We start from the raw sequence: 57671 nt of genomic DNA, 5'->3' as shown, positions 1-57671 counted from the left end.
ATGATGCTAATATAGAGTTTGTCGGTTAATACGGAATCTTCAACACCATGATCAATACTAGGATTATCATTAATCTCTATCACTACCACACGATCATCTTCAAGTTGTTTTAAATCTACACCATAAAATCCGTCGCCAATTAAACTTGCCGCTTTTAAAGCAATTTCCATTACCTTAGGCGGAACTTGTTTAATGTCTAGGGTTTCATAATTTCCTACGATGGATCGCTTATTGGCATGCCAGTTATATATTTGCCAATGATTCTTAGCCATATAGTATTTGCAAGCATAGAGCGGCTTCTTATCCAAAATGCCTATTCGCCAATCAAACTCCGTGGGAATAAATTCTTGCGCAATAATTAACTCAGAACGATTGATAAATTTATCTAATTCTTCTTCCAGTGTTTCCTGATCAGATATTTTTACCACACCATTTGAAAATGACCCGTCGGGCTGCTTTAAAACGCAAGGCAATCCCAACTGTTCCCTGACGTTGGTTTTATTATCTTTATGCACAATCATTGTCTGGGGGATCGGTATTTTAAATTTATTCATCAATTCGGCCAAATAGACCTTGTTAGTGCATTTCAGTATGGACTCTGGATCGTCTATCACCACCATATTTTCTGCAGAGGCACGACGCGCAAAACGATAAGTGTGATGATTTACTGACGTAGTTTCCCGAATAAATAAGGCATCAAATTCTGGAATACGACTAAAGTCATCCTTGGTAATCAACTTAGTCCTAAACCCTAGCGATTCAGCAGCATCTGTAAAAAGACTAATGGCTCTTTTATCAGAAGGCGGAACTTTTTCTTCAGGGTTGACTAGAATAGCCAGATCATAAATAGAAACTGTTTTCTTAACAGGATGAATGCGCTTTTTAGAAAAATACGTTTGCGCAAAATCTATAAAATAAGGCTTGTGATGTTCAGGTAGTTCATTTAGAGGAATAGGCGAGATGTTTTGTAAAATCCATTTTTTATTAAAAACAAAATGAGCTTTAAATAATGGCACTTGAAATAAATTATAAAGTTGTTTGCTTATTTTTTCATATTGTTTTGCGACATTTTGACCAAAGTAAACACTAAGATCAAATTCCTCAGACTTTAGCTTGGCAAAACTTTTCTGAATGATTTCGTCCACTTCATCAGAAATGACACGCATTATTGTTTGAGATTTAATATCTTGAATGGTTGTGATACATGGAAAAACACGATGTCCTCTGGCTTCTGCCAAAAGGGAAACATAGTAACCTAAACCTTGATAGCGATGTGATCGACAAAGATTATAAACACGCACATTTCTCAATTCGGAATAGCGAGTATCGGTCAGATAGCAACGTGAGCTGATGACCTCTAAGTCGGGAATATCAAAATTCCAATCACTGAGTTGATTCACAACAACAATACTTAGCATGTTTCTGACTTACCTGGTTGAATAACTAACAAATTTGCGTCGTAGGTTAAAATCCCTAACATAATTGAGTTGATTAATCTCCCCACCTTAACCGAATAGTAGTTATCACCCGACACTAAGTTTTCAGCATAGGGATCAGCGACTACGACATATTTTTTTGCATCATCATAACCGGCCAAAATAACAAAATGGCCGCTGGGATGTCCTTTAACATCATTGTAGAACACTTCATTTAAGGGCGTCACATATTCTCTAGCACATTGATAAAGGTAGGTAGCACTTAATCCTGTTAGAATCGGAATGCCCTTACTAAAATGACGTTTTAATAAATTAGCAGAAAGATCTTCAAAACAAATATGGCCGCCCAAATTTAAAAACTCTAAATAGGCTCCTGTGGCGAGATGCAGTTTTTTCTCGTGCTTATATTGTAATTGTTCGCGTAATTTTTCTGGAATATCCACGTTGGTGTCATAGAACCATGTCGGATCAAACACATGCAGATTATAAGTGAAGATGGTCGCACGATAGCCCCGCTTTAAAGCGTGAATGGCAAGCATCACCGCTAAGGTTCCCCCACTTTCTAAATAAGATACCTCAGATATCACCTCTTCCAGTGTTATCTCGTCGCCATAATAATTATAAACGGCGTGCAAGCTGGTGGGTCCGCAAGTCTCATCATCTGGCTGTGTTAATATTTTTAGTGGCAGCATGCTTCCTACGGTTCCTTATCACCCTGAAATAGAAGGGGTATCACTTATTTTATAGCGTCTTTGCTAAAAAAAGTCCACCCAGTCAGGTTGTGAAGTTTACTGCCTTCTGCCTTAAAAAGGCCCTGCAAGAGGGGATAAATATTAGCAATTTATAAATAGTAGTGTTAACATTTTGACCAACTTGCTACCCGTCGCTAGCAAGGAATATAGAAAAAAAATAGGAATACCTGCTGTTAACAACACTATAAGGGATCTCCTCCTATCATTTAATTATTACAATATTATCCCGACACAGGTTCCTGAGATCACTAAAATCCTATTAACTATTCGATCTTTGGAGAAGCTAAGTGGCTAAAACAATGTTTAAAATTCTAAATCTGGTCATAGGTTTAGGACTTTTTGTCATCAGTTTTCAAGCAGATGCAGCTACCCATGAGCCATTAACAATGGATCAGGGATTTAAATTTTCTGCAAAAGTGAGAGATAATCAAACTGTATTGGCAGAATGGCAAATGGCGCCCGGTTATTTTTTACAACGTAAAAATCTCACTATTAGTAGCGATACTCCTGGCGTAAAATTAGGGGCTCCCTTGTACCCTCAAACAGAGATGAAAACCGAACCCGGTTTTGGAAGCTTCGAGGTCTATAAAGATAAGATCAGCATACCCATCCCTGTAATTGCATCATCATCCAATAAAATCAAGCTCACTGTCCGCTACCAAGGCTGTTCTGATGAGGGATTTTGTTATCCCCCGACCGATAAGAATATCACGCTTGATTTGAATGAGCCGAGTGCGCTAGGGGATAATACCTTGCCAATTGGTAAGACAATGAATGCAGCACCCACTTTACCTGAGATGAATAAAACAACGACGCCCCCTGCGTCTGAACAGGAGCAAGCTGCCTTATTACTGAGTTCCGGACATTATGCGACTATTATTTTTAGTTTCTTAGGCTTTGGCTTATTGCTCGCCTTTACCCCCTGCATCTTACCCATGTTGCCTATATTGTCTGGCATCATTGTGGGTCAAAATAGAGCAAAGCTCACTACGGGTAGAGCATTCAGTCTTTCATTAACGTATGTTCTAAGCATGTCGATGACCTATGCGATTGCGGGAATCCTGATTGGTTATGTGGGGGGAAGCGTTCAAGCTGCGTTCCAAAAACCTTGGATGTTAATCACTTTCAGTCTCATGTTTGTCGCCCTAGCGATGTCCTTTTTCGGCTTCTACGAATTACAGCTTCCGCAACGATTCCAAAACTCACTATCAAAAGCCAGTAATCGCCAACAAAGTGGTAGTTACCTTGGCGTGGCTATTATGGGCTGTCTTGCGACTTTAATTGTATCACCTTGCGTCACCCCCGCTTTGGTTGGGGCATTAGGCTACATAGGTAAGACAGGCAATGCCGTGTTGGGTGGAACAGCCTTATTTTGTTTAGGCTTTGGGATGGGCCTACCTTTATTAGTCGTGGGCACGGCGGGAGGCAAATTCTTACCTAAAGCCGGTGTGTGGATGAATCGGATAAAATCTGTATTCGGAGTGATCTTACTCGGAATGGCAATTTTAATGATCGAAAGAATTTTACCTGCCTCCATCACAATGTTGCTCTGGGCGGGTTTACTGATTTTTTCTGCTGCCTATATGGGTGTTTTTACCGCTTCCGCAGCCGCTCCTTTTGCGCGCTTCACTCATGGCCTTGCGGCAATATTTTTAGTGTATGGAGTGCTATTATTGATTGGCACATCAATGGGCAACACTAACCCATTGCAGCCCCTTTACTCAGCCGCTCCCTCTAATTATCCGCAGCTAAGTGCGGATAACAGTGCCCATTTTCAGCATGTTGCGGACGAAAACGAGGTCAGCACTGCAATTAACGCTGCGATTGCTCAAAACAAAATTGTGATGTTAGATTTTACGGCGAAGTGGTGCAGTTCTTGTAAACAGATGGAGAATAGAACGTTTAGTCACCCTGATGTTGCTAAAGCACTCGGAAACTTCGTGGCCTTAAAAGCAGATGTCACCGAAAACGATAAAATAGCGAAGACGTTGGAAAAGAAATTCCAGGTAATTGCTCCTCCTACATTATTGTTCTTCGATAGCACTGGCAAGGAACTTGAAAAATTCCGAATTGTGGGTGAGATGGGTCCGAAAGAATTCTTAGAACACTTACAAACTGTTTTAAAAGAAAGCACCTAATTTCCCTGTTGCGGTTATTTTGTCTTACCTCGACAAGGCAAAATAATCGCTTCCAAATGGATCCCAATTTTCCAAGGTTGCTCTGATAGCGCGCAAGAACGTTGCAAATATTGTATCAGCAAAACTTCAGTAACTTGATGATGCACCTTTGATGCGTGACGAAACATCAATCCTTGCTGGGTTTTAATAGCAAATCCCAGATGAACAATATTCAAATCCGATCCAATTTTCTTCTTAAAGTCATGAGTTTGATCGACAATTTCGACAATTGTTCCGGAAGGAATGCACTCTAGTATTGCGGGAGAATGTATTATTTCAGTTAAAGGGATATACGAGGTTCGCGCCATATAAGTAGTGGTCTGTTTTCCGTGTTGATGAATTTCTTGTAAAAGTCTTTCTGACTGACTCTTGGAAAGAGAGGTGATGCTTTTCAAGGCTTGTTTCGTACGACATCTGTACCAATTAGGCTTATCTATTAAAGCCTTGGCAATCAGATAATGGGGAGAAACTTGCGCAGTTATGTCCCTTATAAAGTGATTGTTTTTATTTTCAACATTCCAGTCTGCCTCTGTAAAATGATATCGATTAAAATAAGAAACCTTTGCATTGTAATAATGAATTTTTTTAAGCGTTCTGATGAATTCCTCACAATTAGCAGCCTCTACCAAAGCTAATACGGTGCTTACATAGGTAAGACAGTCGAAAGCATCCGTTCTGTAGAGGGGGTTCATATCATAAATTCCTTCAGGGCCTTCTCCGAGGGCACCTAAACTATATTTTGTTCCCATAAAATAGCGCGAGACTTGGTCAGTTTTTTCACAAAGCGAAAGCGGCTGGGATAATATTTTCTGATAAATATATTTCACTTCATTGTCATAAATGGCTGTTGAATAGGTGGCGATTAAAGTAGCGGTTTCTTGCCCATAGCTGTCAACATTGATAAAAATTGCCATTAAAATTGTGAGAAGTTTATTTTTTGTTGGCATGCTTCTGTCGAACAGCTTCGAATAAACAAATTCCGGTAGCAACTGATACATTTAAACTAGGCACCACTCCCTGCATCGGTATTTTAATGAGAATGTCACAATTTTCTTCAGTCAGCCTGCGCAGTCCCTTCCCCTCAGAACCCATTACTATGGCTAAGGATCCTGTTAAATTAGCCTTACTGTACAGTTCTGTTGCGTGTTCACTCGTTCCGAACAACCAAATGCCACGTTCTTTTAACATTCTTAGCGTTCGAGCTAGATTCGTTACAGAATAGAGCGGCGTGTGTAAAGTTGCCCCGGATGCCACCTTAGTAACAATCGGCGTTATTCCCACGGCACGGTCTTTTGGAATAATCACTGCATCCACACCCGCTGCATTAGCAGTTCTAAGACAAGCTCCCAAATTGTGCGGATCTTGAACCCCATCAAGGACTAACAAGAAAGGGGTGTCTTTGGTATCTAACAAATCTTCCAGATCAGGAGCCATCGTCTGAGATTGCACCATTGCAATAACACCTTGATGTTCCTCATGACTAGCGAGTGACGTTAACTCTTTACGAGAGGAGTGTTTAATTAGAATATTATGTTGGCTTGCCAAATCGAGTATTTCTTGCATGCGAGCATCATGACGATGACTGTCCACGATTAAACACTGTATTTTTTCGGGGTATTGCATTAAAAAAGAATTTACAGCATGAAACCCGTAGATAATTGCATTATTTTCAGACATAATTTTTTCTTTATAACAAAGCTTGATAAGTGTGAAAGAATAGGCAACTTTGACATCGCTGTCTACTTTCTAACACATATGCAAAAGTAAGGAAGCATACATGAAACAAAAACAAATTTTCTTTACCTGGCTTGTGTTCGTAATTCTTCTAGTGACCGGCTGTTCCACAATGAGCAAAAAAGAATGCGACAACGCACCTCCCCGCTCTATTAACTGTGAAAAAATTCCTAATGCTCATCCCCAGACTGAACCGCTATGTCGTTATGGAAATCCAGAATGCTATGATGTTGATGGTCAAAAATATTACGTTCTCAAAACTGCGCAAGGATATTGCAAAACAGGTTTGGCCTCTTGGTATGGGACGAAGTTTCATGGTAGAAACACCTCTAGCCGAGAACCGTATAATATGTTTGCTATGACTGCAGCAAGTAGAAATCTTCCCCTACCCACCTATGTTGAAGTGACCAACTTAGAAAATGGAAAGACTATCGTAGTCAAAGTGAATGACCGAGGGCCATTTAAATCGGATCGCATTATTGATTTATCGTATGCTGCAGCTTCTAAGTTGGGCTTTGCAAATAAAGGCACTGCAAATGTTCAGGTTAAAGCGATTGATGTCCATCATAGTAATGAGGAACAACAAATTTTATTCGCTCATAATGAATCGATTCCTGAAGTACAAATTAATCCAATCGCGCTTCCCTCTCCCAGCCAAAGTGCAAAGGCCGTTAAATTGAGTCGATATCTTCAAGTTGGCGCCTTTGCAAATCATGACAATGCCTTAAAACTACAAGAGAAAATTGCGCAATATACGCAGGCAAATGTTCTTATTAAGGAGGGGCAAGCCAATCATAAAATGGTTTATCGCGTACAAATTGGCCCCTTTAGCACCGCTGAGGAATCAAATGCCATCATGGACACTCTCAAAGCCCAAGGGTATGACCACGTCATAACTGTATTTAGCTAAAACGAGAATAATGTTGAAGAAATTTGAATATCACTTATATTTATTGCACTAATTTTGAATAGGAAGGAATGAAATGAAAAGAGATGGCTTGTTTAGAAATGTTTTAATGATGTTGCTATCTTTTGTTTACTTGACTGTCTATGCAGAGCCCGCTGTGACTCCGCCTACAAATCCCACCCCGCTATCCATTATTCCTTCCGCTCCGACGATTGATGCTAAAGGTTATATTTTGATGGATGCGAATACGGGTCTGGTATTGGCAGGAAAAGATATTGATACGCCAATGCCCCCCGCAAGCTTGACCAAGCTAATGACGCTTTACCAAATAGCTTCTGCACTGAAGGCCAATCGATTACATATGGGTGACCCAATCACTATTAGCGAAAAAGCATGGCGCACCGGCGGTTCCAAAATGTTCGTTAAAGTGGGTGAACAAGTTCCCGTCAACGCTTTAATTCAAGGTATTGCCGTAGTCTCAGGCAATGATGCTTGTGTGGCTATAGCCGAACATATAGCGGGAACTGAAGAAGCCTTTGCGGAGCTTATGAATCATTCTGCTGGTTTATTAGGAATGAAAAATACTCATTATACAGATGCAACAGGTTTACCAGACCCTAAACACTACACCACACCTCGTGATTTAGGCTTATTAACTAAGGCCATCGTCAATCAATTCCCAGAATACTATGGCTGGTATTCTCAAAAAGAATTTGAATATAATGGAATTAAGCAACCTAACCGTGACATTTTATTGTGGCGTGATCCCTCTATTGAAGGCATGAAGACAGGGCATACTGACGAGGCCGGTTATTGCTTAGTTTCTACTGCCACTAGAAATGGCATGCGCTTAATAGCAGTGGTCATGGGCTCCACTTCTACTCGCTCTCGTGCAGATGCAAGCCTTGCCTTATTGAATTATGGCTTCCGTTTTTATGAATCTAAAAAAATCTTCGCTGCCAATACCGCCATTAAGCAACCACGTGTCTGGTTTGGCAAAAATAAAACGGTACCAGTAGGCGTGTTAAAAGACGTGTATCTGACCTTGCCAACAGGTCAAATGAATAAAATGCAAGCCGCCATTACTTTAAATAAAAGTATCAGGGCACCTATCATAAAGGGTCAGCCAGTCGGTAATATTTCCGTCAAACTAAATGATAAAGATTATCTATCTCAACCCTTAGTCGCATTAGAAGATGATGCCAAAGGCGGCATTTTCTTAAGGATGAAGGATCAAATCGGACTTCTTTTTAGTAAGTTGCTACATACTGCTAATTCATGAGCACAGTGTATCTAAATGGGGATTTTATTCCCCAAGAACAAGCCGTGGTGTCCGTAATGGACCGCGGCTTTTTGTTCGGGGATGGGGTATATGAAGTACTCCCGGTATACAAGGGAAAGATCTTTCGATTTGAACACCATATCAATCGCCTTTATCACTCCCTCAAGAGTATTAAGTTATCAATCTCGTTAGTAACAGAAGATTGGAGAAAAATTTTTGAGAAACTGCTAGAGCTCAATTCACATCTGGGTAAAAATCAATCCATTTATTTACAGGTTACCCGCGGCCCTGCTCCTGAACGCAATCACGCTTTCCCGAAACAAATTAATCCCACAATTTTCGTATTTTCATATCCGTTAAAGACGCTACCGATGGAGGTGCTATCCAAAGGCATGTCTGCAATAACATTAGAGGATAGCCGCTGGCAATTTTGCAATATTAAGGCCACTTCCTTGCTTTCCAATGTGTTGCTGTATCAACAAGCCATCGACCAGGGGTTAGTTGAAGCTATTTTGATACGTAACGGTGAAGCCGTGGAGGGATCCACAAGTAATTTGTTTATTGTAAAAAATCAGATCATTCAAACTCCCCCACTTTCCAATCACATTTTGGGGGGCGTTACCCGCGATTTAGTGTTGGAGCTAGCTAAAAAAGACCAGCTTCCCTGTGAAGAAAAACCGGTTTCATTAGCCGCGCTGTATGACGCAGATGAGGTATGGATAACGAGCTCAACCCGAGAAATCTACCCTATTATTAAAGTGGATGATAAAACAATTAACCAGGGAGTGCCCGGCAATATTTGGCATAAAATGATTCAAAATTATCATAATTTTATTAATAACTTATGAAAACAAAATTGCTTTTACTTAAGCATCTAATATACTAAAAATAGGGTTTTTAACAGGGGCACGGGGTCGATATGTATGAAGGCAACGGAATAGGGTTTGAATTCCCTTGTATTTTTCCTATTAAAGTTATGGGCAAGAATAATGTGGAATTTGAAATCCGAATCTTAGCCATCATCCGCAAACATTCCCCTGATTTGGGCGAAGCCGCTATAAAGATTAGACATAGTAAGGCTGGGACCTATATGTCAATTACCGCTATGATTCCCGCCAAGAGCAAGGAACAACTAGATGAGATTTACCAAGAATTAACCTCCGAGAAACTCGTGTTGATGGTGTTATAAGAAAAACAATTCCGTAGCCTGGATGCAGCGAAGCGAAATCCGGGTCGTTAATTCTCGTGCTCTTAAAAAAACCCGGATTCCGCTGCGCTGCATCCAGGCTACATGTATGTTGGCTCAGTGAAGCGGAAATTAATCTGAGTTTTCGCGTTGGCGCAATTCGAACCAGGCTTCATGAACACATCTGCCAAAATCAGAGGGAAGCGTAGTTTTAGTAAAGAGCCAAGGGAAAAATGACTGGTGACTTTTAAGCTCGCGATGCAATTCTGTAATCTCTTCTTTTAAATAGCGTCTGATATAACCATAGTCATCGGCTTGATTAGAGAGTATAAGAAATTCCATTTCATGGATAATGTTATAGGCAATGGCACGGGAAATACGCGCCATGTTAGGATTAAGATAATTATTTTTTCGGGTTTTTAATGAGTTAATGTACACATATTTTTCTAAATAGTTTTTAACGATTGCCGCTCCTGATGTACCCATATTATTCTACCTACTCTATATGCTTTCATCATGAGTATAGCAAATATGTTAAATTTCTTTAAAAATGTATTATTTTTGGGGTAATATTATGGATTCTGAGATCGTTGTTCGCAGGTTGTCGTTACAAAATTATGCTGAGACCTGGCAAGAGATGAAGAATTTCACTGATCTGCGACAAGCAGATACACCCGATGAAGTCTGGCTACTGCAACACCCCCCCGTATTCACTCAAGGCCAAGCTGGGAAACCCGAACATGTTTTAAATCCAGGAGATATCCCCGTAGTACAAACAGACCGAGGGGGTCAAGTGACTTATCATGGTCCGGGCCAATTAGTTATGTATACCCTGTTCGATCTCAAACGTCTAAAAATTGGCATTCGTGAGTTGGTGAGCAAGCTAGAAACAACTGTCATACAAGTGCTTGCAGATTATAAAATTTCTGCCGCTGCAAGGTGCGATGCACCGGGGGTATACGTTAATGAGGCCAAGATCTGTTCTATTGGCCTTCGAGTAAGAAGAGGATGCTCTTATCACGGCATTGCCTTTAATATTGACATGGACCTTGAGCCCTTTACCCGCATTAATCCCTGCGGTTTTAGCAATCTCACAGTTACCCAAATGAAACAGCTAACACCACAGGTAAACTTCAAGGATGTAGAGTCCAAAATTGTTTCCTACCTAATCGAAAATTTCAGGTATAATCAGCCCTCTTTTATTTGAATCTTCGATTGGAAAAAGTTATGAGCTCTAAAAATACTTCCGACGTTGTTTTGAAGAAGCAACGTGCTGCCGATAAACTGGCTCGTATTCCCATAAAGATAGAGGCAACAGACCTCAGCAAACGGGAACCTTTACCCCCTTGGATTCGTGTTAAACTGCCTCACGGTAATAGAATCGCTGAACTTAAGCATTTACTGCGTGATAATCGTATGGTCACCGTGTGCGAAGAAGCAAGCTGTCCCAACCTTCCCGAATGTTTTACTCATGGCACCGCCACTTTTATGATAATGGGAGACAAATGTACGAGACGTTGTACCTTTTGTGATGTGGCCCATGGTCGCCCGGATCCCCTGGATCAAAATGAACCTTTGAATCTCGCGACTACCATACAAACCATGGCCCTCAAATATGTTGTTATCACCTCGGTGGACCGAGATGATTTGCGTGACGGCGGAGCAGGACATTTTGCCCAATGCATCAAGCAAGTGCGACAGCATAACCCCACTATCAAAATTGAAATTTTAGTCCCTGATTTTCGGGGCAGGATGGAACCTGCGTTAGTAGCGCTTTCTGAAGCAACTCCTGATGTGTTTAATCACAACACCGAAACAGTTCCTAGATTATATAAACAGGTTCGACCAGGATCAGACTACCTGTGGTCACTTAAACTCCTTCAAGAGTTTAAATCTCGCTTCCCTTCAATTCCAACAAAGTCAGGTTTAATGTTGGGATTAGGTGAAACTAATGAAGAAATTATTCAAGTAATGGCGGACCTTCGCAAACATAACGTGGACATGTTGACTCTAGGGCAATACTTACAGCCTAGCCGTTACCATAGCCCCGTGGCTCGCTATGTCACCCCCACGGAGTTTAATGAACTGGGCGCAATTGCTAAACAACTGGGTTTTAGTAATGTTGCAAGCGGCCCACTCGTCCGCTCTTCCTATCACGCCGACAGACAGGCCGCCGGAGAAGTTGTGGCTTAACAAACATGATAGAGGAATACGCGCAATCATTAGTCCATTTTTTACAAGCTAATCCAAACTGGGGAGGCTTGATTACTTTTTTTGTAGCGTTTCTTGAATCTCTTGCGATTATAGGAACCATCATTCCTGGGTCAGTGACAATGACGGGCGTAGGAATGTTAATCGGCACCTCAATTCTCCCATTTGGTATGACGGCACTATGGGCTACCTTTGGCGCCTTCTTGGGGGATTTGATCGGGTATTGGTTTGGGTTTCACTATAATGAACGCATCCGGAAGATGTGGCCATTTAAAAAACATCCTGAATGGCTGGAAAGAGGCGAAAGTTTCTTTCGTAAGCATGGCGGCAAAAGTATCATTATTGGAAGATTCATAGGGCCATTACGTAGCATCATTCCGATGATTGCAGGCCTTTTGCAAATGCCTTGGCCTAAGTTTGTACTTGCTGCGCTCCCCTCAGCGTATCTTTGGTCAGTGACTTATATGCTGCCCGGCATATTAATTGGTTCTTTATCCTCACATTTACCACGAAATGTTGCGACCAAATTTATACTTTATCTGCTGCTGTTTATTGTAGTTCTGTCTCTATTTGCCTGGCTAATCACAGTTTTTTCAACAAAAATCAAAAAAGTAATCGGACATTTACTGGAAAGTCTCTGGGATAGAATACGATTTAACAAAAAATATGAATGGCTCACTCAACTCATTAGCAATCCAAATCATCCTGAGGATTATCAGCAACTGGGCTGGGTCATTCTAGCGAGTCTTTGTTTCATTATATTTCTGGTAATCGCTGTAAGCGTCTTTCAGCATAATTTGTTGACTGCCTTTAACCGGCCCATTTTTGAATTTTTACGCAGCATAAGAAATGCTCACATTGACCAAGTGATGATAGCCATCACCTTATTGGGTCAAGGACTGGTCGTAGTGACGTGCGCCGTTTTTCTTTTAGGATGGTTACTGTGGCACAAAAATTATCGTGATGCGGGCTATTGGTTTATTGCTGTGATGGCGGGTTTAATTATCCCGAATGTTCTGAAGTATATTTTGTATTTCCCAAGACCTACAGGTTTATTACATGTTTCCTCTACGTCTTCATTTCCCAGTGGTCACAGTTTTTTGAGTACGGTGTTTTATGGATTTTTCGCAACCTTTGCTAACACACATATTAAAAAAAGATATCGTCGCTACCTCTATTATTTCGTGACCTGTATCATCCTGCTCGTAGGTTTTTCCCGCATCTATCTTGGCGCCCACTGGTTGACTGACGTGCTTGCGAGCATTGCATTAGGATGTACGTCAGTAGCATTAATCACGATGTTTTATCGACGAAAAATTTTACCGTTTAAAATCTTGAATTTTACCTTGTTTGTTCTTGCGAGCACCCTAGTCACCTGGGTCTCTTTTGCAGTGATTACTTATCATAGCAGCCTAAAAAGATATTCACTGGATTGGCCCTCTCAAGTCATTGATGAAAACATTTGGTGGGGCCATCTTAATCCCGCCCTGCCCATTTATCGCCAAAATCGCCTTGGTAATCCTGCAGAGCCGATGAACATTCAATATTCTGGCAATATTCAACTTCTCAAAAACATATTAACGAGCGAAGGTTGGACAGCAAATCCCAACATGACCTTACTAAAAAATGCGCTTGAAAAACTTTCAAAGAATGAAGCAGCAATTATCCCCTTTTTACCCTCCCTCTATTTAAATCGTCCACCTGTTTTATACATGTTAAAAGATACCCCTACTGAAAAACTCATGTTGAAGTTGTGGACTTCAAATGTCTATCTATCAGGTTCATGGGATGTAGTTTTTATTGGTAATGTGATGGGTTATCGAATCGTAAATAAGAAAAATAAAATTACTTATTCTTATAATGTGCTGGAAAAATTCACTCCTTATATGGAACGAAATGAGTGGCGCATTAAAATTATTACCGCCGATCAAATTCCCTCTACGCTATTTAAAAAATTTTGGAAAGGCGAGATTTTACAGGTCAGTACCCCAGCGCTTTATTAAGTGCTGTTCTATTCCAAGTTGATCTAAAATGCGGGCGACAATAAAATCGATCAAGTCATTAATATGGGTAGGTTTATGATAAAACCCTGGAGATGCTGGCAATAGGATGACATTCATCGCTAATAATTTTTGCATATTTTCTACGTGAATTAACGACAAAGGTGTTTCTCGCGGCACTAAAATTAATTTTTTATTTTCTTTTAATACCACATCCGCTGCACGTTCAATAAGATTATTACTCATACCATGAGCAATGGCTGCCAAAGTACCGCTACTACAAGGACAAATGACCATTGCAGCAGGCGCATGGGAACCACTAGCTATAGGCGCTGTCCATTCGAATTGGTCGAAAACCTGTAACTGTGAATTATCACAACCTAAATGCGTCACTAAAAATTCTTGCATTTTGGTTGTCTGTTTAGGAATAAGAAAATCTAATTCGTGAATCGCCACTGCATGAGCAGCTTGAGAAAATAATAAATAGACTTTTTTATTCGCTTTGATGAGGCATTCTAATAATCGCATTCCATACTGCAGTCCGGAGGCCCCAGTAAATGCGAGGGTAATGGTATCATTTTGCATAGTTAACTCTGTGAGGATAATTCATTCAATAATTTTTGGTGAATGCCATCAAACATCAAATTACTCATACACAAAATATTGTCACCTGCTCTGCATTGCTCAGAAAGATAACTGACAATTTGCTGAACATTATCGAACAGTTTTACTGGTGGTTTAAAAGCATTCATCATAGGCTCAATATTCCAACTGACCTCTTTTGGACGAAGCAAAATTACCTTATCCGCTTCTAAAAAAGCACTCGGCATGGACTCTTGATAAAAACCTGCTCGCATAGTGTTGGAACCTAATTCCAATACGGCAAAAATACGCTCATTTTTTACGCGATTTCTCAAAGCCGAAATAGTCGTTGCGATAGCAGTTGGGTGATGTGCAAAGTCATCATAGACATGAATATCTCTGACAATCCCCTTTAATTCTAAACGTCTTTTTACGCCCTTAAACTGACATAAAGCATTAATGGCATTGGTGGGAGGGACCCCGGCATGGCGTGCAGCAGCAATTGCAGCCAAAGCGTTTTGAATATTATGGTCGCCTAATAATTCCCACTCGACCGTACCTAGCAATTTCTTATTATTTAAAATTTGAAATTGACTGCCCTCTGCATTAATTTTTTTCGTAGTCCAGCACGCATCCTCGGAATCAAAGGTTTCCACTTTCGTCCAGCAGCCACGAGAAAAAAGTGACTGGACATTTTCATCCTTACTTGGCGCAACAATTAAGCCATTTTCTGGGACAATTCTAAGCAAATGGGCAAATTGTTTTTTGATATCTTCTAAACTAGCAAAAATATCTGCATGGTCAAATTCTAAATTATTTATAATTAAGGTGGTTGGTTGGTAGTGAAGAAATTTCGATCGTTTATCAAAAAAAGCCGTATCGTACTCATCTGCTTCAATGACAAAAAAATTCGAATCGGTAAATCGAGCGCAAAAATCAAAATTACTGGGATTGCCTCCAATTAAAAATCCAGGATTTAATCCAGCCGATTCTAATATCCATGCCAGCATACTTGTCGTTGTTGTTTTTCCATGCGTGCCTGAAACTGCTAAAACAAACCGTTTTTCTAATATATTTTTAGAAAGCCATTCAGGTCCGGAAACATAAGGAATGCGTCGATTCAATATCTCTTCCACAATAGGACAACCACGTGATAAAGCGTTGCCTATCACTACACAATCTATATCTTTAGGAAGAGAATTTTTTTCATAACCTTGAACCAACTCTATACCTAGGGCGCGCAATGCATCGCTGACAGAGAGAGAGAGATTTTGATCTGAGCCTGATACTTTAAAACCTTGCTGTTTGGCGATGATAGCCAAACCACTCATAAATTTGCCACAGATTCCTAAAACATGGATATGCATGTTTACCTCCACATCTTCTTGAACAATAACAACTATCTTATCATGGAAGTTTAACTTGGTGTCATTTATACTGCGCCAAAATAACTCGAGGAAGCAGCATGCTGAAAAATATTTTTTATGCTCAATCTGGAGGGCCAACAGCAGTAATCAATACTTCCGCTTGTGGCGTTATTGAAACTGCGCGGGCTCATAGTGACAAAATCGGCAAAGTGCTGGTAGGGCGAAATGGAATTATCGGCGCTTTAAAAGAGGAATTATATGACACCACCTTTGAAAGCAGCGAAGCCATCGCTGCGCTTCGATATACTCCAACGGCGAATATATTTGGTACCTGCCGTTATAAACTCAAAGGGTTAGAGGAAAATAAAGAACAATATGAACGCTTAATGGAAGTGTTCGCAGCCCATAATATCGGGTATTTTTTTTATAATGGAGGGGGCGACTCACAGGACACGGCTCACAAAGTTTCTTTATTGAGTCAACAAATGGGTTATCCTTTGGTCTGTATTGGTATTCCAAAAACAGTTGATAATGATCTTTCTTATACCGATACCTGTCCTGGATTTGGCTCGGTTGCAAAATATATCGCCATTTCTACCCTGGAAGCGGGTATGGATGTAAAAGGGATGGCGGCGACGTCTACCAAGGTATTCATTATGGAAGTAATGGGACGGCATTCAGGCTGGATAGCAGCGGCATCAGGACTTGCCTCGCATGATCCTAGCGAGCCCCCTCATATAATTTTATTTCCGGAGATTCCTTTTGATGAACCCGCTTTCTTAAAACGTGTAGATCATTGTGTAAAAACATATGGCTATTGCGTCGTGATTGTGTCGGAAGGAGTACGAGATAAAGACAATAAGTTTATTGCAGAAAGTGATGCTAAAGACGCATTTGGCCATGCCCAATTAGGAGGCGTCGCACCTTATATCGCCGACATGATCAAACAAAAACTCAACTACAAAAACCATTGGGCAGTTCCCGATTACCTTCAAAGATCTGCCAGGCATATTGCATCCAAAACAGATATTGAGCAGGCTTATGCTCTCGGAAAAGCGGCTATTGATTATGCCCTAGCTGGCAAGGGAGATGTTATGTTGACCATTGAACGTATCGCAGCGGCGCCCTATCAATGGCGAGTTGGCGATGTCGCATTACAAAAAGTTGCTAACGTAGAACGCAAAATGCCTCGTGATTTTATTTCACAAAACGGTTACGAAATCACTGAGAAATGTAGAGAATATTTGCAGCCCCTCATTCAAGGAGAGGACTACCCACCCTATCAAAATGGGATACCTCAATATGCTCGCTTGCAGAATTGTTTGATGCCAAAAAAACTTGAGACAATTTTCGAAGTATAAAAGTCAGTGATCCCCGGGCCGTCGTGCCCGGGGAATCTGAGGTTAGACGCTATAGTACATATCAAATTCTATTGGATGAGTAATCATTCTCAATCGCGCCACTTCTTCTTCCTTGAGTGCAATATAGGAATCGATTAGGTCGAGAGTAAATACATTACCTTCTAACAAAAATTGATGATCATCCCTTAACGCTTTGAGCGCCTCATCCAAATAGCCGCACACTGTCGGAATTGCGTTAGTGTCTTCTGCTGATAGTTCATATAAGTCTTTATCAACTGGATCACCCGGATGAATTTTGTTCTTAATGCCATCTAAGCCAGCCATTAACAGGGCAGAAAAAGCAAAGTATGGATTTGCGCTGGGGTCAGGAAACCGCACTTCAATTCGGCGCGCTTTTGGAGTGTAGACATAGGGTATGCGAATAGCTGCCGAACGATTACGTGCAGAATAAGCTAGCATGACGGGGGCTTCATAGCCAGGCACTAACCGCCGATAACTGTTAGTAGTAGGATTCGTAAAGGCATTCAACGCGCGTGCATGCTTGATTATGCCCCCGATAAAATGCAAAGCGGTATCTGATAGCCCTGCATATTTATCCCCACTGAATAAATTCACCCCATCTTTGACGATAGACATATGACAATGCATCCCACTACCGTTGTCACCGACTAACGGTTTAGGCATGAAGGTAGCACTTTTACCATAGGCATTGGCAACATTATGCACTACATACTTTAGCACTTGGGTCTCGTCCGCCTTGTTGCACAGGGTGTCATACTTCGTATTTATCTCTACTTGATTGGCAGTGGCCACTTCATGATGGTGTGTTTCTATTATGAGTCCCATTTCGCTCGCAGTAAGGCACATGGTAGAGCGAATATCTTGAGATGAATCGATGGGGGGCACAGGAAAATAGCCGCCTTTAATCCGGGGACGATGACCTGAGTTGCCACCCACGTAGTGAGTAATACAATTCCAGGCAGCCTCTTTTGAATCAATAGAATAAGAGACGCGATTCATTTCTATTTCCCAAACCACATTGTCCAGAATAAAAAATTCTGGTTCGACACCAATATGACAAAGATCGCCGATGCCAGATTTTTGTAGATAGGCTTCTGCCTTCTGAGCTACTGCACGAGGATCACGGTCATAACCTTTCATGGTGACAGGATCAACGACATCACAACGCAGAATTAAGGTGGGTTCGTCAAAGAAAGGGTCGATGGTCGCCGTTTTTGCATCAGGTCTAAGTAGCATGTCGGAATTGTCGATACTTTTAAATCGCACAATTGAAGAGCCATCAAATGCTTTGCCATATTTAAAAAGATCATCCACATCGTCAGGATTATTTACCCAGATGGTCACATGTTGTTCTTTTCCTAAGGTATCTGTAAATCGTAGATCAATAAATTTGATGTGTTTTTCTTTAACAAGCTTTTGGACGTTTTCAACCGACATGAGAGGCTCCTAAGAGATTAATTTTGAAAGGACGGGAAGGATATGTCGGATGATAATTGTGGAGTAAAACTCCAACGGAAGCAATGTGAATCTTAAGTTTTAATGAAGAATCTATTTATACTTGGATGCGAATAATAATTTCAAGAGGACTGTCAAAAATTTCCAGGACTTTATGGCCATTGATTCTACACCAGGCAGGAATATCATGCACAACGCCAGGATCCGTACAGCTCACTTCAAGAATATCACCAGGGGAAAGTTTCTTAATTTGATTTTGGGTTTTAATAACGGGAAGAGGGCAAAGCAAGCGTTTCGCGTCTAAGTGATAGCTACTCATCCGACATACCATTCTTGAGGGATGTCTTGACTGGAGAAAGGTTTCACATTCAAAACCATCAAACTGCCATCTAAATTATGGACTTGTATTGTAACTTTTTCGGCTTCTCGCCCACCACTAAAACGGGCCGCAATCTCTGCGGCTAGGGAGATATCTTCCCTATTCGGAGATCCATCAATTAAAATGAGGGGACCTGTGTGACTCATGATTCGCAAGTGAACAAACTGTTTACGATAGCCTTCGAGAAAATTATTTTCGCCCTCTTCCCTGCCAATAATCATTTTAAAATTTTCTCGTGGCCGAAGATGACGTCCCACTTTTAATAACATCACATCATCTAATTCATAATTTTTATCACTTCGATGTTCCCAAAAATCGCGCAACTTTTCCGAGTAATATTTGTCAGTCAGGAAACAGCACCCTCCCGCAGGTTGCGCAAAATCTTTGAATTCAAATTGGTTAGCGAGGTGAAATTGTTGTTTGCGCCCTCGACCCGTGAAACCATATAATTTTTCACGATCCACCCATCCTTCTAGCTCAGGCAATGTGGCAGGTAAATTTTTGGCACACAGAGGGCGCAAAAGTCGATCATTCGCTCCCGACTGCTTAGCAATTAGAGGCATTTTATTTTTAGTTTGCGATTTAGGACGTTGACCAATAACTTCACCCGTAATAATGAAATCAAAATTAGCTTCTTGTAGCCATTTGTAAGCACTTTTTATCATGAAGATTTTACAGTCTAAGCAGGGATTGAGATGGGTGCCATAACCATGTTTTGGATTGATAACGATTTCTTTATATTCATCGACAATATCGATGATATGCAACTTGATGCCTAACTGTTCGGCTACCCAAAGAGCATTATTACGTTTATTTTTTTGTTTATCTTTTTGTCTAATAGCGTGCGTGTGACCTTCGACACAAAAACCGGTAAAAAAATTGATGCCCTCAACGTGGATTCCTTGCTCCAAAATGACTCTTGCCGCTAACATTGAATCTAAACCGCCTGATATCAATGCTACAGCCTTACGCTGATTTATCATTTATTTTCTGCACTACGACAATAGGTTTCTTTGACAAAGAAGGTAACAATCACTCCGAGAAAAAGACATACCGGCAGCGCCATCATTGCGTGCCGAAAGGCTTCAACACTGTATAGCGGAGCCTCATTTAGCATCTGACCATCCCATTGAAGATCCAGAAACCAACCAATGATGGGTTGGAAACAAGCCCCCACTAAGACCGATGCCATATTTGCAAATCCTAAGGAAGTACCTGCTACTCGGGGAGGATTAATTTCACCCGCCAACGCATAAGAGGTAGCAAACCCTGAATTTGCAATTCCATAAAAAAATAACAATATAAATAGCGCTGTTACCGATAAATTAGGGATATAAAGGGCACATGACATGAAAATCAAACTGACCACTGCAGCGACCAGCATCACAGGGCGACGCCGGCGAATTTTATCTGAAATCCAACCGCCAACGGGACAACCAATAGCTAAACCGATAAAAATGCAGCTGACTGCATTCGCAGCAACAGTGCGATCGATGTCATATACTCGTGCAAGATAAGTCACGCCCCACAGCTCAGCAAAGGCGGCTGTTGGGGCATATACCAAACCAGCATAGGTTGCATTCAACCAGCTTTGGGGATTACGTAACACTGCCGAAAATGCGTCCCAAAATTTTAATTTTTTGTCAGTACGACTTGAGAAGGTTACACTGCTTTTTTTGGGCTGATCTCGAACAACAAGACCGATAAGAATAGCTAACAATAGTAGGATGATACCAATCAACCACATTGTATGACGCCAACCGATTTGATGCACCAACACAGCCAAAGGCCCTGCTGCAACAGCTCCTCCCACCATACCCAGTGCCTGCGTTAATCCGGAGAGTAAACCGAAGCGACTAGGTGGAAACCAGATGGTCGCTAATTTTAAAGTGCCTACAAAGGCGAAGGCCGCTCCAAAGCCCATCATAAATCGAGCCACCTGTGCCAAACCTAAATAATCAGCACTCGCAAATAAAAAACAGCCTAAAGCGCAGATGGCAGCAGTAATAGTCAGTAAGCGATGCGGCCCAAATTTGTCCACCAATGTGCCCACGGGCATTTGCATGGTGAGATAGGCGGTATAAAAAATGGCAGATAAAGACCCGAGTGTGAGTGCATTTACCCGGAAGGCGCTCATGAGTTCTGGGACCATTATTCCCGGTGCTATACGAGCAAAATATTCAGCCAGGAAAAATGCGGCGCCTAAACCCCAAATAATCCAGGGGTAAAAAGAACTTTGGCCCTTTGCTTTTGTATCAGAGGCATCAGTTTCAGAAAAATATTGATTTTCTATCTGCATAGATATAGGTCTCTATAGGGATTAAGCCTTTAAAAATAACAGAAAACCACCCAACATGGCAAATGTAACGGTAGGCAAGAAGGCTGCAATGAGAACCGGGATTTGATACACCTGACTAATAGGACCAAAAAATTGGTTCAAAATATAAAAGCTAAAGCCTATTATCACTCCAGTGACTATTCGCAAGCCCATTGACACTGATCGAAGCGGGCCAAAAATAAAAGGCACTGCCAAAAAGATCATTACAATCGTGGCAAAGGGCTGAATCAACCGTTTCCAAAAAGCGAACTCGTACAACCCCGCCCCCAAATCATTTTGTTGGCGATAACGAATATAAGAATATAGTTTGGGCAAAGACATTTGGTCGGTTCTTATGTTGGATATTCCAAGCAGCCGTTTATCAACGTTTATGTCCCATTTTTGTACTTCAAAAGAATGACTCTTTATCTGATCAGGCATTATTTCAGATTGTATTACCTGGTGGAAATACCACCCGCCCTTTTCATAAATGCCATGATCAGCGTGACTGATCACAGAGAGTTTCTTCTGGGCATCAAATTTGTATCGCGTAACGTCATAGAGATGATTGCCAAGTAGAATGTCTCTTACAAAAATAAAATTAGATCCATCACGAAACCACACTCCACTCGCGGTCTTTAACGTTTTGCCAGCACTGATGGCGATAGTTTTAGAATCTTTGGCATACTGTTGTGCTTTAGGGGCAATGCCTTCGCCCACAAAGGAAACGACCACGAGTAAAAGCGCGGCTGCCTGTAACATCGCACAAATAATTTGAAAGCGAGACATCCCTGCCGCAGACATCACTATCAATTCACTTTGATTAGCGAGCTTTCCTAAGCCCAATAAACTTCCTATCAATGCCGCCATGGGGAAAAGCTCGTACATATCTGTTGGCAACATCAAGGGAACATTCATTAACGCTTGCCAGAAGTGAAAACTTCCCTTGCCAACATCTTTTAGTTCACTTGCTAACTCTAAAAAACTTTCAATCCCCAGCAAGATGAGGAGTACCGTTAATACGGAGCCGATAATCGTTTTACCAATATATTTATTTAAAATATTCATGAGTCCTTCCTTGGGGCTTTAGCTACTGCCTTGCTGCTACTGGGGTGAGACGAGGGTTTGATTTTTTTTATTATTATTACCGTGGCTAACCCTAGCATGAGGGCGTGGATCCACCAAAGACCCAGCTGAGGGGAAATCCTAGACTTCTCTATCCACGCGCGCCCTAAGAACAATAAATCGATATAAATAATATATATGATGATGGCGGGTAATATTTGAGCAAATCTACCTTGCCGAGGTTTCACCTCACTAAGGGGAACAGCAAATAGTGTTAAGATTAAGACGCTAATTGGCATAGCAATCCGCCACTGAAATTCAGCGGCGCCGCCTGGCTGGTTTCTTCGATGCCAAAGCTCTGTAAAAGACATAAACTCTTCTAATCTGCGCATTTCCGGAATTTTATCCGGCAAACGAACCCCATACTCTTTAAACTGCACCATCTGATAATCATTCTTTCCTGGGACACCTAAATAACGATTGCCATTTGCCAGTACGATGTAGGTTTCTTTCAGGGGAGAAATTTTTTGATAAGCTTTTTCTGCTACTACTACATCGAGTGAAGGCATTTTATCCCCATTTTTTTTGCGTGCAGGCACGGCTGCGGCAAAAACATTCGCCATTTGCTGATGATCTCGAGTGACCCCTTCCGTATATAAAATCCAGTTTCCCACCTGTTGAAACCGTCCAGGCGAAACCTTCTCTATGGGGGAGGAAGCCACTGCATTTGCAATAATTCGATCCCGATACCAAGCCATTTTTGGTTCTACCCACAGCATGAGGGTTGCCACTGCCAGAATGACAATAGTCGAAAAACTCAGGCTTTTTAGCAGCAATTCAAACTTGCTGATCCCACAGGCATTAAAAATGGTGATTTCATTATCGACGTAAAGCCGCCCGTAGGTAAGTAAAATACCTATAAAAAACCCGAGCGGAATCATAAATCCGAGCAATAAAGGGATTTGAATACACATCATTTGCAAAACAGCTTGAGGCGTCAATCGCCCCAAAGCGGCATCGCTAAGATAATGTACAAATTGATGAGACATAAATATCAATACTAATATGCCGGTTACGGCAAACATAGTTATGTATGTCTCTTTAGCTAAATAACGAAAAATAAGACCCATGCGAAGGACCGGTTTGTAAAATTTTTAGATTTATCTTTAAGTTTTTGTCTAATTCAGAGAATATATGATTGTCTAATATATAATTATCGTTGTCTATAAAGCTAGGCCCTTATGCTACGAATTGATTTCCACATTCTCAATCATTCTAAAAATGATGCATTCCATTACTTAGCCAAATTAGTAGAAAAAGTCTTTTTATTAAAAAAACCTATCTTTGTCTTCACTTCAAGTTTTAACGAATCAAAGGTAATCGACGATTTACTATGGTCTTTTCGGGCTAACAGTTTTGTGCCGCACCATATCGTAGAGGATATGGGCGAAGAGGCGCCTATCCTCATTAGTCACACCAAAATTCCTAGGGTTAAAGAGGTTTTAATTAATCTTACCCCTTCAATTCCTGAATTTTATGGGCAATTTTCCCGAATTATAGAAATGGTCTATAACGATGAGCAAATTAAACAAGCTAATCGATTGAAGTACCGCGAATACCAGAAATTAGAATGTGAACTACATACTTTTCGCTCATAAATAATTGTTGTGGTACTATTTTGCCCTCTGAAAAATCATGAGATCGGTAATGGAAAAGACATATCAACCTGAACAAATTGAGCAACGCTGGTACCAATCCTGGGAAAAATCGGATTATTTTGCCCCTAGTTTTGAAGGCAAGCCTTACTGCATCATGCTGCCCCCTCCCAATGTGACGGGAACCTTGCACATGGGGCATGGTTTTCAAATCAGTCTTATGGATGCCTTAATCCGTTATCATAGAATGATGGGCTTCAACACTCACTGGCAGGTAGGAACCGATCACGCCGGTATTTCGACTCAAATGGTGGTAGAACTTCAGATAGCTAAAGAAGGCTTAACTCGCCACAGTCTAGGGCGAGAGGCATTTATTCGTCGTGTATGGGATTGGAAAGATCAGTCAGATAGCACCATTAAACAGCAGCTACGCAGAATGGGCGCCTCTGTGGATTGGAAACAAGAGAGATTTTCTTTAGACGAAGGTCTTACCGAAGCGGTGAAGCAAGTTTTTGTAACGTTATACGAAGAGGGATTGATTTACAAAGGTCAACGGCTAGTTAACTGGGACCCCGTCTTACATACCGCCATCTCTGATTTAGAGGTGATCCCCCATGAAGAAACCGGTTCATTATGGTATATCCGTTATCCTTTAGAGGACAATTCAGGCCACCTTGTCGTAGCGACTACCCGACCAGAAACGCTGCTGGGAGACGTAGCAGTAGCCGTGAACCCAGAAGATGAGCGATATCAACATCTGGTAGGCAAAAATTTAATTCTACCCCTCGTTAATCGTAAAATACCCATCATCGCAGATGATAGCGTTGCCAAAGATTTTGGTACCGGCTGCGTTAAAATCACCCCTGCTCACGATTTTAATGATTATGCTATGGGTGAAAGACACGAACTATCACGTATTAATATCTTTACCATCGATGCGAAAATAAATGAGCAAGCCCCCCCGGCGTATCAAGGATTAGATAGATTTGAAGCTAGAAAGCGTATTGTTGCAGATTTAGCTGACCTCGATCTTCTAGAGCAAATTACCCCCCATCAATTGAGTGTTCCTCGCGGGGAAAAATCCGGCGCTGTTATAGAACCGTATTTAACTACTCAATGGTTTATTCGCGCAAAACCCTTAGCCACCCCCGCTATTGAAGCGGTTAAAAACGACCTCATTAAATTCGTGCCTGAGACGTGGGAAAAAATCTATTTTCAATGGCTAGATAACATTCAAGATTGGTGTATTAGTCGCCAACTCTGGTGGGGGCATCGCATTCCTGCTTGGTATGATGAAGAGGGAAATATTTATGTTGGTAAAGATGAAGAAGATGCACGGTGCAGAAATAATGTCGCGCCTTCTGTAACCTTAAAACAAGATGACGATGTATTAGATACCTGGTTTTCCGCAGCGTTATGGCCATTTGCTACGCTGGGCTGGCCAGAAGAAACACAAGAATTACGCACATTTTATCCTACCAGCGTCCTTGTTACCGGATTCGACATCATATTTTTCTGGGTAGCACGTATGATAATGATGGGCCTTAAATTTAAGGGGCAAATTCCTTTTGAGACTGTTTACATTACCGGACTGATCCGAGACAGTGAAGGTCAGAAAATGTCAAAGTCCAAAGGAAATACCCTAGATCCTATTGATTTGATTGATGGCATTTCTCTCGAACAATTGCTAAAAAAACGCACTCAGAATCTGCTCCACCCAAAAGATGCAGCACGCATCACCAAAATGACTACCACTGAATTTCCAGATGGCATACCTGCCTACGGAACAGACTCATTACGTTTTACTTATTACGCACTGGCATCAACAGGTCGAGACGTGCGTTTTGATTTAGGACGAATAGAAGGCTATAGAAATTTTTGCAATAAATTATGGAATGCAGCACGTTTTGTTCTAATGAATACCGAAACCCATACGATACAAGCGGGGTCACCCCGCGTTTATAGCTTGGCGGATCGTTGGATAAGAAGTCAGCTACAACATACCATTCAAAAAGTTCATCATTATTTTCAAAGCTATCGTTTTGATCTGTTAGCACATACTATTTATGAATTTATTTGGAATGAATATTGCGATTGGTATCTTGAACTTTCTAAACCCATACTATATGCCACGGAAGAAAACACTTATAAAGAAAGCACCCGCTTTACTTTAATTGATATCTTAGAAACTCTCCTTCGGTTAACCCATCCTCTTATGCCCTTTATTACTGAAGAAATTTGGCAACGCGTTGCAGGGGTGATTGAGAAAGCAGGTAATACTATCATGTTGGAGCAATATCCACTTTATGATCAGCCTGCTGTGGACCTTGAGGCCGAACAGAATATTGAGCTACTCAAAAACATCGTGATAGCAATTCGTAATATACGAGGTGAAATGAATGTGGCGCCTAATCGCACCATTTCATTGATCTTTAGTAAGGGTAATACCGCAATGAAGGATCGAATTAACGAGCTATCAATCTATATCAAAACACTTGCCAAGGTAGATAAGATAAGTTGGACGACAGAAATCCCGGTTGCTGTTGCCACCGCGCTGGTCGAAGACTTAGAGCTTTTTATTCCCATGGCAGATTTAATAGATAAGCAGGCTGAAGTAACCCGTCTTGCTAAAGAAATTCACAAATTAGAAGCTGATTTAGCTAAATGTAAAATTAAATTAAACAATCCTAGTTATGTTTCAAAAGCGCCCCCCCATGTCGTTGAGCAGGAAAAGAGCCGTGCTGAAGAAATTGAAACAGCGATTAATAAACTTCAAGCACGTTTAATTATGATTGACAATATTGAGGATAAAGTAACTGAGTAGCGCCCATTAGAAAGGTTTGTATCTGCTATAATTTTCTTACTGCCTTTTATAAGTAGGCATTAAGCCAAGAAAATTAAGGAGGAATAAACAATGATAAAGGTGATACCCATAAGTGCCGCACTTTTTTTAGCTTTTGGATCGGCTTACGGTCAAAATGGTACCAGCCCAGTAACAACAAGTCCGGTGACTTCAGTTCCTGCATCCACTGACTCATCTAGTGATACTTTAAACGGAACAACTAGCCCCACCATTACCACAACGCCAGTAGTCACTCCAACCACCCCGGTTACTAATGGAGTTCCTACGACGGACACTACTGATACGACTAATACAACGACTTATCCTGTCACGACAACAACTTCAACCACCGTGACTTCTAGCCCTGCGACTGCCTTTGTTTGTTCAGGAAATACACCAACGTGGAATCTCTCCATTTCCAAGCAATTAATACTGTATTCTTCAGCCAAGGATTCCAATGTCAAAATAAAAGCAGTTACCCCTATGGCCCCGGTGGGTGATACTACAGGTTTACTCCAAGTATTTTCTGCTAAGGGAAGTGATGGAAAACCCGTTACGATCTTAGTTAAAAAGAACGCTACGGGTTGCACGAATGGCACCCCTGGTCAAACCTATCAATATGATGCCTATGTGGTTTTCCCTACCACTGTCGTAGCAGGGTGCTGTAATCCTATTTAAATCTTAAAACCAACCTTTTCTCTAGAGAAAGGTTGGTTTCAATTCCCTACTGATTGTACTGCGGGGCTATGATGTTCAATTACTGCCGGGCTCTGATGTTCAGGTACCGCCGGGCTTCGAGCTCCAGTTACTATAGGGCTTCGATGTACCATATTTGTCGGTGTATAAGGTGAATTTTTTAACGACTTGCTAACATCCTTTGATTTCTTACCCTTATCGTTATCCTCAAATTGATCTCCATAAATATTTGGAAGAGTCGCGGGAGTTGGAGCCACCTCTGGTAAATTTTTGTCACCGGGGTTGAGGGAAGGGGCAGCCTTGGCAAAAAACTGATGGGGATTGTGCTGCCCCTTTTTGTTATTACGGCGGTTTTCATTTGCAAGGACAGGCTGAATTCCTAATAGTTCCCTTATTAATGCCTCATCGGATTTTTGAGCGGGTATAGGAGCTATCTTCCTTGATGCTCTTTGTAAATTCTCCCCCCTTTCTGCAAATCCATTAAATTTCTTTGCAAGGGCTTGTCCATTAAAAAGATCTAGATCGTATATAAATTTATAACAATACGGGGGTATTTCTGCGTTTTTTTCTGTTCGAGCACGCGGTTTAAAGCAAAGCTTTGGGGCGTGTAAGTCCACATTTTTTTCACCAGGATCCATTATTATTTGGGATATTAATCTCAATAATTTTTCACTCGGTGCCGGGTCTAAACCTGTGGGAGGAGTGCTAGCAATTAAAATAAGGCTCTGCCTAAAATTTAACGCTTCCTCCTCATTAAGGGTTCTACCCTCAACAAGAGTGGGCAAACCAGCTATTAACTTATCGCGATAAGGAAATCTTTTCTCCACTTCTATATGGAGTGCGAGCGATAAAGTCGATTTATCCATGCTCTCTATAGAAGGGTAGTTGGCGGTGATGTAGAGTTTAAGTGTTGATAATGCCTCTTGTGATATGGGCTCGCTTCCCTGTACCGCAAAACATCCATTCTGATCAAGCGCTATCTGTCCCATCAATCTCAAAAATGACTCTTTAGTAGAAAGGGAAGCTATGAGGTCGCGGTATTTAGGAGGAACCGCACAATTTGTATTCTTAAACACTATCTCATTGCCTCGATAATCAACGCTGGCCATAAAGGCCAATTGTAGGCCAGGAGAACCTTGCAACTGTTGGTTAATATCTTTTAATTGGCAATAAGCATAGAGTGCCATATGAGCGTAATAAGAGGGAGGGGCGTCAGTATAATGGGCATTTTTTAGGTTGCCCGCCGGATCGATTTCAATAGTTTTTGTTATTGAGGCAGCGATAGCAGGGTTTTCAAGTAGAGCATGAATGCTATATTTATTGTTATAAAAGAAAACAGCATTAGCCTCAAAAAATCTTTGCGCAACCTTCAATGGAATTTTTTGTTGATCATCTTTGAAAACTAAATCGCCTGACTCATTGAACATTACTAATAAGTTAAGCGTCTTAATAAAGCTTGCATAATGAGTGAGAATTTTACCCTGTTGTTGATGTTTCGAACAGTGAGCTATATTACTATTAAGCATTAAACCTAGGGTATAAATGTAGCCCAGTTTGTGCGCAAAAGGTGGTGGTGTGTCTTTTAGCAACGCATTACTAAAAGATATAGCGTGATTTTTTTCTGATACCTCGTTGAAGGAACGATAATAGGAACTAATAAAATCATTATCTGCTTGATCATTATTCTCTGCAGGAGATTTCCTTTCTAAAATATCGCATACAACACTTTCATCTGTTACAGCCAAAAATCTCTCTTTAAAGGCGGGGCTCTTTAAACTCTCTAAAATAGATGATAGTAGAGATGATTTTTCCTTTTCACTTTCATAGCTATATATTTTTACTAATTCTTCAGCGGTCTTTACATGCAGTAATAATTTTTGCCTGTTTCCAATCACATCGCTCTGCAAGAACTCATCAGTATAGTTAAGCAGGGAGAGGTTATTATTTCCTTCTTTATTAATCAGAAAATATAGCCGAAGCATTTGCTTACTTGCGACCCAATAATCCAAAAATATGTTCTTAAAATCTGCCGGTGCATCCTCTATAAACTTGCTTAGAGCGCCAGGAGTTTCTTCAAAATAACTAATAAAGGCAGTATCTATGTCAGGATGTTTTATAAATATTCCTATAAAATCCTGTATTGAAAAATATTTTAGTAAAGCCTCAATAAGAGCAGTCCCAGACTCAGGATTATTCAATTGTCTGGCTAAATTCTCCGCTATCTTATTTTCATCGGCATTATTATTTTGAAGCTCTTGCTCATCTGGCAAGAGCTGGTCGCGTAGATATTCTGCCACCAGATTATACCCGCCAGAGATTCCTACTTCCAACAACCTGATTATCGTCTTCGCTGAGCCTTGCTCGAAAAGATATTGATAGCCAGGCTCAAATGTTTGGTCCTGCGGGTTACTTGAATTAGGTTTAGCATCCGCTTGGATCGATAAAATATTATTTCCATCATTACCAGGCTCGGGCTCAATCTCAACCTTAGATTCAGTGAATAAATATTGCGGATTTCTTTCAAATGCAGAGAGGAATTTATCAGCAACTTCTTCATCTTTCATTAATGATTGTAGCAATGCAAAATTATCACCCCGAAGCTGCGTGATTAAAGTATCTACCAAATTTAATTTTGATTCGCAAATACGTTTCCTTAACGGGATCGTTAGAGAAGATTCCGGTACTTGAGTCAGCGATTTTTTAGCAAAGCTAGCAGCTAAATCCGGGCTTTGCCTAAAAAGGCTAACCAACCTATCTTCACTCGCATACAAGAATATAAGATTTTGCAGTTCACCCGCCTCCTTGAAGTATGCTCTGAAATGAGCTGGGGGATTTATGAGGTAACTAATGTCACCCGGCAGAAAAAGATCGTCCAATTCGTCTGCAGAAAGTCCTGCTAAAATCTGTTTGAAGGAGGTGACATCCTCTTGGAGTCGATCTTGCAGATCCTCCCTGAAGTGTGCTCTGAAATGAGCTGGGCGATTTATGAGGTAACTAACGTCATCCGCCAGAAAAAGATCGACCAATTCGTCTGCAGAAAGTCCTGCTAAAATCTGTTTGAGGTAGGTGACATCCTCTTGGAGTTGCAATGTTTTCAAGCATTCTCTGCAAGCGTCACTTAACTTATCTTCTTTACTCAATTTAAACAGTGCAATCAGCAATTGTTGCTGAAGATGAGGATTAATATTTCTGACTGCATCCCCTTGATTTAAATTAGCAGGGAACATTAATTTAAAATAGTCAGTATCCAGAATCTTAGTTTGAAGGGCACTTAAACTTTTATGCTTCAGTGTCGCTAAAAATAATTTTATCAGCCCGTTGCTATTACCAGGCTCGACAAACAAATCAAAATAGGCCGAATTTTCGCCAGTAAGCATCTCTACTATATAAGAGGGAACATTAGGTAAATTGAGAATTTCAATTAGTAAATTTCTAGCTGCTTCCTTATCTTCTACAACGCTACAGTTTAAACATTGCTGCGTTAGCACATTGGATGCTAAAACTTTATCTCGAATGTCTTTTCTATCGAGAGTTAATGCGATCAATTTCTTATAGGCGAGTGTTTTACTCTCCGTGAGTTTGTATGTATCAAAATTTCCAAACAATAATTCGAGATCCTGCTGTGAGCCTTGATCTAATAAATGATAGAGATAAGGGGGACGAAGGATATCACTGGCAAGTTTAGAGTTAGGATCAAGAGAAAGTTCATGGTATGCAATAGTCAACATTTCTCTAAATTGCCGGGCAGGAACATGCTTGAACAAGTTTTTACGTGAGCCGTCATTTTCATTAAGAATTTTTCGAATACTAGGCTCTTCCTTAATCGCCTCCTGCGATTGGGCTAACAGCCAATCTACTACCTCGCCAGCATCAGATCTTGCATAGTGAAATTTTTCACTATTTATAAAGGCACCTATTAATTTTTCGATGGTCTCCTTGGGATAAAATGGTTTGCGATCTTGAGTTTCAAGTTCTGAGAGGGTTTTATAAAATGGCTGTCTCTTTTCTTTATCTTGATGGAGTAACCAAGCACCGAAATTTTGATACTTATCCAATATGGGCAAACATTTTTTAACAAGCTTAGGATCTTGCATTATTCGCTCAAGTCCGTTGAACCATTTACCTAAATCTCGTGGTTCTCGCAGCAATAGTTGGGCAATTAAGTTTTCATCCCCCACTGCGCTGAACAATTTTTCTATCTCACTATTATTCATCACTACGTGTCTAAATGAAGGGTCAATAATAGCTTTCATCAATAGTATATTAATGTATTGCTTTAAGTCATCAGAGAGGTGCTTATCTTGTAATTTAACTGCGACAGCTAACATCTGCTTTGAATCGTTCTGGCTTAAAAAGCTGAACATTAATGCTTGATGTGAGAGCATAAAGCTTATTAATTTATTATTAGGAGGATTGTTGTTGAGTTCGGATAATATTCGCAGTCCAATTTGTGATGGCTCACCCGCAAGTAATGACTCCAAAGCAAGGTCGTTAGTTTGGATTATTGTATTTTTAATCTCATTTTTATTGTTGTTGAAACTGGCAATGGCCTCGGCAGTACCATCATTCAGCGCTCTAGCTGATTGAACAGAGCTTTCAAGAAGTATAGGGTGGAGGATTTTTATCGCCTCAATTACTTTTTTATCAATATCCTTGTGGCATCCTATTTCTTTTACTGAGTAAAGAAATTGAGGATATTTAGCAATAATCAATCCGAGCTCCGTTGGAGTCAGCCCAGAAATAAACTCTCTCAAATATCTCTTCTGGGCAGCAGCATCACCCAAACCCGAAAGATTATTCAAATAATTAAAATAAACCCCACTAAACATTTCACTATTCAATACCATTGTTAAAAGTTGAGAGTGGTCAAGACTCTTCAAAAAGAAGAGATCAAATTCAGTGGGTGGGTTACACTTGCCGTAAGGAGAATACCTGCCGGGAACACTATCATGTTGAGCAATTGTGTATTGCTCATAAAGAGTGTAATTTGAAGCTAATTTACTGAGGAACCTCTCACGTTCTTTTGGATTGTAGCTCAGCCATTTAATAAGCTCATCTGCGGGTAATAGGGCAGCTAACTCAACCGTATAACGATCAGGTTTATTTTTGGCTAAATCCCAAATTGTTTTAAAAAGGAATTGCGATTGCTGATTCTTTATTAAAGTTTTAAATTGGGAACTCACTCGCAGCTGTTCAAAGCAATCGTATAGTCCAGGGATTTCGAGCAACTTAGCGATGAAAATAGCATTACTATTAAGCTCAGCAAAAGTAACATGTGACTTGGTGGTGGGCAGTGAAGGTGCTTGATCACCCAATTTTTTATTAAGTTTTTTCAATGCAGGGTTCTTTAATGCAGCTGCTTTAAATGTTTCATGATTAAATAACTTTTGCATGGCTTGAAAGAGCGTGGGGGAAGAAATAATTAAATTCCAGAACTGAGACACCTTCATTAATTCAGCAAATAAATTCGCTTTAGCATCATCTGCAGCAATGGAAGCAGCAATTTTATTAATGCTGTCATCGCTTATTGGGGGAGCATCGAATAAATCAGTAAATATCGAGACATTATTTAACAACTCTACCTGAAGATCTTGTTCTTTTTTTTGTGTCAATACAGGACCTTTCAGCCTCGTGATCTCATTATACATTGGTGGTGTTAATGTCTTTTTATCTACTACACTGGTCTTTCCTCTATGGGGAAATTTTAATTTTGCAAATAATGCTGCGCTGAGTTCAATGGTTTTCCATTCACCCTGTGAAAGAGTGTACAAGCTGACTTTGCTACCGTGTTTTATCAACAAAGGTCGGTTATTGTTTTTCTGAGAAATTGTTTGAAAGTGTGCTTTATCGCCTTCCTCAATAGCTTCTGAACGAATCCGAGCTAAAACTAAAGTATCTTCACAAAGATATCCCTGACTAAAGGGTGGATTCATAAATAATTCTGTAATTTTAATTCTAGCTGGGAGCATTCTACCTTCCATTTGCCCCACGAAATTTTCTATGTAAATTTCTTTGTCCGCGATCAAGGAGAGAAGGATTTTTTTGAACACAGCTTTTTTCTCTGCAACATGGGTCCACTTTTTGTTTTTCTTGCCGTCCGTCCATAAGTCTTCAATTACTTTAATCAAATAATTTGAATTTACGGATTTGAGTTTATGTTTGAACAGACTTGATAATTCTTCGTCAGTGAGTCCTGCTACCAAACCAAGATAATCATCCTTACTGCCAATGTCATCGAGTGTGAGGGGAGACTCTTTTAAATATTGCGCTTGTTCAGACATAGAATAGACAGGGTGATGATCTTTCAACGTTTTCTCTAATTTTTTATCCAGAGTAATATTGTTGAGAGAATTTTTGAAGGATTGGTTACGGGGATTTTTAACTGATATTAACTCAGCGAGTTCCGCTCCTTCTAACTTATATCTATAGTTAAGTGAAAAAGGAGAAAAAGTTTTAGGCTTACCAAATAAAGTAGTCCAAAACTGAGGGAAAGTCTCGACGACTTCTTTTAAATCACGTGATTCAAAAAGATGATGCGGCGTTTTACTGCGTTTATTTTCTGGTAATAAAAAATTTCTTAAGCTAAATTTAAACCTCTCCCACAATGTCGGCCTAAGAATTGAGTGTGCTAAAGTAGAATGTTGAAGGGCGAAATGTTTTAAAACTGAAATATCAAGATTGGCTTTTATTTCAGTATATGATAACAACTTTCGGATAAAGTGCAGGCTAGGTTTAGCTTTAACAGAGTGCAAGCATAATAACATTTGTTGGGGATTAGTTTTTAATGCACTCTTTATACCGTTAATATTTTGATCTTTGATTAATTTCATCAACTCTCGGAATTTATCCATTTCACTCGCAACAGTAGCGGAATAATGATGTTTAGCTTTAATCATTTCGAAATCTGTATCGATTTCATTTTGGGGACGAGTGAAAAATGTCTTAGGGAGTTTTTGCACAAGGGATTTTGCAATGCGCAAATCATGCCACATTAGTAATGACAAAGTGCCTGGATCAGCTAAAATTATTTTCGGCTCATCCCAGTCACCATTCGCATTTTTATAACTTTGAGAGAGTAAATCAATGATGCGCTTGTCATTAGCCCCTAATGTAACGCCCTGCTGTATTCTAGATAGCACCGTTATTTTGTGCGTATTTATGTAATTCTTTCTCACTTCTGGATCATAGAGATCATGCCATCCATCGAGTACTTCAACCTTGTAATCCGAGGTTCCTTCCAATGAAACTCGACATTGAATAAATATTTTAGACTGAGGATCTTGTAAGATTTTAGCAGGCGCCGCTCGTCCTACGGGGGCCCCATAGAATTCATTCTCGGTTGACAGAAGCGTTACTATGGCAGAATCATCATTATCTTTATCATTGACAATATTCAGTGTCAGTGTGGGTTTCTCACTAGTTATCAACTCCCTCTGGTTTAAGGAAAGAGCCGACTTCTGTCTTGAGACAAAAAAATAGCCCACCGCAGTCAAAGTCTCTTGACCGGAATAGGTAAGGAAGAAGTCTATCAATCTTCTGTTAGTAATCCCCGCTGCAATTAATTTCTCCTCAAAACTTTGCATTTTCTTTTTTTCTGAACCTTCTATCTCCCCTGGCTCGACGCCATCAATTTGTATAGCCCGGTTGTAATCTCGTACGCATTTTTTTTGGGCTGAATAGTGTAAAAATTCTTCTAGCTTCTTCGTGTAGTGCTCAAAATATTCATTAAAATCTGTCTTCTCTGCAGTCTTGGCCAACCTAAAAATCATATCCTGCTGAAAACCTCCAAACCTACTATCCACTAGCTCAAAAATTTCTTTTTCTAAGTCAAAAAGGCGTTTGGCTTTTTCTTCTTTTTGTTGATCAGCGGGTAGACCCTCTATCTCTAACCATTCAGCAAGAAACTCATCTTTCAGCGCCTTCAATTCCAGGATTTTAACGTCCACGAACTTATGAGGAATCACACTAGGAAACCAAGAATAATATTCGGCGAGATGAGCAGGTATTGCTGCATTCCTTGAGAAAGATGCAGCGGTATCACCTTTCGCCGCTAACGGCAAAAAAAGAGCGAGCGCGTCGGATAGCTCTTGTTGATTAATTTCTGCAACTCGACTTTTACTAAAAGACATTATTCTCTCCTTTGGGGGACGTGAATATGATCAAAGCAAGGTAATAACAATTGGAAAGGTCTGTTTTGTTCATGGTGTATTATACACCTGTGTTCATTAACAATAACTTAACTCGCAAATTATCGATAGATTAGTTACTTTATACTGGACAAAAAATTGGTTCTACTTACCATCGTCCCGGGACAACGTGGAGGTTGGCCTAGCCCGAGAATAATTTATTTCAAGATCTAAGTAAAGTTACGTAAATTTGCCCACAATTCCCGTTTTTTTAAGGGGAAAGCTAAAAGCTGCTTAGGCTCACTGTGGATTATCTTAGGGGATAGATGTGCCCCATAATTTTTCGCTATATTAAGAGTTGGCCCCACAAAATTTAGAATATACTTGGCGTTTTGAAGCTGATCGAGATTTTCTGAAGTAAGAGATTGGGCCTGACCTAAAAGCGTCAATTCTAGAGAAGTCAAAATCTCGGCAACTAACTCTGCACCTGCTGATTGGCCGTTTAATTCAAAATCTGTCAATAAAGAGACCGTGAAGTCACTATAATGCCTGGACTCATAAAGGTAGGGTTGGCTGATGGGTGGTTTACGGCACCAAAGCTCTATGCCTAATAAGGACAAATAGTTATCTTTACCTGGTTGCATATTTGTGGGGATTCTCCTTTTCACCGCTGTAATTTTCTTCGCCCACTCTCTCTCGTTTTCTTTGCATTATTTGGTAAGCTTGCTCAAATGATATGGGGTTGCCCGGAGTTTTGACAGCGGAATTTGATTGGTCACTGGAAAGATTGACATCCTCTTCTTGACCAGGGGTTACTTCTTTACTAAATCTTAATTGCATACCCTTGGTATCAAGTCCTTGCCCTGTTTTTTTAGTCTTCTCCTGTTCCATAGATAGCTTTTTTGCTTCTTCATAGTCACAACGCGCCTGATGCGCCTTGAACTTCATGGTATGAAGGTCACGCCTTGCATCACTTGTTTGCTGTAAAAGAGGTTTGAACTTCAGTTTATAGGCCCAATAAGCAACCACGCCTCCCAATACTACCGCTACTCCTAAGGCAGCCCAGCCTACGATGGGGATTCCAGCTAATACTATCGCCGTGGTAGCGGCTGCAGGAAGAAATTGAGAAAAGAAACCCAAAATCCCCAAGAAACCACTAAATGCGCACACAAAGCTCGCGCCCCCCATAGCTCGAGTGACAAAAATATCTCTCGTAGTAGCCCACTTAGAATCAATTTGATTTATTTCAGTAATGTTCTCAGCACGGCCATGTAAAGCATCTAATTTTTTAGAGAGCGCTTCTTTTTGAGCAGGGTCCGAGGTGGCTTTTAACTCTGCAGTTAACCGTGCGATTTGTGCATTGGTGGAATCTATTGTTACCATTTCCTGGGCATGAGCCCCATACTTCAGCAATGACTTACTATAAGTTGCATAAAGAAAGATCCCTCCCGCAACCACTCCTAGGGCAAGACCCACCCATGCCACTGCTACGGCTGGTATAAGAAGCGCAAAGAAACACTCCAATAGAGGTAAGTTATTAAACGCAAACACTGCGCCAGTAGGGCAAGCTATTGTCATTAAAGAACCGAGGAAACCTTCAGAAATTTTCTTCTTTTTCAGTTGGTTAAGATAAATATCATTGGCTTGCTGCAGTTGTTCACAGCTATATCCTTGAGCTACTGAAGAATTTTTTTCTTGCAGACTCGTATGTTTTTTCAACAGTTTTTTATAAAGAGCAGGTTGATATTTCGCCGCCATTTCTAAGGTACTTTCACCTCCTTCGACCATTAGGCTTATATCCACACCTAATGCCAATAATTTATCAACAATCGCGGTATAACCTAATTTGATGGCAAGATGCAGGGGGGTGAGGCCATCGCTATTAAGCGTATTCAATGAGTTGAGGAAGTATTCGCTCTTAGCAATTTGATCCAAACTCAAAAAATCGGAACACATTGTAACTCTATTTTCCTCTTCTTCCTGACTTAAATACCATTTGTTAGGATCGGGAATGAGGAATAAATGAAATATTTTATTCTGTAATTCATGTATTCCAGTCAAAAGGAAATAGATGTCGTCTTCCGTTAATTTCTTGAGAAGAAGATCAAATTGGGTAATATTGCCACTGCGAATGGCCATTTCGAGTTGTGTATGGTTGTCTGGCAAATCTTCTAAAGCCATCAAAAAAACCTCTTTTTATTCGTATAACTCATCTTAGCTAAAATTTATTAACATAGCCTTAAAGCAGCTGGTATTCTATGGTTATCCTGGTACTGGACAAAATTAGCTCCATTCGCTGCCGTCTACGAACAAGTTATGAGACGACCTAGTCACGATTTGTCGGGTAGAGAATTGAGACATCTCTTTGATCTAAATAGTGAAAACCTCTTTAAACATCTAGGAGTTTAGTATGGATTGCCTGTTTTGCAAAATCGTTAGTCGCAAGATTGATAGTAATGTTATTTTTGAGAATGAGGAGATTTTAGCCTTTGATGATATAAGGCCCCAATCCCCATGTCACAAACTCATCATTCCAAAGCAACATATTTCCACCCTAAACGACCTCAATGAAGAAAACGCCAATTTAGTAGGATCAATGATTATCGTTGCGAAACAGTTAGCTGAGAAATATGAAGTAGCTACTGACGGGTATCGTTTAGTATTTAATTGCAATCAGAAAGGCGGACAAGAAGTGTACCATATTCATCTCCATCTATTAGGGGGCAGACAAATGTTCTGGCCACCGGGGTAACGCGGCATTTCTCTGTTGTTACAGAGCAACTCTCGTGATAAATTAGCCAATCTTTAAACATACTTACTAAAAAACATTATGCTTGATAATCTACCCTTAAATAAGTCTGCAGAAGAGATCGATACCCCCTCTATTCCTGTATATAAAGATCCACTTGAGAAAAGTTTTGAAGATATTCTAGAGAATCTAGGTGAAGACACGCGTAGAGACGGCTTAGCGAACACCCCCAGGCGTGCCGCAACTGCGCTACGTTTTTTAACTCGTGGTTATAATCAGTCTCTCGAAGAAATTGTTAACGGTGCCATTTTTGAATCTGACATGGACGAAATGGTGCTCGTAAAAGATATCGAATTGTATTCCCTTTGCGAACATCATCTCCTGCCTTTCATTGGCAAATGTCATGTGGCCTATGTGCCAAATGGAAAAATTATAGGTCTTTCGAAAGTTGCAAGAATCATTGATTACTATGCGAGACGACTGCAAGTACAAGAAAAATTAACCAAACAAATCGCAGAGTGCATGATGGATGTAACCCAAGCGAAAGGGGTAGGCATCATTATTGAAGCGCAACATTTATGCATGATGATGCGGGGAGTTGAAAAACAAAACTCCATAATGAAAACTTCAATGATGCTAGGTTTATTCAAAAAAGATAGCTATATACGCTCCGAATTTCTCACCTTAGCCAAGTAGCTCTAACAATCCAATGACTAGCACAAGGAGGATTTATGCTAAGTTATAGGCCAATCTTCGATGAATATGGGGAACTTCAATTTATAGAAACGCCTCTCACTGGTCACGATTTACTTTATGCACCAAAACTTAATAAAGAATTTGCATTTTCTTCGGAGGAAAGGCACAAATTTAATTTACTTGGCAAGCTGCCTTATAATGTTGAAAACATAGAAGAACAAGCAGACCGTATTTATAAACAGTATTCAGAAGCGGGATCCAACCTCAATAAAAATATTTTCCTAAATGATCTACACGATAAAAATGAAACGTTGTTTTATTTTGTGGTTCAGAATCATCTAAAAGAAATGTTGCCAATTATCTACACTCCAACCATGAGTGAAGTGGTAGAAAAGTTAAGTCTGCAATTTAGACGCACCCGAGGTTTATACCTCTCTTTTCCCGAGCGAGAGGCTATCTCAAACATTCTCGATAATCGCCTAAACCCCGAGATTGATCTTATCATTATGACCGATGGCGAACGCATTCTGGGCATAGGAGATCAAGGTGCTTGTGGAATGATGATTCCTATTGCAAAACTCATGGTTTACTCCGTATGCGGAGGTGTAAATCCTTATCGCATGTTGCCTATTCAAATTGATGTGGGCACTAATAATCAACGATTACTCAATGATCCACTTTATTATGGATGGCGTCATCCACGCATCTGCGGCAAAGAGTACGATGATTTTATCCAGCTTATTGTGACCACTATTCAAAAAAAATTTCCGACTGCTTTGCTTCATTGGGAAGACTTTGGACGCGAAAATGCCCGACGTAACTTAGAAATGTACCGTGAGCAATTGTGCACTTTTAATGACGACATGCAAGGTACAGGTGCGGTAACACTGGCAGCGATTTTAGCAGCAATTAAAATTGCAAGATCCCACCTAAATGATCAGCGCATTGTCATCTTTGGTGCCGGAACAGCGGGTGTTGGCATCGCTGACCAATTATATGATGCAATGATAAGAGAGGGCCTGGAGCCTCAAAAAGCTAACACCAAGTTTTGGCTGGTAGATAAACAAGGTCTGCTCACCGCGGATATACCCGACCTCCTCCCTTTTCAAAAAAAATACGCGCGTGACAAACAGGAAACGACGGGATGGCAACCTAATACAAAAGGCAAACTGGGTCTTTATGAAACAGTTAAATACGTAAAGCCGACTATATTGATTGGCGCTTCGACTCAAGCGGGTGCATTTACCCAAGAAATTGTCGAACTTATGGCGGGAATGACCGATAGGCCTATTATTTTTCCACTATCTAATCCGACCGAAAAAGCAGAAGCAATTCCTATAAATCTCTTAAACTGGACCCATGGCAAAGCATTGATTGCGACCGGCAGTCCTTTTGAAGATGTGCATTATCACGGCAAAACCTTCCCTGTTGCTCAATGTAATAATTCTTATATTTTTCCAGGAATTGGGTTGGGAGTGACCGTTACCAAGGCCAGGCGACTCACTGATGATATGATCTGGATGGCGGCAAAGACATTGAGCGAGTGCTCCCCTGCTATTACCACGGGAGAAGGGAGTATATTGCCGGATTTGAATGATATCCGAAATATTAGCCAACATATCGCACTCGCTGTGGCGGAACAAGCGCGAAAAGAAGGCTTAGCACAAATTTCAGATGAGATTGATCTTAAAAAACTAATTGAAAAAAGCGCGTGGCAGCCAAAATACGTTCCCTATCGTAAAATCGATTAGGTTATTGCTTCTTACCTGCCAAGTACATCCAAGTGCTCACTACACTATCGGGACTCAGGGAAATACTTGTAATACCTTCATCCATTAACCATCGGGCAAAATCAGGATGATCAGAGGGGCCTTGACCACAAATTCCCACATATTTTTTTGCTTGGTGACAGGTTTGAATCACATTATGCAAAAGTGATTTGACTGCGGCATTCCTTTCCTCGAAGAGAGAAGCCACTAAGGAAGAATCACGATCAAGACCTAAAGTTAGCTGGGTTAAATCGTTTGATCCAATTGAAAAGCCATCAAAATGTTCCAGGAAATCTTGCGCCAATATTGCATTGGAGGGAACTTCACACATCATATAGACTTCCAAACCGTCTTTGCCTCTTTTTAATCCAAATTCATCCAACAAGCAGTTAACATTTTTGGCCTCATCAACTGTTCTGACAAACGGAATCATTACCTTGGTATTAGTGAGGCCCATATTTTCACGAACCCGTTTAATGGCAATGCATTCTAATCGAAAACACTCTCTAAATTGTGCAGACAGATACCTCGATGCACCGCGGTATCCTAGCATCGGATTTTCTTCCTTGGGTTCGTACAATGAACCCCCTAACAAATTCGCATATTCGTTAGATTTAAAATCAGAGAACCGGACAATTACGGGTTTCGGGTAAAATGCCGCAGCGATCGTGCCAATACCCTCCCGTAGTTTTTCAATATAAAATTCTATGGGCGATTCATAAGCACCTGTCTTGACCTCAATTGTTTTTTTAAGAGAAAGAGGCAACAAATTTAATTCCAGTAACGCGCGAGGATGAATACCAATCATGTTGTTAATAATGAACTCTAAACGAGCCAAACCCACGCCTTCATTGGGAATAGCTTGATAGCTAAAAGCCTTTTCAGGATTACCCAAATTCATACAAATTTTAATAGGCAAGGGAGGCATACTATCAACTTCAATCTGTTCTACTTCATGCGCAAGCAGTCCAGCATAGACATAACCCGTCTCGCCTTCAGCGCAGGAAACGGTTAAAGGTTGGCCCACTCCTATTTTTTCGGAAGCATCACCACAGCCTACTACGGCAGGAATGCCCAGCTCACGGGCAATAATGGCGGCGTGACAAGTTCGCCCGCCACGGTTAGTGACAATTGCGCCAGCACGCTTCATTACCGGTTCCCAGTCTGGGTCAGTCATGTCGGTCACCAAAACTTCACCGGTTTGCATAATCTGCATGTCTCTAGGATCCATTATGACACGCGCCTTACCTTGACCAATTTTATCGCCGATACTTCTGCCCTGCGCAATTACTTCACCGCGATGAATTAGCCGGTAACGCTCGATAACATTTTGTTTATGTAAACTTTTTACAGTTTCAGGCCGCGCTTGAACAATATATAACTTGCCATCCATGCCATCCAAGGCCCATTCAATATCCATATGCCGTTGGTAATGATTTTCAATTTGTATGGCTTGATGAGCTAATTCCTGGATAGAGACATCCGACAGACAAAAACGGGCTTGTTCTGATTCATTTACCTCAACCGTTGCTAATGTTTTGGTAAAATCACGCTCTTCTCGATAAATCTTTTTAGTGGTTTTACTCCCTAGATTCTTTCTAATGATGGCATGCTTAGCCTGCAGTAGAGTAGGTTTGTGCACGAAAAACTCATCAGGATTGACAGCGCCTTGGACTATGTTTTCCCCTAATCCATACGAAGCGGTAATAAAAACAACATGCTCAAATCCAGATTCTGTATCCAGAGTAAAAACAACGCCACTGGTGCCCACATCACTGCGCACCATTTTTTGCACCCCTACTGAAATAGCCACTTTAGAGTGGTCAAAACCATGGTGGGTTCGATATGCAATCGCTCTACCGGTAAATAATGAGGCATATACTTGTTTAATAGCCTCTAGAACATTCTCGCCTCCACGCACATTCAAATAAGAATCTTGCTGACCGGCAAAGGAGGATCCTGGCAAATCTTCAGCCGTTGCCGAAGAGCGCACCGCAACGCTGATGTCTTCTTGACTACCCAGAACATCATACCCCTCAAGAATATCCGCAATTAAGGGCGCCGGAAATGGCGTATTTAGAATTAATTCGCGGATTTCTAAAGAAACTTTAGCAAGGGATGCAATATCATTGGTATTAAGATTTTCCAGCAAGGAATAAATTTTGCTGTCTAAACCTTTTTGAGAAAGAAAATTTTTATAAGCAGAAGTGGTAACCGCAAAACCATCAGGCACATTAATGCCTATCTTAGTGAGATGTCGGATCATCTCCCCCAGCGACGCATTCTTCCCGCCTACCTTGGGGGCATCAGAAAGTCCCACTTGAGTAAATTGCAATATATTTTCCATTTGCGCGCTACCTTCCTTATACTTCAGTGAGTACTAATCATTATAGTGTAGCGGTTTTTCTAGCTATCTCCAGTTTCCTCAAGCGATCATGGCTGTGGGGGGCTAGTCGGCTTCCCTAGCTCTGATTCGAACTCGGGGTAGTTAGCAAGCAGCTTCGTAAAGACGTTGAGTTCATCAATATTAGTGACTTGATTAAATGTTTCAGTGAGTATTTTCAATGTCGTTAACTTTTCCTCTAAATTACTTTCATTGTTTTCATTGAGTGATGATCTTCGATCAAAAAGTAATCCGGCGATATATAATTTTCTATTTATATACGACACATGCTGCAAAGGCTCAGGTCTAATATTGCCTGAATGTTTAAAGAAGTGAGTCCTACTTTTAGACATGTAATTATTGTTATTATTTTCATTCGGTAATAATTCATTATCCTTTAAAATCTCAATAACTTTTGTCGTGTTTAAGAATTTAATCCATGCCTCATTATTATTTAACAAGGGACACTTTTGGACCATATGACACAACACCAAGGAATTTAATATTAGCCAATCTTCATAGGGTTTAGGATCAACTGTCTCTTGTAAGAAGGTGGTTAATAACATGGAATGCTGATCGTTATCAAAATGTCCTACTGTCGCATGTAAGGCTGTAATTCGCTGTGCATCCGTTAAATGACCTCTGAGGGCTTCATTACTAAGTAGGGCTGGATAAATTCGATCGCAGCAAATTGCTTGCGCGTGTAATTTTGCCGCGATAAATTTTAAGTTATCTGCAGTATAAGTGTCTTTAAGATTAGCCTGACTATATGTTTTTAGGAATAGATCTAAGTAATTGCTCGGCATGAAATTATTGCTAATTAACGGATCGATGAGGGGTGTAACAAACGGAGTATAATCAGCGGGATGGGTATCGTGATACAAAGAAAAATACTTGGCTGCTTTGAGACTAGCTAAAAATTTTTCACGATCGTTGCTTAGCGATTTTATAGTTGATTGTAAAGTTTCAGCCAATACTAAACACGCCCGAGCATAGTAAGGACTTGTCTTGTCCATAGTACATTTTTCTAATAACTCTAAGGACTGATCCCTCACAAAGTCAAGCGGACTTCGAAGGGTTTTCTCAAGAAGGGTTAGTAGATCAACTGCATGCTCAACCTTTTTCTCATAAATCATTTCAGCTAGACAATATTGTGCATAATCTGTATTAGATTGGATGAGATGTGCCGCTGCAATAGCATAATTAGCTGGATTTTCACGACCTTTATGTCTGTAAACCACGCCCAACCAACAACGAGCCTTAGAATCACCCCCCTCTGCAAGCGTAGTTAACTCTTGTAAAGCTTCATTAACACCCAACGCGCCAGCAAATAATTCATATAATCCAACATTACCTAGGCTCTTGTTTATCTGATACAACAGATAGTGTGCAACAGCACTGCCATCTTTTTCTATAAGCACTGTACAAAGTTCAGTGGCGCGCTCTAAATATTCCTTTGCTAAATTTTGGCTATTGTTAGCATTTGATAATGCAAAATAAATCTTAGCGAGTGTCAGTTTACCATCGGAGATAAGATCATTTCCTAAACGACGCTCTAAATAGACAAGAGAACTTTGCTGATGGGTCATAATTAATTTTATTCCCTCTCCATAAAAAGTAGGATCTGAACTGGTCACCAACAAATAACTTAATAAATGGACAGACACTTGCTGATACTTATCATCTTGTTTAAGGTTGTATAATTGTTTTGCCCTGATGATTGCATTAATTCCTTGCGGATGCTTTTGAGTTAGATAATAGTGAGCGATGAAAACTTCTACATCGAAATTATCTATAAAATGGGACTTAGCGAATGCGATAATTTGGTGCGCGAGCACATTAGGTGTTTCTAATAATCTGTGCAGTGTTTTAATTGCGTGAGAGTTTGCTTGTTGAGCTAAGCCATGTTGCGCTATCGCAGAATGAGCAATAGCAGCAAAGGTATGAAGTTTCAAACATTCAAATTGATAATTAGCGTGGGATAAATCTAACTCCATAATATCAGTTAGTTGACTATATAATTTGATAAACGCCTCTGGCGATTCTTTCGCGAGTGTTTCTATATCAAAATTGGTAGGCATCCCCAGCTCAATTCCTGCTAAGCGCATGTAACAGCTTTTTTTGAGTGGAGCATTATGTTCAATGCCAGATAGCATAAAACACATTAAAGCGTTTTTACACGATTCGATCGTGTCATCGTCCATTTCTTTTTGATAAATATAATTACCGAACAGTCCTAAAATTGCATGGTAGCCTTCTAAAACATTTACAGGTAATGCTGCAAAATTGATCTTTAGTTCTACGAAAAAATTGAGTAAATAATTAATTATTTTAGTTTTCTTCTCTAAGTACTTTTCAGCAGACAGGATTGGCACGCCGGGGGGAATAATTGAATCGTCGCTTGTAGGTGACTTTTGCGGCGTGAGGAGTTTAATGTCCTCTTGCAACAGCAGTTTTATTCCTTCCACAAAGGAATCGGGGAAATTACTAAAATATTTTTTCAATGATTTTTTATTGCTTACCGCATCTGCACTTTCTTCAGTAAGACTGTCATCCATCAGCATTGTGAGCGCATTGAATACTTTTTCTTCTGAAGAAGCATTTACCTTGGAAATTAAGGAAACATTAGGATGTTCAGTTTTTGAAGTAGTCATACCCACCTATCCAGATTCATTTGTAGTAGCGCTATTCTATGTGCATTGCCTTAAAGAAATCTTATTTCATTAGAAAGCTGCATTATTTTATTTGTACCATGGCAACCGCATCAAACACTTCGTTTCCTCCAGACTACAACACTCAAAGTAGCCTGGATGTAGCGTAGCGAAATCCAGGGAAATTCAAGCCTCAAATGTTGTCAGGGGGGGGTGATGGGGTTGCCCTATATTTGTATTGCAAAGTGCTCCCACATAAGAGTTTCTTAATGTCAATGGCTTATAATTAGTCATCATCATCTAGATTAGCAGGTAACAACATGCGCTTTTCATTTTTCCCATACCCCGATCCCTTTTCTGAATTCCAGTCAATCAGAACTGCTTACCAAAAAAATTCGGCACAATCACTCACAGATGCTGAGAAGCAATTCTTTATAGATATGGGTATTGCACCTAAGTTGCTGCAACAAGTGAATGATAAATATATGAGAGAAACAAAAATCACATTGTTGGGTTTACATTATCAAGCTCAAGACGGGAAGGCCCTAGGTTACGCCCTAAAAGACTTCAAGAAGGGGGATGCGGCTTCACTTCTTTGTAGCAAGCAGGTACAGGCTCTTAAAGTTTTTTATCAGCATCATTCTCAGACAGTTGGACCAGCACTAAAACCTACATTTGCTCAAGCATTTCCTTTGTTATCTAGGATCAATAACATTTTTGTTGAGGCTACCGCTCCATCCCAAATACTCATGGATGTTCAGCAGAAGTCCACCAAATTAACGCAGAAAAAGGAAAAACTGATACATTTAAAAGCGGCACAACAAACTGCTCTTGACACCATTGCATTAGTAGACCCTCGTAAATCTTCCGTTAATTACTTGCTTAAGAAATTAAACAAGCAAGTTAAAAGTTTGAATAAGAGAATAGGGGATTCTGCTTCCTTAGAAGCTCAACAACTGAATAAAGAGAAACGAACGCTCGAAACGACAATAAAAGTAATTGAGGGCAGACTAGATAGGGGAAGAGTTCGCGAAAAAAGTTCCGTCCCCAAACTTAATAATCAATTGCAAAGAAAAGTCACCCATCTTACTAAGCGTGTTAATGCAGTTGACTTACAGTTACAAAATGGAGGGGCTGTTTTTATCAATGAATCGGTGCATACTACCTTCGAGAAAAACAGGGCAGTGTCATTATTGGAGTCAAATTTGAATGACCTAGGTGCAGAAGCTTGTAATTATATCAGCACGCAGGGTAAGGTTCATTCTATTGCGTTTACTGCCCAATAGTCTAATTCATCTTTATTCGTTATCATTCAGTAACGATAACTTTTTATGCTAACGAAGGATGTTGAATGAAAGATATAGCGACCGATGCAGCTCAGCTATTAAGTACTGTCAAAACGCACTCACTATACTTAAGTACGACATTAAGAGGCATTCTTACTCGACTGGCACAAAATGGCTTAGAGGGCTTAAAGAGCACAGAGCTCGCTACCCTTCTCAATAACAATAATCAATACACTACTGATTTTGTAAATACATATACTACTGAAATAAGTAGTGCCCTGAGTGCAAAGATGGCGGCGGAGATACCTACTCTTGAGATCGACTCAGAAAATCCCCGCCACTTTAAGCACTGCCAATTAGTTTAAGCACTTGCCTCTTGTGATTGTTGCTCCACTTCTTTCATGCTCAATCTGATACGTCCTTGACGATCTATTTCGAGCACTTTTACTCTTACTTGTTGGCCTTCGTGTAGTTTGTCTTGAACATTTTCTACTCGCTCCTGACAAATTTGGGAAATGTGCACTAAACCTGATTTTCCTGGGAGAAAGTCAACAAAGGCGCCAAAATCCATTATTTTTACAACCTTACCTTCATAGATTTGGCCAATTTCAACATCTGCAGCGATCATTTCAATTCGACGACGCGCCTCATCACCCGCTTCCCTTTCTACCGCAGCAACCTTTACCGTGCCATCGTCAGAAATATCAATAACAGCCCCTGTGGTTTCTGTTATTTCACGGATAGTTACACCGCCTTTACCAATAACATCTCTAATCTTGTCAGGGTTAATTTTGAAGCTAACAATACGAGGAGCAAAATCAGAAATTTCTTCGCGTGGTTGGGTTATTGCATTCTTCATAATACCCAAAATGTGTAGCCGTCCGTCTTTCGCTTGATTGAGGGCAACGTCCATAATATCTTTGGTTATACCATCAATTTTGATATCCATCTGTAAGGCGGTAATACCTTTATCCGTACCTGCTACTTTAAAATCCATATCACCGAGATGATCTTCATCTCCTAGAATATCGGTTAAAACAGCATAACGATCACCTTCCTTGATTAATCCCATTGCAACACCTGCAACAGCCGACTTAATCGGTACCCCAGCATCCATCAACGCTAAACTGGTACCACAAACCGTCGCCATTGAACTGGAACCATTTGATTCAGTAATTTCTGATACAGCACGAATAACATACGGGAAATCAGTTGCTGAGGGCATCACAGGAATTAATGCACGTTTAGCTAAATTGCCATGGCCTATTTCGCGTCTTTTAGGAGAACCATATTGTCCTACTTCACCCACACAATAAGGAGGGAAGTTATAGTGCAATAAGAAGGCATCTCGCCGCTCAGCGCCGACATCATCAATAACTTGCGCATCTCTCTCGGTGCCCAAGGTAGCGACTACAATGGCCTGAGTTTCACCGCGGGTAAATAAGGCTGATCCGTGAGTTCTAGGTAAAAAACCTATTTCGGATTGAATAGGACGCACGGTTTTAGTGTCTCTGCCATCAATACGGGCATTACCAGAAATAATTTGTTCACGAACAAATTTCTTTTCCAGTTCTGACACAATTTTCATCACTTCTGCTTCACACCCTACATACTCTTCTTTTGAGCAAACTTTTTCTTTAACTGCTTGAGCCATTTCTTTAAGTTTATTGCGACGTTCTTGTTTTTCTTGGATTTTGTAAGCATTAATTAGGGGGTCTTTACAGAGATCGATAATTGCCTGGGTAAGCGCTTCATTTGCAGGGGCGGGCTGCCAGTCCCAACGAGCCTGACCTGTTTCTGCCACCAGCTCATCAATCGCTTTGAGCGCGACCTGCATTTGCTCATGACCAAACATCACTGCGCCTAACATCACTTCTTCGGACAATTCTTTTGCTTGTGACTCAACCATTAATACGGCATTTTTTGTACCCGCGACAACCAAATCTAAATCAGACTCTCCCAACTGGGTGGTGCTTGGGTTTAATAAATAATCGCCATTAGCATAACCCACTCGCGCAGCCGCTATAGGGCCATTAAAAGGGATACCAGAGATGGCTAAGGCGGCTGCGGCACCAATGATAGCAGGAACATCAGGTTCGACCTCGCTATCAATGGAAAGGACAGTCGCGATTACTTGAACTTCATGTTTAAAACTATCAGGAAATAAGGGGCGCAGTGGTCTATCGATTAAACGCGAGACAAGAATTTCTTTCTCAGAGGGGCGGCCTTCACGTTTAAAAAAACCTCCTGGTATTTTACCTGCAGCGTAAGTTCTAACTGCATAGTTAACAGTTAGAGGAAAAAAATCGCGTGGTTCACTCGATGCCACGCCGACGACTGTCACCAGAACGACGGTATCGCCCATGCGCACCATTACCGCACCCGACGCCTGCCGAGCAATAGCTCCTGTTTCCAGGGTCACCATATGATTTCCATATTGAAATTGTTTTTTGAAACTTACCACTGATACCACCTTATTTTTCAATTTTGGCTTTAAGCCTAGACTAGATAAAGAACGTAATTATGCTCGCAATCCTAAACGTGAAATGAGGTTACGATAACGCTCAAGGTCTATCTTCTTTAGATATTTTAAAAGAGAACGTCGTAAATTAACCATGCGCAGTAGACCACGTCGTGAATGAAAATCGTGATTGTGCGCCTTGAAATGGCCCGTTAACTTAGCGATTCTTGCTGTTAACAAGGCTACCTGCACTTCAGGGGATCCAGTGTCATCATCTGACAAACGATACTCTTCGATTACTGTTGCTTTTTCTTTTGCATTTAATGACATACACATCTCCAAATTAATTAATGAATTGAACCCATCCGCTGTCATTTACAGATTGGGAAAAACCAAGCATCTTATCAGATAATATCTATTTTATCAAAACTTAGCTGTTTTTGTGGTTATTAGCCGACGAGGAGCGACTCGCCCATCATCTAAAATTTCACCCACACCCAAGAATTCATCATTATCATATAAACGCACCCATCCCGAGGTCGGTGCTCGCGGCACCAGCACCGGTTGTCCTTGTTTTAGATGATACGTAATAGACTCGGTCAAGACCACTTGGGGCCAGGCGCTCAAAGCGCTATCAATGGGGAGCAACATTTCATCTAGAATATTTCGGTCTTCTCGCTCTCGCTTTATATTATCCAAGGAAATCATTATGGTGTCTTGATAAGGTTCTACATAAGTGCGACGTAATAGAGCGACATGCGCCCCACACCCCAATTGCTCGCCAATGTCATCTACAAGCGTTCTAATATAAGTTCCCTTACTACAGGCCACTCTAATTTTGAGGATGTCGTCATTAAATTCTAGTAGCTTCAGCTCCTTGATCATTACAGGCCTACTTTGTCTTTCTATTTCTATACCTTGTCGGGCGTAGGAATATAGGGGCTTGCCCTGAAATTTAAGAGCAGAGTACATTGACGGAACTTGCTCAATTTTACCTCTAAAATTAGTGAGCACCGCTTCTATCTGCTCTTCGTCTACGGCAACTTTTCGGGTCGCAATAACTTCACCTTCTTCATCGCCCGTTTTGGTGCGGATACCTAATTTAGCTTCAACTAAATATTGTTTGTCAGCCTCCAGTAGAAACTGGGAAAACTTGGTCGCATCACCAAAACAGATGGGCAACATACCACAAGCAAGGGGATCCAAACTCCCTGTGTGACCTGCTTTTTTAGCACCAAAAATAATTTTTACGGTGGTTAATGCTTGATTCGACGTTAATCCAATGGGTTTATCTAACAGCAGAACCCCGCTGATTTCACGCCCTCGGCGGCGGTTGCTCATAAATACTACTCCTCGGTGGAATCAGTTGACGGTTTTTGCAGTAGTTGAGAGATTTTTTGTCCTTGACGGATAGTATCATCATAATGAAAATGTAATTTAGGGGTGGTACGCAGATTCACTGCACGCGCTAATTCATGACGAAAAAATCCCGCGGCTTTATTTAAAGCCAAAATAATTTCATTAACTTGTTCATCGTTAAGAATGGTTACAAAAACTTTGGCATTGGCATAATCTTTCGAAATCTCAACATCTGTCACTGAAACGAAGACAAAACGTGGATCCCTACTCTGCCCTAGAATCAACTTTGCAAGTTCATGCTTCAACAAATCTGCCACACGTAAACGACGATCGTAATTATGCGCCACTTATAAACCTCTAGTATGAAATTATTGCCAACTATTGGCGAACTAATGCAAGCCTATTTGCTTAAAGCTTACAGAATCCTAAATTTAGCGAAGTGAAATTCGAGTTCCTAGATTTGGGGGGCAAAAACCCGGGGTTTCGCCATGCTTCATCCAGGCTACGAAACTATGCAAATTTCGTGGCAACTGGACGTAAGCATTAAGCAATTTTCCTGGTAATTTCGTAAGTTTCGAAGACTTCGATATGATCACCATTTTTGATATCGTTATAATCTTTTACCCCGATACCACATTCCATGCCCTGACGCACTTCAGAGGTGTCCTCTTTAAATCGACGCAGCGATTCCAATTGACCTTGATAGACCACCACATTATCTCGCAATACACGAACCGGTAAATTGCGTTTAATATGGCCTTCGATAACCATGCAACCTGCAATTGCGCCAAATTTTGAAGATCGAAAAACTTCACGAACCTCAGCCAGACCCACAATTTTCTCGTGATATTCTGGTGCCAATAATCCGCTTAATGCCGCTTTTACTTCGTCGATTAAATCGTAAATAATACTGTAATATCGCAGGTCAACGCCTTCGGTTTCTACAAGTCGCTTAGCGGTTTGATCAGCACGAACATTAAAGCCTAATATGATAGCGTTAGAAGCGATAGCAAGATTTGCATCCGATTCTGTAATGCCGCCCACAGCACTAGCGATAATGTTAACTTTTACTTCATTGGTTGATAACTTTGTTAATGCATCACTAATTGCTTCCAACGAACCCTGCACATCCGCTTTTAATACGATGGCTAATGTGTTGACCACACCTTCATTCATGCGTTCAAAAATATTCTCAAGGTTCGCTGCACGTTGGCGCGCTAATTTTACCTCTCGATATTTTCCTTGTCTAAATAATGCAATTTCTCGTGCCTTTCTTTCAGTCGGGACAACGATCACGTCATCGCCCGCATTCGGCGCACCAGAGAGACCTAAAATCTCCACTGGTATCGATGGACCGGCTGCCTCTGTGGGGACTCCATCATCACCAATCATGGCTCTAACTCGACCGTATACGCCTCCCGCTAAGAGAATGTCACCTTTTTTCAGGCTACCCTCTTGAACAAGAATCGTGGCAACAAAACCACGTCCACGATCTAATCGCGATTCTATTACTACCCCTTTGGCAGGGCCTGTGTCGGATGCCTTGAGCTCCATCACTTCGGCCTGCAATAAGATGGATTCTAAAAGGCTTTCAATCCCTGTACCCGCCTTGGCAGAAATACTCACAAACATAGTGTCGCCGCCCCAATCTTCTGCAATGACGTCAAAGCTAGACAATTCATTTTTTACACGCTCAGGGTCAGCTTCAGGTTTGTCCATTTTATTGATTGCGACAATAATAGGCACCATTGCTGCCTTAGCATGTTGAATCGCTTCAACAGTTTGAGGTTTAACTCCATCATCTGCTGCGACTACAAGAACCACAATATCAGTTGATTTCGCACCTCGAGCTCGCATAGCGGTAAACGCTTCGTGCCCCGGGGTATCTAAAAATGTAATCATGCCTTTTTCAGTATTCACATGGTATGCGCCAATGTGCTGGGTAATGCCCCCTGCTTCACTACTGGTAACCTTGGTGCTGCGAATATAATCGAGTAATGAGGTTTTGCCATGATCCACGTGACCCATAATGGTCACCACTGGCGCTCTGGGATTGAGTGCACTTTTTTGTTCCATCCCGGGCACGAGAAAATCTTCAACTGCATTTTCTTTCAAAAGCTTAGGTTTATGTCCCATTTCTTCGACAATAATAGCGGAGGTCTCTTGGTCGATAACCTGATTGATGGTTGCCATTGCGCCCATCTTCATCATAATTTTTATTACTTCAGCCACTTTAACTGACATTTTTTGAGCCAACGCTGCCACAGTGATAGTTTCTGGAAGGGAAATTTCTCGGAAGACAGGGGCGGTGGGTTTTTCAAAACCTTGCTCTAAGCGTCTAAACGCTGAGCTTTCTCTTTCGCGTACTGGTTTGCCCGTTTTTCGCTTTTTCCTAAATGAAACTGAGGTATCAATAAATTCAGCATCTTCTTCTACGAACGAAAAGTCTTCTTGAGATATGCGAGCGGCTTTAGATTTGCGTTTTTCCATTTTCTTCGCTTTTTTAAGAGGACGCTCCTCTTTCTCGTCGACCTTTACATGACGAGCCTCTCCCTTATCATCACGGGGAGGTTGCGTTGAATCTGCTGCGGGTTCGATAGGCGCGCCCGCTTCCTCAGCTACCATCGCTGTATCTGTCACCTGCTCTGACGTTATCTGACCCAAGGCGTCTGTTGCGAGCGCTTCTTGTTCACTTGCCTGAACCGGTGCCTCGATTTCAGGGGCTTCAATCTCTTCGACTTCTTCTTCACTGCCAACCGATTCGTAGGTCTTTTGGCGACGAACTTTCACCTTAGTGATTGATTTATGAATTCCGCCCTTTAACTCACTTACGGTGGTGCGTTTTAACGTTATTTTTTTAGGCGCTTGAGATTTTTCCTCTGCACCATGCGTTCTTTTTAGATAAGAAAGTAGTTCTTGTTTTTGCTCGGTAGTGACTGTGCTGTCTTCACCAGACACTTGGATCCCAGCATTTTTAAGTTGAGATAATAGGTGATCAGTATTGGTGATGCCTAAATCTTCAGCTAACCGTTTAACAGTTACGTCTGCCATAAACCCCTCTTTAACCATTTCTCAGAATAAGACATTTATTTAAGACCAAAATTTTAACGCAAAAAATCCATAACACTTAGTGGCATAAGCATTGGTGATGGATTTTTTGCGTTAAAATCTGGCGCATAGATAGATGTTGCCATTCCGATATGTAAATTTTTACTTTGTTGTAAACCAGTGCTCGCGAGCAGACATAATTATCTTCGCTGCCGTCTTCTCATCTATTCCTTGGACATCCGAAATATCATCCACCGATTGCTCTGCTAAATCTTCACGCGTCACAATTCCTCGTCGCGCAAGACTATAGGCCAGATCCCGAGTTACCCCAGATACTTCTAATAAATCAGCGGCGGGCTCTACTCTAGAAAGCTCTTCTTCTGTTGCTAACTCCTTAGTTAGCAGTGAGTCTTTTGCTCTATTTTGAAGTTCATTGACGATATCTTCATCGAAGTCTTCAATTGCCAATAATTCTTTTACAGGGACATACGCTATTTCTTCTAAGCTTGTAAAGCCTTCATAAACTAATAAACTTGCTATATCTTCATCTACATCAAGTTGTTTCATGAAGAGTTCTTTAAAGCGTTCAGATTCTTGTTCTGTTTTTTGTTGTGCTTCACTTTCTGACATAACATTGAGGGTCCAGCCCGTTAATTCACTCGCTAAACGTACATTTTGGCCACTACGACCAATCGCTAAGGAAAGCTGATCTTCTCGAACGGCTAAATCCATTGTTTTTGTTTCTTCATCTACTTCAATTGATGCTATTTCTGAAGGGGCCATAGCATTAATAACCAATTGAGGCGGATTGTCATCCCACATGATAATGTCGATACGTTCACCACCCAACTCGCCTGAAACTGCCTGAACACGTGAACCACGCATTCCAACACAAGCCCCGATAGGGTCAATGCGTCCATCATTGGTTTTCACAGCTATTTTTGCTCGAGATCCAGGATCTCTAGCGGCAGATTTAATTTCAATTACTTCCTCTGCGATTTCAGGAACTTCTATTTTGAATAATTCCATCAGCATTTCGGGACGGGTGCGGCTTAACAGTAACTGCGGGCCTCTTTTGTCTTCTTTGACTGCATATAAATAAGCTCGAAGACGATCACCACTACGGACCATTTCCCGTGGAATCATTTCTTCTCGAAGGATAATAGCTTCTGCATTTTCACCTAAATCTAAAATAATGGCGTCACGCATCACTTTCTTAACAATCCCGGTTAAGAGATCGCCTACACGTTTACGATACTGATCGACTACTTTTTTACGCTCAGCTTTACGTACTTTATCAATAATAACTTGTTTAGCTTGTTGGGCAGCGATTCGGCCAAAATCTTCGGATTCGATAGGCTCTTCAACCACGTCACCCACTTCTAGCTCAGAATCTAATTCTTTGGCTTGGCTTAAAAGCAAGTCTCGACTGGGGTCAAATTCTTCGTTGTCTTCTTCTACTACGGTCCAGTAACGAAAGCTTTCATAATCTCCCGTTTTTCGATCAATCGCGACTCTAATAGTCACCTCATCGGGATAACGCTTGGCGGTTACGGTGGCTAGGGCAGCTTCAATGGCTTCAAATATGACTTCTTTTTCGACGCCCTTTTCATTGGATATCGAATCAACGACTAATAAGATATCTTTACTCATGATGCAAACCTCAACTTTCAGGTGCCAAATTAGCTTTCTCTATATCAGAAACAGCTAAAACATAGGCGTCACCATCTACAACCATTGTGATATTACCGTCTAGAACAGCCTGTAATAATCCACTATAGTTGCGCCGACCATTGCGAGAATGTCGCAATTTAACTTTAATACGATGTCCAATAAAACGTTGGAAATGCGCTTCAGTGACTAGCAAGCGGTCTGACCCTGGAGAGGAGACCTCTAAAAAATACTTGCTCTTTACAGAGTCTTCAACATCTAAAGCTGCGCTCACTTGGCGACTGACAATTTCGCAATCCCTTATCGTAACACCTTCTTCGGAGTCAATATATATCCGCAACACCATCCGCACCCCTAATGGCACTAATTCGCATGCGACGTATTCAAAACCCAGCAGCTCAATAACCGGGGCTATGATATCACCCAAACGTGTAGTTGGCGGTAAAGACATATTACTCCACAAACAAAAAATGGGCACGAAGCCCATATTTTTTTGTTGAATTTGGTAGCGGGGGCAGGATTTGAACCTACGACCTTCGGGTTATGAGCCCGACGAGCTACCAAGCTGCTCCACCCCGCGTCACTTAAACTAATCAAAGGATTCTATTGAAAAACTGAAGATAATTCAACAGTAATAGTGAATAAAGTGGAGTTAATTGCATTAACCCTAATTTCCAGAGGAGAATAGGGTTAATAATTGAGTTTTAGCTTAGGTTAAAGAAAGCGGCATGGCAGAGATTGAATAATATTCCTGGGAAAATTCCAAGGAGCAGCACGGTTAGACTATTCACTGTCATTGCTATACGCATATCAAGTGGGCATACGATTACGCCAGGCAGATCCGGTTCATCAAAGTACATTACCTTGACGACTCGTAAATAGTAATAGGAGCCAACAATAGCAAATACAATTGCCACGGCGGCTAGCCAAACCATGTGGACTTCTATCAACGCTTCAAGCACCCCCACTTTGGCCATAAACCCAACAATAGGCGGAATCCCTGCTAACGAAAACATTATGATGAGCATCATAAAAGCGAGCCAAGGATTTTTCGCATTTAAACCTTTAAAGTCATCAATGCTTTCCATCTCAAATCCGGAACGACTCAAAATAACGATCAAGCCAAATGCTCCAACTGTCATAATGGCATATGAAATCATATAGAAGGTCGCCGCAGCGTATCCTTGGGGCGTCCCCGCGACCAGACCTAAACTCATGTACCCAATATGTGCAATAGAAGAGTAAGCCAACATTCTTTTTAAGTTTGTTTGCACAATCGCAATAATATTTCCCATGGCAATGGACAAAATAGAGATGACGATGAACTGCTGTTGCCACTGAATCAATAAGCCAGGCATCGCGAATACCAGTAGCCTAATTGCTAGTCCTAGCGCAGCGACTTTAGCAGCACTTGCTAAGAACAGCGTTACAGCACTCGGTGCGCCTTCGTAAACATCGGGTACCCACATATGAAATGGCACCGCGCCTAACTTAAAGGCAATTCCTACGACTACAAAAACTAATCCTAAGATTAAAATGAGCCGTCCTTCAGTAAGAGTGGCAGCAATAACTTTGGCTACCTCATCCATCTGAATCGAACCGGTAGCACCATAAAGCATGGACAATCCATATAACAACAATCCCGTCGCCATGGTGCCAATAATAAAAAATTTGATACTCGCTTCACTACAAATACCAGAGTCTCTTTTAAAAGCGATCATCGCATAAATAGGCAATGACGTTAATTCCAATCCTAAAAACAAACTGAGAAAGTTATAGGAAGAAACTAAAATCATCATGCCAAGAATGGAAAAAAGTCCTAGGACGTAAAATTCATTATATGGCATGTGTTTTTCGCGCAGATATTGTCGCGAATACAGGAATGTTAAAAATCCACAGACATAGATAATGACTTTGAGTAAGACAGAGAAATTATCTTGGATGAAAAAACCATTCAGAGCAATAAGCGTAGGTTTGCCAAACTGGTTTATGGTAATAACTGCTGCCCCAATCAATGCTAGCTGCGCAATGAAATAAGGGACATGAG

43 protein-coding genes and 1 tRNA gene (2 of these 44 cut by a window edge) are annotated in these 57671 nt (G+C 40.9%); 17 read left to right on the top strand and 27 right to left on the bottom strand.

Annotated features, from left to right (window positions below):
- Window positions 1–1418, bottom strand: partial view of a RimK family protein gene (locus H0U71_04375; GenBank protein MBA2654288.1) — the 5' portion only. 58 nt of this gene lie to the left of the window's left edge; 1418 of the gene's 1476 nt are visible here — the first part of the coding sequence; its start codon is at window positions 1416–1418; its stop codon lies off the left edge, out of view.
- The gene (locus H0U71_04370; GenBank protein ID MBA2654287.1) at window positions 1412–2128 is read right to left on the bottom strand and encodes a C39 family peptidase; all 717 of its coding nucleotides are present in this window, start codon (window positions 2126–2128) and stop codon (window positions 1412–1414) included. The genes H0U71_04375 and H0U71_04370 overlap by 7 nt, the downstream gene beginning before the upstream one ends.
- A 347-nt stretch (window positions 2129–2475) precedes the next feature.
- Here H0U71_04370 and dsbD point away from each other — a divergent pair, with 347 nt between their 5' ends.
- Window positions 2476–4326 (top strand): protein-disulfide reductase DsbD, encoded by a 1851-nt coding sequence (gene dsbD / locus H0U71_04365; protein ID MBA2654286.1) that lies wholly within the window; start codon window positions 2476–2478, stop codon window positions 4324–4326.
- 14 nt (window positions 4327–4340) lie between these two features.
- On the opposite strand, the gene H0U71_04360 is transcribed toward dsbD, so the two are convergent.
- Window positions 4341–5312 carry a DUF1460 domain-containing protein gene (locus H0U71_04360; protein MBA2654285.1) on the bottom strand — a complete coding sequence of 324 codons (972 nt, stop codon included), beginning with the start codon at window positions 5310–5312 and terminating at the stop codon, window positions 4341–4343.
- Window positions 5296–6042 carry a 23S rRNA (guanosine(2251)-2'-O)-methyltransferase RlmB gene (gene rlmB, locus H0U71_04355; GenBank protein MBA2654284.1) on the bottom strand — a complete coding sequence of 249 codons (747 nt, stop codon included), beginning with the start codon at window positions 6040–6042 and terminating at the stop codon, window positions 5296–5298. Before rlmB ends, H0U71_04360 begins: the two co-directional genes overlap by 17 nt.
- A gap of 100 nt (window positions 6043–6142) precedes the next feature.
- On the opposite strand from rlmB, the gene H0U71_04350 reads away from it, so the two are divergent.
- The 4 genes from H0U71_04350 to H0U71_04335 all read left to right on the top strand — a co-directional run bounded on the left by H0U71_04350 (window position 6143) and on the right by H0U71_04335 (window position 9477).
- Entirely contained in the window at window positions 6143–7009 is an 867-nt protein-coding gene (locus H0U71_04350) for a septal ring lytic transglycosylase RlpA family protein (GenBank protein ID MBA2654283.1), read from the top strand.
- A gap of 73 nt (window positions 7010–7082) precedes the next feature.
- On the top strand, window positions 7083–8288 hold the full coding sequence (locus H0U71_04345) for a D-alanyl-D-alanine carboxypeptidase (protein ID MBA2654282.1): 1206 nt from the start codon (window positions 7083–7085) through the stop codon (window positions 8286–8288).
- Entirely contained in the window at window positions 8285–9136 is an 852-nt protein-coding gene (locus H0U71_04340) for a D-amino acid aminotransferase (GenBank protein ID MBA2654281.1), read from the top strand. Before H0U71_04345 ends, H0U71_04340 begins: the two co-directional genes overlap by 4 nt.
- A gap of 71 nt (window positions 9137–9207) precedes the next feature.
- The gene (locus H0U71_04335) at window positions 9208–9477 is read left to right on the top strand and encodes a DUF493 domain-containing protein (protein ID MBA2654280.1); all 270 of its coding nucleotides are present in this window, start codon (window positions 9208–9210) and stop codon (window positions 9475–9477) included.
- A 129-nt stretch (window positions 9478–9606) separates the two neighbouring features.
- Here the strand turns inward: H0U71_04335 and H0U71_04330 are convergent, their stop codons facing one another.
- On the bottom strand, window positions 9607–9960 hold the full coding sequence (locus H0U71_04330; GenBank protein MBA2654279.1) for a hypothetical protein: 354 nt from the start codon (window positions 9958–9960) through the stop codon (window positions 9607–9609).
- 88 nt (window positions 9961–10048) lie between these two features.
- On the opposite strand from H0U71_04330, the gene lipB reads away from it, so the two are divergent.
- From lipB to H0U71_04315, 3 genes are read left to right on the top strand one after another with little or no spacing between them, the layout of a single operon-like run.
- Entirely contained in the window at window positions 10049–10681 is a 633-nt protein-coding gene (gene lipB, locus H0U71_04325; GenBank protein MBA2654278.1) for a lipoyl(octanoyl) transferase LipB, read from the top strand.
- A 20-nt stretch (window positions 10682–10701) separates the two neighbouring features.
- Window positions 10702–11667, top strand: coding sequence for a lipoyl synthase (lipA, locus tag H0U71_04320; protein ID MBA2654277.1), 966 nt, complete (start codon window positions 10702–10704; stop codon window positions 11665–11667).
- Window positions 11668–11672: 5 nt separating this feature from the next.
- Window positions 11673–13688: a VTT domain-containing protein gene (locus H0U71_04315; protein ID MBA2654276.1), complete on the top strand. Its 2016-nt coding sequence runs from the start codon at window positions 11673–11675 to the stop codon at window positions 13686–13688.
- On the opposite strand, the gene H0U71_04310 is transcribed toward H0U71_04315, so the two are convergent.
- Window positions 13659–14270, bottom strand: coding sequence for a UbiX family flavin prenyltransferase (locus tag H0U71_04310; protein ID MBA2654275.1), 612 nt, complete (start codon window positions 14268–14270; stop codon window positions 13659–13661). The two genes, H0U71_04315 and H0U71_04310, sit on opposite strands and share 30 nt — an antisense overlap.
- A 2-nt stretch (window positions 14271–14272) precedes the next feature.
- Complete coding sequence (gene mpl, locus H0U71_04305) at window positions 14273–15634, bottom strand: UDP-N-acetylmuramate:L-alanyl-gamma-D-glutamyl-meso-diaminopimelate ligase (protein ID MBA2654274.1); 1362 nt, start codon at window positions 15632–15634, stop codon at window positions 14273–14275.
- Window positions 15635–15732: 98 nt separating this feature from the next.
- Here mpl and H0U71_04300 point away from each other — a divergent pair, with 98 nt between their 5' ends.
- Window positions 15733–16995, top strand: a complete 1263-nt coding sequence (locus tag H0U71_04300) for a 6-phosphofructokinase (protein MBA2654273.1) — start codon at window positions 15733–15735, stop codon at window positions 16993–16995.
- A 42-nt stretch (window positions 16996–17037) separates the two neighbouring features.
- Here the strand turns inward: H0U71_04300 and glnA are convergent, their stop codons facing one another.
- From glnA to lptF, 6 genes are all read right to left on the bottom strand, one after another.
- Window positions 17038–18453, bottom strand: coding sequence for a type I glutamate--ammonia ligase (gene glnA / locus H0U71_04295; GenBank protein MBA2654272.1), 1416 nt, complete (start codon window positions 18451–18453; stop codon window positions 17038–17040).
- Window positions 18454–18568: 115 nt separating this feature from the next.
- Complete coding sequence (locus H0U71_04290) at window positions 18569–18790, bottom strand: sulfurtransferase TusA family protein (protein MBA2654271.1); 222 nt, start codon at window positions 18788–18790, stop codon at window positions 18569–18571.
- A complete protein-coding gene (locus tag H0U71_04285; protein ID MBA2654270.1) occupies window positions 18787–19833 on the bottom strand; it encodes a tRNA (5-methylaminomethyl-2-thiouridylate)-methyltransferase in 1047 nt (348 codons plus the stop codon). The genes H0U71_04290 and H0U71_04285 overlap by 4 nt, the downstream gene beginning before the upstream one ends.
- Window positions 19830–21149, bottom strand: a complete 1320-nt coding sequence (locus H0U71_04280) for an MFS transporter (protein MBA2654269.1) — start codon at window positions 21147–21149, stop codon at window positions 19830–19832. The genes H0U71_04285 and H0U71_04280 overlap by 4 nt, the downstream gene beginning before the upstream one ends.
- A gap of 21 nt (window positions 21150–21170) precedes the next feature.
- Window positions 21171–22235: an LPS export ABC transporter permease LptG gene (gene lptG / locus H0U71_04275; GenBank protein ID MBA2654268.1), complete on the bottom strand. Its 1065-nt coding sequence runs from the start codon at window positions 22233–22235 to the stop codon at window positions 21171–21173.
- Entirely contained in the window at window positions 22232–23362 is a 1131-nt protein-coding gene (lptF, locus tag H0U71_04270) for an LPS export ABC transporter permease LptF (protein ID MBA2654267.1), read from the bottom strand. The genes lptG and lptF overlap by 4 nt, the downstream gene beginning before the upstream one ends.
- Before the next feature lie 111 nt (window positions 23363–23473).
- On the opposite strand from lptF, the gene H0U71_04265 reads away from it, so the two are divergent.
- The 3 genes from H0U71_04265 (at window position 23474) to H0U71_04255 (ending at window position 27407) form a co-directional block, all read left to right on the top strand.
- Complete coding sequence (locus H0U71_04265) at window positions 23474–23890, top strand: DNA polymerase III subunit chi (GenBank protein MBA2654266.1); 417 nt, start codon at window positions 23474–23476, stop codon at window positions 23888–23890.
- A gap of 49 nt (window positions 23891–23939) precedes the next feature.
- Entirely contained in the window at window positions 23940–26711 is a 2772-nt protein-coding gene (locus H0U71_04260) for a valine--tRNA ligase (protein MBA2654265.1), read from the top strand.
- A gap of 90 nt (window positions 26712–26801) precedes the next feature.
- Window positions 26802–27407 carry a hypothetical protein gene (locus H0U71_04255; GenBank protein ID MBA2654264.1) on the top strand — a complete coding sequence of 202 codons (606 nt, stop codon included), beginning with the start codon at window positions 26802–26804 and terminating at the stop codon, window positions 27405–27407.
- Between the two features lie 38 nt (window positions 27408–27445).
- Here the strand turns inward: H0U71_04255 and H0U71_04250 are convergent, their stop codons facing one another.
- The 3 genes from H0U71_04250 to H0U71_04240 all read right to left on the bottom strand — a co-directional run bounded on the left by H0U71_04250 (window position 27446) and on the right by H0U71_04240 (window position 37732).
- Entirely contained in the window at window positions 27446–35554 is an 8109-nt protein-coding gene (locus tag H0U71_04250) for a hypothetical protein (protein MBA2654263.1), read from the bottom strand.
- A gap of 227 nt (window positions 35555–35781) precedes the next feature.
- Window positions 35782–36195 carry a hypothetical protein gene (locus tag H0U71_04245; protein ID MBA2654262.1) on the bottom strand — a complete coding sequence of 138 codons (414 nt, stop codon included), beginning with the start codon at window positions 36193–36195 and terminating at the stop codon, window positions 35782–35784.
- Window positions 36182–37732: a hypothetical protein gene (locus H0U71_04240; GenBank protein ID MBA2654261.1), complete on the bottom strand. Its 1551-nt coding sequence runs from the start codon at window positions 37730–37732 to the stop codon at window positions 36182–36184. The genes H0U71_04245 and H0U71_04240 overlap by 14 nt, the downstream gene beginning before the upstream one ends.
- A 229-nt stretch (window positions 37733–37961) precedes the next feature.
- Between H0U71_04240 and H0U71_04235 the strand changes: the two genes are divergently transcribed.
- The 3 genes from H0U71_04235 (at window position 37962) to H0U71_04225 (ending at window position 40747) form a co-directional block, all read left to right on the top strand.
- Window positions 37962–38303, top strand: a complete 342-nt coding sequence (locus tag H0U71_04235; GenBank protein ID MBA2654260.1) for a histidine triad nucleotide-binding protein — start codon at window positions 37962–37964, stop codon at window positions 38301–38303.
- Window positions 38304–38381: 78 nt separating this feature from the next.
- Window positions 38382–38996 carry a GTP cyclohydrolase I FolE gene (folE, locus tag H0U71_04230; protein ID MBA2654259.1) on the top strand — a complete coding sequence of 205 codons (615 nt, stop codon included), beginning with the start codon at window positions 38382–38384 and terminating at the stop codon, window positions 38994–38996.
- A gap of 35 nt (window positions 38997–39031) precedes the next feature.
- Window positions 39032–40747: an NAD-dependent malic enzyme gene (locus H0U71_04225; protein MBA2654258.1), complete on the top strand. Its 1716-nt coding sequence runs from the start codon at window positions 39032–39034 to the stop codon at window positions 40745–40747.
- A gap of 1 nt (window position 40748) precedes the next feature.
- Here H0U71_04225 and ppsA read toward each other — a convergent pair whose 3' ends face one another.
- Window positions 40749–43112, bottom strand: coding sequence for a phosphoenolpyruvate synthase (ppsA, locus tag H0U71_04220; GenBank protein ID MBA2654257.1), 2364 nt, complete (start codon window positions 43110–43112; stop codon window positions 40749–40751).
- An 86-nt stretch (window positions 43113–43198) separates the two neighbouring features.
- Window positions 43199–45802 (bottom strand): hypothetical protein, encoded by a 2604-nt coding sequence (locus tag H0U71_04215; GenBank protein ID MBA2654256.1) that lies wholly within the window; start codon window positions 45800–45802, stop codon window positions 43199–43201.
- Between the two features lie 317 nt (window positions 45803–46119).
- Between H0U71_04215 and H0U71_04210 the strand changes: the two genes are divergently transcribed.
- Together H0U71_04210 and H0U71_04205 are read left to right on the top strand one after the other, a co-directional pair.
- On the top strand, window positions 46120–47085 hold the full coding sequence (locus H0U71_04210; protein MBA2654255.1) for a hypothetical protein: 966 nt from the start codon (window positions 46120–46122) through the stop codon (window positions 47083–47085).
- A 65-nt stretch (window positions 47086–47150) separates the two neighbouring features.
- The gene (locus H0U71_04205) at window positions 47151–47450 is read left to right on the top strand and encodes a hypothetical protein (GenBank protein MBA2654254.1); all 300 of its coding nucleotides are present in this window, start codon (window positions 47151–47153) and stop codon (window positions 47448–47450) included.
- Here H0U71_04205 and pnp read toward each other — a convergent pair.
- The 9 genes from pnp to nuoN all read right to left on the bottom strand — a co-directional run.
- Entirely contained in the window at window positions 47447–49549 is a 2103-nt protein-coding gene (pnp, locus tag H0U71_04200; GenBank protein ID MBA2654253.1) for a polyribonucleotide nucleotidyltransferase, read from the bottom strand. The two genes, H0U71_04205 and pnp, sit on opposite strands and share 4 nt — an antisense overlap.
- Before the next feature lie 57 nt (window positions 49550–49606).
- Entirely contained in the window at window positions 49607–49876 is a 270-nt protein-coding gene (gene rpsO, locus H0U71_04195) for a 30S ribosomal protein S15 (GenBank protein MBA2654252.1), read from the bottom strand.
- A 93-nt stretch (window positions 49877–49969) separates the two neighbouring features.
- Window positions 49970–50887: a tRNA pseudouridine(55) synthase TruB gene (gene truB / locus H0U71_04190; GenBank protein MBA2654251.1), complete on the bottom strand. Its 918-nt coding sequence runs from the start codon at window positions 50885–50887 to the stop codon at window positions 49970–49972.
- A gap of 5 nt (window positions 50888–50892) precedes the next feature.
- On the bottom strand, window positions 50893–51252 hold the full coding sequence (rbfA, locus tag H0U71_04185; protein MBA2654250.1) for a 30S ribosome-binding factor RbfA: 360 nt from the start codon (window positions 51250–51252) through the stop codon (window positions 50893–50895).
- A 196-nt stretch (window positions 51253–51448) separates the two neighbouring features.
- A complete protein-coding gene (gene infB, locus H0U71_04180) occupies window positions 51449–53956 on the bottom strand; it encodes a translation initiation factor IF-2 (GenBank protein MBA2654249.1) in 2508 nt (835 codons plus the stop codon).
- A gap of 159 nt (window positions 53957–54115) precedes the next feature.
- The gene (gene nusA, locus H0U71_04175; GenBank protein MBA2654248.1) at window positions 54116–55606 is read right to left on the bottom strand and encodes a transcription termination/antitermination protein NusA; all 1491 of its coding nucleotides are present in this window, start codon (window positions 55604–55606) and stop codon (window positions 54116–54118) included.
- A 10-nt stretch (window positions 55607–55616) separates the two neighbouring features.
- Window positions 55617–56075, bottom strand: a complete 459-nt coding sequence (gene rimP / locus H0U71_04170; GenBank protein MBA2654247.1) for a ribosome maturation factor RimP — start codon at window positions 56073–56075, stop codon at window positions 55617–55619.
- A gap of 52 nt (window positions 56076–56127) precedes the next feature.
- Window positions 56128–56204 (bottom strand) — tRNA-Met (locus H0U71_04165).
- A gap of 124 nt (window positions 56205–56328) precedes the next feature.
- A protein-coding gene (gene nuoN, locus H0U71_04160; GenBank protein ID MBA2654246.1) for an NADH-quinone oxidoreductase subunit NuoN crosses the window boundary here: on the bottom strand, window positions 56329–57671 show its 3' portion. The gene runs 94 nt beyond the window's last position; the window shows 1343 of its 1437 coding nt (coding positions 95–1437); its start codon lies off the right edge, out of view; its stop codon occupies window positions 56329–56331.

Source organism: Gammaproteobacteria bacterium (genome assembly GCA_013697705.1).
Classification (GTDB): Bacteria; Pseudomonadota; Gammaproteobacteria; order UBA6002; family UBA6002; genus UBA6002.
The sequence above is the reverse complement of the archived record's forward strand: the minus strand, read 5'-3'. Positions and strand labels throughout refer to the sequence as shown.

Excerpts from the sequence above, each read along its gene's own strand:
- H0U71_04370 (MBA2654287.1), bottom strand. The coding sequence starts at position 2,128 with ATGCTGCCACTAAAAATATTAACACAGCCAGATGATGAGACTTGCGGA.
- H0U71_04360 (MBA2654285.1), bottom strand. The coding sequence starts at position 5,312 with ATGCCAACAAAAAATAAACTTCTCACAATTTTAATGGCAATTTTTATC.
- rlmB (MBA2654284.1), bottom strand. The coding sequence starts at position 6,042 with ATGTCTGAAAATAATGCAATTATCTACGGGTTTCATGCTGTAAATTCT.
- H0U71_04350 (MBA2654283.1), top strand. The coding sequence starts at position 6,143 with ATGAAACAAAAACAAATTTTCTTTACCTGGCTTGTGTTCGTAATTCTT.
- H0U71_04345 (MBA2654282.1), top strand. The coding sequence starts at position 7,083 with ATGAAAAGAGATGGCTTGTTTAGAAATGTTTTAATGATGTTGCTATCT.
- H0U71_04340 (MBA2654281.1), top strand. The coding sequence starts at position 8,285 with ATGAGCACAGTGTATCTAAATGGGGATTTTATTCCCCAAGAACAAGCC.
- H0U71_04335 (MBA2654280.1), top strand. The coding sequence starts at position 9,208 with ATGTATGAAGGCAACGGAATAGGGTTTGAATTCCCTTGTATTTTTCCT.
- H0U71_04330 (MBA2654279.1), bottom strand. The coding sequence starts at position 9,960 with ATGGGTACATCAGGAGCGGCAATCGTTAAAAACTATTTAGAAAAATAT.
- lipB (MBA2654278.1), top strand. The coding sequence starts at position 10,049 with ATGGATTCTGAGATCGTTGTTCGCAGGTTGTCGTTACAAAATTATGCT.
- lipA (MBA2654277.1), top strand. The coding sequence starts at position 10,702 with ATGAGCTCTAAAAATACTTCCGACGTTGTTTTGAAGAAGCAACGTGCT.
- H0U71_04315 (MBA2654276.1), top strand. The coding sequence starts at position 11,673 with ATGATAGAGGAATACGCGCAATCATTAGTCCATTTTTTACAAGCTAAT.
- H0U71_04310 (MBA2654275.1), bottom strand. The coding sequence starts at position 14,270 with ATGCAAAATGATACCATTACCCTCGCATTTACTGGGGCCTCCGGACTG.
- mpl (MBA2654274.1), bottom strand. The coding sequence starts at position 15,634 with ATGCATATCCATGTTTTAGGAATCTGTGGCAAATTTATGAGTGGTTTG.
- H0U71_04300 (MBA2654273.1), top strand. The coding sequence starts at position 15,733 with ATGCTGAAAAATATTTTTTATGCTCAATCTGGAGGGCCAACAGCAGTA.
- glnA (MBA2654272.1), bottom strand. The coding sequence starts at position 18,453 with ATGTCGGTTGAAAACGTCCAAAAGCTTGTTAAAGAAAAACACATCAAA.
- H0U71_04290 (MBA2654271.1), bottom strand. The coding sequence starts at position 18,790 with ATGAGTAGCTATCACTTAGACGCGAAACGCTTGCTTTGCCCTCTTCCC.
- H0U71_04285 (MBA2654270.1), bottom strand. The coding sequence starts at position 19,833 with ATGATAAATCAGCGTAAGGCTGTAGCATTGATATCAGGCGGTTTAGAT.
- H0U71_04280 (MBA2654269.1), bottom strand. The coding sequence starts at position 21,149 with ATGCAGATAGAAAATCAATATTTTTCTGAAACTGATGCCTCTGATACA.
- lptG (MBA2654268.1), bottom strand. The coding sequence starts at position 22,235 with ATGAATATTTTAAATAAATATATTGGTAAAACGATTATCGGCTCCGTA.
- lptF (MBA2654267.1), bottom strand. The coding sequence starts at position 23,362 with ATGGGTCTTATTTTTCGTTATTTAGCTAAAGAGACATACATAACTATG.
- H0U71_04265 (MBA2654266.1), top strand. The coding sequence starts at position 23,474 with ATGCTACGAATTGATTTCCACATTCTCAATCATTCTAAAAATGATGCA.
- H0U71_04260 (MBA2654265.1), top strand. The coding sequence starts at position 23,940 with ATGGAAAAGACATATCAACCTGAACAAATTGAGCAACGCTGGTACCAA.
- H0U71_04255 (MBA2654264.1), top strand. The coding sequence starts at position 26,802 with ATGATAAAGGTGATACCCATAAGTGCCGCACTTTTTTTAGCTTTTGGA.
- H0U71_04250 (MBA2654263.1), bottom strand. The coding sequence starts at position 35,554 with ATGTCTTTTAGTAAAAGTCGAGTTGCAGAAATTAATCAACAAGAGCTA.
- H0U71_04245 (MBA2654262.1), bottom strand. The coding sequence starts at position 36,195 with ATGCAACCAGGTAAAGATAACTATTTGTCCTTATTAGGCATAGAGCTT.
- H0U71_04240 (MBA2654261.1), bottom strand. The coding sequence starts at position 37,732 with ATGGCTTTAGAAGATTTGCCAGACAACCATACACAACTCGAAATGGCC.
- H0U71_04235 (MBA2654260.1), top strand. The coding sequence starts at position 37,962 with ATGGATTGCCTGTTTTGCAAAATCGTTAGTCGCAAGATTGATAGTAAT.
- folE (MBA2654259.1), top strand. The coding sequence starts at position 38,382 with ATGCTTGATAATCTACCCTTAAATAAGTCTGCAGAAGAGATCGATACC.
- H0U71_04225 (MBA2654258.1), top strand. The coding sequence starts at position 39,032 with ATGCTAAGTTATAGGCCAATCTTCGATGAATATGGGGAACTTCAATTT.
- ppsA (MBA2654257.1), bottom strand. The coding sequence starts at position 43,112 with ATGGAAAATATATTGCAATTTACTCAAGTGGGACTTTCTGATGCCCCC.
- H0U71_04215 (MBA2654256.1), bottom strand. The coding sequence starts at position 45,802 with ATGACTACTTCAAAAACTGAACATCCTAATGTTTCCTTAATTTCCAAG.
- H0U71_04210 (MBA2654255.1), top strand. The coding sequence starts at position 46,120 with ATGCGCTTTTCATTTTTCCCATACCCCGATCCCTTTTCTGAATTCCAG.
- H0U71_04205 (MBA2654254.1), top strand. The coding sequence starts at position 47,151 with ATGAAAGATATAGCGACCGATGCAGCTCAGCTATTAAGTACTGTCAAA.
- rpsO (MBA2654252.1), bottom strand. The coding sequence starts at position 49,876 with ATGTCATTAAATGCAAAAGAAAAAGCAACAGTAATCGAAGAGTATCGT.
- truB (MBA2654251.1), bottom strand. The coding sequence starts at position 50,887 with ATGAGCAACCGCCGCCGAGGGCGTGAAATCAGCGGGGTTCTGCTGTTA.
- infB (MBA2654249.1), bottom strand. The coding sequence starts at position 53,956 with ATGGCAGACGTAACTGTTAAACGGTTAGCTGAAGATTTAGGCATCACC.
- nusA (MBA2654248.1), bottom strand. The coding sequence starts at position 55,606 with ATGAGTAAAGATATCTTATTAGTCGTTGATTCGATATCCAATGAAAAG.
- rimP (MBA2654247.1), bottom strand. The coding sequence starts at position 56,075 with ATGTCTTTACCGCCAACTACACGTTTGGGTGATATCATAGCCCCGGTT.